General features: G+C 47.9%; 45 protein-coding genes, 6 tRNA genes and 1 other RNA gene. 13 read left to right on the forward strand and 39 right to left on the reverse strand.

The genetic code is table 11. The features are described from left to right. The first annotated feature begins 122 nt into the window (after positions 1-122). Positions 123-1,310, forward strand: a complete 1,188-nt coding sequence (locus DWZ38_RS13635) for a hypothetical protein (RefSeq protein ID WP_117853466.1) — start codon at positions 123-125, stop codon at positions 1,308-1,310. Positions 1,311-1,362: 52 nt separating this feature from the next. Here DWZ38_RS13635 and DWZ38_RS13640 read toward each other — a convergent pair whose 3' ends face one another. The 6 genes from DWZ38_RS13640 to DWZ38_RS13665 all read right to left on the reverse strand — a co-directional run bounded on the left by DWZ38_RS13640 (position 1,363) and on the right by DWZ38_RS13665 (position 8,265). Further along, on the reverse strand, positions 1,363-1,950 hold the full coding sequence (locus DWZ38_RS13640; protein WP_021925360.1) for a DUF6553 family protein: 588 nt from the start codon (positions 1,948-1,950) through the stop codon (positions 1,363-1,365). Between the two features lie 11 nt (positions 1,951-1,961). After that, positions 1,962-3,077, reverse strand: coding sequence for a UDP-galactopyranose mutase (gene glf / locus DWZ38_RS13645; RefSeq protein WP_021925359.1), 1,116 nt, complete (start codon positions 3,075-3,077; stop codon positions 1,962-1,964). Positions 3,078-3,194: 117 nt separating this feature from the next. Beyond that, positions 3,195-4,730, reverse strand: a complete 1,536-nt coding sequence (gene putP / locus DWZ38_RS13650; RefSeq protein ID WP_117853468.1) for a sodium/proline symporter PutP — start codon at positions 4,728-4,730, stop codon at positions 3,195-3,197. Between the two features lie 94 nt (positions 4,731-4,824). Continuing rightward, positions 4,825-5,370 carry a DUF5662 family protein gene (locus DWZ38_RS13655; RefSeq protein WP_021925357.1) on the reverse strand — a complete coding sequence of 182 codons (546 nt, stop codon included), beginning with the start codon at positions 5,368-5,370 and terminating at the stop codon, positions 4,825-4,827. 2 nt (positions 5,371-5,372) lie between these two features. Continuing rightward, entirely contained in the window at positions 5,373-7,427 is a 2,055-nt protein-coding gene (locus DWZ38_RS13660; RefSeq protein ID WP_178105339.1) for a Type II secretory pathway, pullulanase PulA and related glycosidase, read from the reverse strand. Between the two features lie 82 nt (positions 7,428-7,509). Beyond that, the gene (locus DWZ38_RS13665) at positions 7,510-8,265 is read right to left on the reverse strand and encodes an exodeoxyribonuclease III (protein WP_021925355.1); all 756 of its coding nucleotides are present in this window, start codon (positions 8,263-8,265) and stop codon (positions 7,510-7,512) included. Positions 8,266-8,547: 282 nt separating this feature from the next. On the opposite strand from DWZ38_RS13665, the gene DWZ38_RS13670 reads away from it, so the two are divergent. Further along, the gene (locus DWZ38_RS13670) at positions 8,548-8,943 is read left to right on the forward strand and encodes a DUF1292 domain-containing protein (protein WP_021925354.1); all 396 of its coding nucleotides are present in this window, start codon (positions 8,548-8,550) and stop codon (positions 8,941-8,943) included. A gap of 153 nt (positions 8,944-9,096) precedes the next feature. On the opposite strand, the gene DWZ38_RS13675 is transcribed toward DWZ38_RS13670, so the two are convergent. From DWZ38_RS13675 to DWZ38_RS13745, 15 genes are all read right to left on the reverse strand, one after another. After that, entirely contained in the window at positions 9,097-9,609 is a 513-nt protein-coding gene (locus DWZ38_RS13675; RefSeq protein WP_021925353.1) for a hypothetical protein, read from the reverse strand. A gap of 202 nt (positions 9,610-9,811) precedes the next feature. Further along, the gene (locus DWZ38_RS13680; RefSeq protein WP_117853471.1) at positions 9,812-11,908 is read right to left on the reverse strand and encodes a polyribonucleotide nucleotidyltransferase; all 2,097 of its coding nucleotides are present in this window, start codon (positions 11,906-11,908) and stop codon (positions 9,812-9,814) included. Between the two features lie 162 nt (positions 11,909-12,070). After that, positions 12,071-12,337 (reverse strand): 30S ribosomal protein S15, encoded by a 267-nt coding sequence (gene rpsO, locus DWZ38_RS13685; RefSeq protein WP_117853474.1) that lies wholly within the window; start codon positions 12,335-12,337, stop codon positions 12,071-12,073. Between the two features lie 204 nt (positions 12,338-12,541). Then, complete coding sequence (locus tag DWZ38_RS13690; RefSeq protein WP_021925748.1) at positions 12,542-14,209, reverse strand: Na/Pi cotransporter family protein; 1,668 nt, start codon at positions 14,207-14,209, stop codon at positions 12,542-12,544. Then, positions 14,209-15,111, reverse strand: a complete 903-nt coding sequence (locus DWZ38_RS13695) for a bifunctional riboflavin kinase/FAD synthetase (protein ID WP_117853476.1) — start codon at positions 15,109-15,111, stop codon at positions 14,209-14,211. The genes DWZ38_RS13690 and DWZ38_RS13695 overlap by 1 nt, the downstream gene beginning before the upstream one ends. A gap of 11 nt (positions 15,112-15,122) precedes the next feature. After that, positions 15,123-16,013: a tRNA pseudouridine(55) synthase TruB gene (gene truB / locus DWZ38_RS13700; protein WP_021925746.1), complete on the reverse strand. Its 891-nt coding sequence runs from the start codon at positions 16,011-16,013 to the stop codon at positions 15,123-15,125. Continuing rightward, positions 16,013-16,975, reverse strand: coding sequence for a bifunctional oligoribonuclease/PAP phosphatase NrnA (locus tag DWZ38_RS13705; RefSeq protein ID WP_021925745.1), 963 nt, complete (start codon positions 16,973-16,975; stop codon positions 16,013-16,015). Before DWZ38_RS13705 ends, truB begins: the two co-directional genes overlap by 1 nt. A 108-nt stretch (positions 16,976-17,083) precedes the next feature. Beyond that, positions 17,084-17,485: a 30S ribosome-binding factor RbfA gene (gene rbfA / locus DWZ38_RS13710; protein ID WP_021925744.1), complete on the reverse strand. Its 402-nt coding sequence runs from the start codon at positions 17,483-17,485 to the stop codon at positions 17,084-17,086. Between the two features lie 91 nt (positions 17,486-17,576). Further along, positions 17,577-20,558, reverse strand: a complete 2,982-nt coding sequence (gene infB, locus DWZ38_RS13715; protein ID WP_347519785.1) for a translation initiation factor IF-2 — start codon at positions 20,556-20,558, stop codon at positions 17,577-17,579. 55 nt (positions 20,559-20,613) lie between these two features. Further along, positions 20,614-20,934, reverse strand: coding sequence for a ribosomal L7Ae/L30e/S12e/Gadd45 family protein (locus DWZ38_RS13720; protein ID WP_021926473.1), 321 nt, complete (start codon positions 20,932-20,934; stop codon positions 20,614-20,616). Next, positions 20,921-21,199 (reverse strand): YlxR family protein, encoded by a 279-nt coding sequence (locus tag DWZ38_RS13725; RefSeq protein WP_021926472.1) that lies wholly within the window; start codon positions 21,197-21,199, stop codon positions 20,921-20,923. The genes DWZ38_RS13720 and DWZ38_RS13725 overlap by 14 nt, the downstream gene beginning before the upstream one ends. Continuing rightward, positions 21,183-22,382: a transcription termination factor NusA gene (gene nusA, locus DWZ38_RS13730; RefSeq protein ID WP_021926471.1), complete on the reverse strand. Its 1,200-nt coding sequence runs from the start codon at positions 22,380-22,382 to the stop codon at positions 21,183-21,185. The genes DWZ38_RS13725 and nusA overlap by 17 nt, the downstream gene beginning before the upstream one ends. A 71-nt stretch (positions 22,383-22,453) precedes the next feature. Further along, entirely contained in the window at positions 22,454-22,918 is a 465-nt protein-coding gene (gene rimP / locus DWZ38_RS13735; protein WP_117853558.1) for a ribosome maturation factor RimP, read from the reverse strand. A 195-nt stretch (positions 22,919-23,113) separates the two neighbouring features. After that, the gene (locus tag DWZ38_RS13740; protein ID WP_021926469.1) at positions 23,114-25,360 is read right to left on the reverse strand and encodes a DNA topoisomerase (ATP-hydrolyzing); all 2,247 of its coding nucleotides are present in this window, start codon (positions 25,358-25,360) and stop codon (positions 23,114-23,116) included. Between the two features lie 61 nt (positions 25,361-25,421). Then, positions 25,422-27,347 carry a DNA gyrase subunit B gene (locus DWZ38_RS13745; protein ID WP_021926468.1) on the reverse strand — a complete coding sequence of 642 codons (1,926 nt, stop codon included), beginning with the start codon at positions 27,345-27,347 and terminating at the stop codon, positions 25,422-25,424. Positions 27,348-27,722: 375 nt separating this feature from the next. On the opposite strand from DWZ38_RS13745, the gene DWZ38_RS13755 reads away from it, so the two are divergent. The 3 genes from DWZ38_RS13755 to DWZ38_RS13765 all read left to right on the forward strand — a co-directional run bounded on the left by DWZ38_RS13755 (position 27,723) and on the right by DWZ38_RS13765 (position 28,034). Next, positions 27,723-27,794 (forward strand) — tRNA-Glu (locus tag DWZ38_RS13755). Between the two features lie 48 nt (positions 27,795-27,842). Continuing rightward, positions 27,843-27,914 (forward strand) — tRNA-Glu (locus DWZ38_RS13760). A 48-nt stretch (positions 27,915-27,962) separates the two neighbouring features. After that, positions 27,963-28,034 (forward strand) — tRNA-Glu (locus DWZ38_RS13765). Positions 28,035-28,265: 231 nt separating this feature from the next. Here DWZ38_RS13765 and DWZ38_RS13770 read toward each other — a convergent pair. The 5 genes from DWZ38_RS13770 to DWZ38_RS13790 form a co-directional block, all read right to left on the reverse strand. Further along, the gene (locus tag DWZ38_RS13770) at positions 28,266-30,425 is read right to left on the reverse strand and encodes an RNA degradosome polyphosphate kinase (protein WP_021926467.1); all 2,160 of its coding nucleotides are present in this window, start codon (positions 30,423-30,425) and stop codon (positions 28,266-28,268) included. 11 nt (positions 30,426-30,436) lie between these two features. After that, entirely contained in the window at positions 30,437-31,972 is a 1,536-nt protein-coding gene (locus tag DWZ38_RS13775) for an HD domain-containing protein (protein ID WP_021926466.1), read from the reverse strand. A 77-nt stretch (positions 31,973-32,049) separates the two neighbouring features. Further along, the gene (locus tag DWZ38_RS13780) at positions 32,050-33,360 is read right to left on the reverse strand and encodes an ATP-binding protein (RefSeq protein ID WP_117853482.1); all 1,311 of its coding nucleotides are present in this window, start codon (positions 33,358-33,360) and stop codon (positions 32,050-32,052) included. A 143-nt stretch (positions 33,361-33,503) separates the two neighbouring features. Then, positions 33,504-34,634 (reverse strand): prephenate dehydratase, encoded by a 1,131-nt coding sequence (pheA, locus tag DWZ38_RS13785; protein ID WP_117853484.1) that lies wholly within the window; start codon positions 34,632-34,634, stop codon positions 33,504-33,506. Between the two features lie 52 nt (positions 34,635-34,686). After that, the gene (locus tag DWZ38_RS13790; RefSeq protein WP_021926462.1) at positions 34,687-35,979 is read right to left on the reverse strand and encodes a folylpolyglutamate synthase/dihydrofolate synthase family protein; all 1,293 of its coding nucleotides are present in this window, start codon (positions 35,977-35,979) and stop codon (positions 34,687-34,689) included. 193 nt (positions 35,980-36,172) lie between these two features. Between DWZ38_RS13790 and DWZ38_RS13795 the strand changes: the two genes are divergently transcribed. From DWZ38_RS13795 to DWZ38_RS13805, 3 genes are all read left to right on the forward strand, one after another. Beyond that, on the forward strand, positions 36,173-36,562 hold the full coding sequence (locus DWZ38_RS13795; protein ID WP_021926461.1) for a hypothetical protein: 390 nt from the start codon (positions 36,173-36,175) through the stop codon (positions 36,560-36,562). Positions 36,563-36,639: 77 nt separating this feature from the next. Beyond that, entirely contained in the window at positions 36,640-37,563 is a 924-nt protein-coding gene (gene pyrB, locus DWZ38_RS13800) for an aspartate carbamoyltransferase (protein WP_117853487.1), read from the forward strand. Beyond that, the gene (locus DWZ38_RS13805; RefSeq protein WP_021926459.1) at positions 37,557-37,994 is read left to right on the forward strand and encodes an aspartate carbamoyltransferase regulatory subunit; all 438 of its coding nucleotides are present in this window, start codon (positions 37,557-37,559) and stop codon (positions 37,992-37,994) included. Before pyrB ends, DWZ38_RS13805 begins: the two co-directional genes overlap by 7 nt. Before the next feature lie 160 nt (positions 37,995-38,154). Here DWZ38_RS13805 and rnpB read toward each other — a convergent pair. The 7 genes from rnpB to DWZ38_RS13840 all read right to left on the reverse strand — a co-directional run bounded on the left by rnpB (position 38,155) and on the right by DWZ38_RS13840 (position 46,178). Continuing rightward, positions 38,155-38,505, reverse strand: an RNA gene (gene rnpB / locus DWZ38_RS13810) — RNase P RNA component class A. 71 nt (positions 38,506-38,576) lie between these two features. Then, positions 38,577-40,241: a nucleoside kinase gene (locus tag DWZ38_RS13815; RefSeq protein WP_021924991.1), complete on the reverse strand. Its 1,665-nt coding sequence runs from the start codon at positions 40,239-40,241 to the stop codon at positions 38,577-38,579. A gap of 79 nt (positions 40,242-40,320) precedes the next feature. Then, the gene (locus DWZ38_RS13820; RefSeq protein ID WP_021924992.1) at positions 40,321-41,103 is read right to left on the reverse strand and encodes a Nif3-like dinuclear metal center hexameric protein; all 783 of its coding nucleotides are present in this window, start codon (positions 41,101-41,103) and stop codon (positions 40,321-40,323) included. Further along, a complete protein-coding gene (locus tag DWZ38_RS13825; protein ID WP_021924993.1) occupies positions 41,090-41,824 on the reverse strand; it encodes a class I SAM-dependent methyltransferase in 735 nt (244 codons plus the stop codon). The genes DWZ38_RS13820 and DWZ38_RS13825 overlap by 14 nt, the downstream gene beginning before the upstream one ends. Positions 41,825-41,834: 10 nt before the next feature. Further along, the gene (gene rpoD, locus DWZ38_RS13830) at positions 41,835-42,962 is read right to left on the reverse strand and encodes an RNA polymerase sigma factor RpoD (RefSeq protein ID WP_117853489.1); all 1,128 of its coding nucleotides are present in this window, start codon (positions 42,960-42,962) and stop codon (positions 41,835-41,837) included. 38 nt (positions 42,963-43,000) lie between these two features. Continuing rightward, entirely contained in the window at positions 43,001-44,794 is a 1,794-nt protein-coding gene (dnaG, locus tag DWZ38_RS13835) for a DNA primase (protein WP_021924995.1), read from the reverse strand. A gap of 373 nt (positions 44,795-45,167) precedes the next feature. Then, positions 45,168-46,178 (reverse strand): deoxyguanosinetriphosphate triphosphohydrolase, encoded by a 1,011-nt coding sequence (locus DWZ38_RS13840; RefSeq protein WP_021926570.1) that lies wholly within the window; start codon positions 46,176-46,178, stop codon positions 45,168-45,170. A gap of 213 nt (positions 46,179-46,391) precedes the next feature. Here DWZ38_RS13840 and DWZ38_RS13845 point away from each other — a divergent pair. From DWZ38_RS13845 to DWZ38_RS13855, 3 genes are all read left to right on the forward strand, one after another. Beyond that, positions 46,392-46,476 (forward strand) — tRNA-Leu (locus DWZ38_RS13845). A 67-nt stretch (positions 46,477-46,543) separates the two neighbouring features. Further along, a tRNA-Leu gene (locus DWZ38_RS13850) sits at positions 46,544-46,628 on the forward strand. 56 nt (positions 46,629-46,684) lie between these two features. Continuing rightward, positions 46,685-46,769: transfer RNA gene (locus DWZ38_RS13855), tRNA-Leu, on the forward strand. A 334-nt stretch (positions 46,770-47,103) separates the two neighbouring features. On the opposite strand, the gene DWZ38_RS13860 is transcribed toward DWZ38_RS13855, so the two are convergent. Then, entirely contained in the window at positions 47,104-49,035 is a 1,932-nt protein-coding gene (locus DWZ38_RS13860; RefSeq protein WP_021926571.1) for a hypothetical protein, read from the reverse strand. A 388-nt stretch (positions 49,036-49,423) separates the two neighbouring features. On the opposite strand from DWZ38_RS13860, the gene DWZ38_RS13870 reads away from it, so the two are divergent. Beyond that, positions 49,424-49,981: a DUF16 domain-containing protein gene (locus tag DWZ38_RS13870; RefSeq protein WP_117853496.1), complete on the forward strand. Its 558-nt coding sequence runs from the start codon at positions 49,424-49,426 to the stop codon at positions 49,979-49,981. A gap of 110 nt (positions 49,982-50,091) precedes the next feature. Here the strand turns inward: DWZ38_RS13870 and DWZ38_RS13875 are convergent, their stop codons facing one another. Continuing rightward, on the reverse strand, positions 50,092-51,231 hold the full coding sequence (locus DWZ38_RS13875; protein ID WP_021926573.1) for a ComEC/Rec2 family competence protein: 1,140 nt from the start codon (positions 51,229-51,231) through the stop codon (positions 50,092-50,094). 137 nt (positions 51,232-51,368) lie between these two features. On the opposite strand from DWZ38_RS13875, the gene DWZ38_RS13880 reads away from it, so the two are divergent. Beyond that, complete coding sequence (locus tag DWZ38_RS13880; protein WP_021926574.1) at positions 51,369-52,643, forward strand: peptidoglycan-binding domain-containing protein; 1,275 nt, start codon at positions 51,369-51,371, stop codon at positions 52,641-52,643. A 78-nt stretch (positions 52,644-52,721) separates the two neighbouring features. Here the strand turns inward: DWZ38_RS13880 and DWZ38_RS13885 are convergent, their stop codons facing one another. From DWZ38_RS13885 to dxr, 4 genes are all read right to left on the reverse strand, one after another. Beyond that, positions 52,722-53,822, reverse strand: coding sequence for a glycoside hydrolase family 172 protein (locus tag DWZ38_RS13885; RefSeq protein ID WP_021926575.1), 1,101 nt, complete (start codon positions 53,820-53,822; stop codon positions 52,722-52,724). Positions 53,823-53,946: 124 nt separating this feature from the next. After that, positions 53,947-55,029, reverse strand: coding sequence for a nitronate monooxygenase family protein (locus DWZ38_RS13890; protein WP_262579777.1), 1,083 nt, complete (start codon positions 55,027-55,029; stop codon positions 53,947-53,949). 169 nt (positions 55,030-55,198) lie between these two features. Next, positions 55,199-56,485 carry an RIP metalloprotease RseP gene (gene rseP, locus DWZ38_RS13895; protein ID WP_021926577.1) on the reverse strand — a complete coding sequence of 429 codons (1,287 nt, stop codon included), beginning with the start codon at positions 56,483-56,485 and terminating at the stop codon, positions 55,199-55,201. Between the two features lies 1 nt (position 56,486). Then, positions 56,487-57,629, reverse strand: a complete 1,143-nt coding sequence (gene dxr, locus DWZ38_RS13900) for a 1-deoxy-D-xylulose-5-phosphate reductoisomerase (RefSeq protein ID WP_021926578.1) — start codon at positions 57,627-57,629, stop codon at positions 56,487-56,489. Positions 57,630-57,671 lie beyond the last annotated feature (42 nt).

Genomic DNA, 57,671 nt, shown 5'->3' on the forward strand with positions numbered 1-57,671 from the left:
CCTTAAATTTACCTTGCCTGCCTGGAAATGCCTTTTTCTAAAAAATTATTGCATTTTCTATGATGTATCTTGTTGTATTTTCGAATTCATGGTAAAATAAAAGAAAAAAGGAGGCCGCACATATGTTTCTAAAGAAAACCCCAAAGCCAAAAGGCACTTATCTGGCCATCACAGAGTCCTATTATGATAAAGAGAAAAAAGCCACCAGACAAAAAACCATTATGGGCCTTGGTTATCTGGAGGAGCTTCGGAAGGAATTTCCAGATCCCATTGCCCACTTTGAAAAGGTTGTGGCAGACATGAACCAGGAACGGGAAGAGAAGAAGAATTCTGTGGTTTACGTAGACCTTACTGCTGCCCTCTCCCCAGGCGAGCGCACTTTGAAAAATGCAGGCTACGGCGTTTTGAAGCACATTTACAAGGAACTGCAGCTTGATATTTTCTGGCGCACCAAAACATGGAATCTCTCCCTTTCCTACAATATAGAAGAAATCTTCCGCCTGCTGATCATTTCCCAGATCCTCTATCCGCAGCTTCCATGGAAGGACGCCATAAATCAGGTGCCTTATTTCGAGAATCTGACGCCATTTCAGGAGGAAGACCTCTTAAAGGCACTCCAGCTCATCCAGAAATACCAAAGAGACATTCAGAAATGGCTGTATGACCATTCTGCCAATGTAATTTCCCGTAATTTCAGCAGAATACACCATGAAGAAGCAGATTATGCATTTTCACGCCAAACCGGCAGTGCTTCTGCGAGAAAATCAGTTTCCCGGCAAAGTGCCTCTGCCATCCACATGGAGTTTCTCACAGATCAGCAGGGAATTCCTCTTGCATATGACCTTTCTATCCGTGGTACTATGTTGAACCAGTCGATTTCCAACGCGGCAAGGCGCATCAGCCGGGATCATCTAAGTGGGCAGAGCCCTGAGGAATTTGTCTTCCGGCCATCCGTGGAAGATACCGCCTCAGAATTTTATACATACATGGAATCTGCCCTTGCCATTTCCAAAAGCACTATGCCGGCAGCTTCTTCTGAAGAGGTTGGACAGGCAGTCAGCGCCCAGGTTATCATCAGCTTTACTGCCTTTACCATTCTGCGCCTCCTTGAGGCAAAGTTGGATTTCACCTTTTCCAGGGATCAGATCATATCGTCCCTTCTGAACTACAACTGCATGCAGATCGCCGGCAACATTTATCAGTTCACCTACTATGATTCTCTTCTTGCAGCCTGCGAAGCCAGCCTTGGCCTGGAACTGCATAATAAATACCGCAGCCAGCTCCAGATCCGGAGACTGCTGCGGTATTAATCAGATACTTATTCATATTCAGATTCCTGCGGCATACAGATGCAGGAATCTTTCAGGCTCTCAGGCTTCCCTCTCCCGGGAAATGAAGCTCATACATCTCACGGGCAGCCCGTGTAATCATACCCAATTCTTCCTCCAGCTTCAGTGTCTGGGGAAGCTCCACTGCGGTGTGGTAAATGTCAGCTTTCAGCTTGTCCTTCGCCTGCTCGCTGCTCATCTTGAGAATACCGAACAACGTGCTGTTGTATGCCTTGTCAGACTCACTTAACTCCATATAAGTCTTCACCATATGGCAGCACTCCCGGTAAAGCATATCCTCGTAATCCTTGCCTTTGGCGCGGATCTCCTGAAATTTCATCTTATCCAGCTGCTTTAAGATCTCCTTGCGGCCGCCGCGCACGCCCATAAAACGCTTGGCGCTGTCCCGGTTAAACTCCATAAGCATCCACAGCGCGATCAGGCCGTCTGCACGGGTATCCCCTCCAAGCTCGGATTTGTCCTGATAACGGATGTCCCAAAGCTCCCTGCGGATCTTATTCAGCTCTGGCTCCTCTCCTGCCTCAATGGACATATTTAAAAGCGCCAGACGCTTCGCCGGGTCTGCTTCTCTGTAATATTGTGTGATAGTTGGGGTATCCATAATTCTCTCCTTTATGCCTCTTCGTAGGTCAGCTCTGTCTCAGCCATATTCAGAGCCTCCTCAATGACCTTATCCATGTCCATATAGCGGTACATGCCAAGGCGTCCGCCAAACAGCACATTCTTCTCTTCCAGTGCCAGGCGCTCATATTTATCAAACAGCTCGTCATTCTTGGGGTCGTTGATCGGATAATAAGGCTCCTTGCCCTTCTCCCATGCTGCCGGATATTCTCTGGTGATCACGGTCTTCGGCTGTGTGCCGAACTCAAAGTGCTTGTGCTCAATAATTCTGGTGTACGGCACCTCATAATCGGTATAATTCACAACCGCATTGCCCTGATAATTGCCCATATCCAGAACCTCGGTCTCAAAGCGCAGGGAACGGTATTCCAGCTCGCCATAGCAGTAGTTGTAGAACTCATCGATCATTCCGGTAAACAGGATCTTGTCTGCCTGTGCGCTAAGCTCTTCCCTGTTGTCAAAGAAATCGGTCTTTAAGCATACCTGTACGCCCTCAAGAAGCTTCTTGATAATGCGTGTGTATCCGCCCTTGGGGATACCCTGGTAAGGATCTTTGAAATAGTTGTTGTCATAGGTGTAGCGAAGCGGCAGTCTCTTAATGATAAATGCAGGAAGATCCTTGCACTCTCTTCCCCACTGCTTTCTTGTGTAGCCCTCTACCAGCTTCTCATACACATCCTGTCCTACCAGCGCCAGAGCCTGCTCCTCCAGGTTCTTCGGATGCGTGATGTGCATGCGGCTGATCTGCTCCTGGATCTTCGCCTTGGCCTGTGCAGGTGTCTTCACACCCCACAGCTGATGGAAGGTGTTCATGTTAAACGGAAGGTTATACAGCTCGTCCTTATACACTGCGATAGGTGAATTCACGAAATGGTTAAACTCTGTAAACTGGTTCACATAGTCCCAGATTTCCTTCTTGGAGGTGTGGAAAATATGTGCGCCGTATCTGTGCACCTGGATTCCCTCCACATCCTCTGTGTAAATGTTGCCTCCGATATGATCACGCTTGTCGATTACCAGACAGGTCTTTCCCTTTTTGGTGGCCTCATGGGCAAATACAGCTCCAAACAGTCCGGCTCCTACGATCAAATAGTCATATTTTTTCATCTTGTGTTGCCCCTTTCCGACTAAAGATAATATCATTATAACAAATTTTCAGAAAAAAAGGTAGCCCTTTACTGTCAGGACTACCTTTTTTTATAAAAGTTTTAGATTTGAACTTTATTATTTCGCAGCAACCTTATCAAACTCATCTGTAATTTCTTTGGAAGGCGCTTTTGTAAGAAGACTGACTATCACGATCACCACAAGGCTAAGAAGGAAACCTACTGCCAGAGAATAAAGCCCTGTATAGGTTCCAAGTGTCTGTCCACCCACCAGCGGGATATAGTCCCAGATGATAACGGTAAGACCGCCTGTCACCATTCCTGCAATGGCACCCTGAAGGTTGGTTCTTCTCCAGAACAGAGACATTACCACAATCGGTCCAAATGCGGCTCCAAGACCTGCCCATGCATTGGACACCAGTCCCATAATGCTGCTGTTAGGATCCCATGCGATTGCAAAAGCAATTATTGCGATCACAATAACCGTAATACGGCTTACCCTTAAAATCTCCTTAGAATCTGCATCCTTCTTGATAAAGTTATGATACAGATCCTCAGACACTGCAGACGCCGTTACCAGAAGCTGGGAATCTGCGGTAGACATAATTGCTGCCAGAATTCCGCAAAGGAACAGTCCGCCGATAAATGGCAGTGCCAGCTGAGAAGTAAATACCTTGCGAATCATTTCAATAAATACGCTTTCAGAAGAAGCAGCTCCATTTTCACCAAGAATGGTTGGAAGCAGGTAAGCTCTGCCGATGACCGCAATGGCAAATGCAGCTGTCAGAGAAAGTAAATCCCATATAATGGCGATCACCCAAGACTTCTTCAGCTCTTTCTCACTTCTGACTGCCATAAATCTTACCAGAACATGAGGCATTCCGCAGTATCCGAAGCCCCATGCCAGCTGGGAAAAGATTTCCACAAAGGTATATGGTCTGTCTCCATTTATAAAAGGATTCAGGTAAGCATTTGCGCCCCCAGTGACACCACTTTGTGTGATCAGATCTGTCAGATTGCCAGGAAGCAGGAAATATGCTACCAATGGTACGACCAGAAGGCCAATAAGCATCAGAGTACCCTGTACAAAGTCTGTGACGCACACTGCCATAAATCCTCCCATAAAGGTGTAGCAGAGGATAACTGCTGCTCCAATGGCAAGTGCCACATGGTAATCCAGTCCGAATACGGTGTTAAACAGTTTTCCGCCTGCTGCCAGGGCAGATGCTGTATATACCAGAAAAAAGACTACGATAACAATAGATGAGATCAGAAGCAGAATCTTTTTCTTATCACGGTACCGATTCTCAAAAAATGCCGGGATAGTCATGGAATTATTAGCCACGATGGTGTATTTACGAAGTCTTCCTGAAATGCATACCCAGTTCAGAACGGTGCCGATAAACAGTCCCACCGCAATCCAGATCTGCCCGGATCCCAGAGAATAAATTGCTCCCGGAAGCCCCATCAGAAGCCACCCGCTCATATCAGAGGCCTGTGCGGAAAGTGCTGCCACCCATCCGTTCAGTCCTCTTCCTCCAAGGAAATAATCCTCTGAGCTGGAGGTCTTTTTCATGTAAACCGCGCCAATGACGATCATCATTGCCAGGTAAAACACAAAAGCTGTCAAAATTATTGCTGTTGTAGTAACCACTTTTTCTCCTCCTCTGTTGCTGCTGTCTGCAGACAGCCAAATTACATATTTACTACTTTACCACAGAAGAGTATAAAAGCGCAAGCTATATTATTTATTTTTTTCCTTTTTTGAGATACACATTTTTGATGTACCACAGAGCCTTGTCTTCGCCCTTGTCAGAAAGGATGCGAAGAAGCCCTTCTAATTCCTTCTTTGTCTGGGGATGGACGAACCACAGCTTAGGCTTGCTTTTGAGGAAATATTCAAGCGGCTGGTGATTGTCATAGGCATCTCCAAGATAAGTTCTGGAGGCGCTGATCCGGTCCATCACCATCTCTGCCACATATCTGCGGGGCATCCTGGCCCCCATGATCACGTGCTCCGGATCGTTTATGGCATAGTCCACCCAATGCTCATAGTGGTGCTTGTTACGGCCCTTATGATGCAGCCACGCAGTGGACACGCCGATGTCCTCCCGCTCCGCGTTATTTGGGCTTCTTGTCCCCTGATAATATTTGCAGCCCACCAGGAACTCTGCCGGGGAATACTTGGAAAGGTCGTGAAGCAGTCCCTGCTTGTAAAGCCCGATGCGGAAGCAGTATCTCATGACCATAAGCTTATGCTTGGTAATTGTTTTAAAGTGAAGCCACGGATGCATCCTCATCCAGCCTCCTTTCCATTTACATTTTCAGCTGAATCTGCAGGCTTTTCTGGTTTCGCCTCATCTGCTGCCGGGATTTCCACACTTTCTTCTTTCACGAAATTCCCAGGCAGCGCTCCTTTTCCAGCATCTGATAATACCGGATTTTCGCTTTTCTTTCCTTTTCCCTTATGTTTCTTCTCCGGTTCCGGTTTCTTCACGCCCTGAAGCACCACCACAGTACGGGGGCCAATTTCCACGCTTCTTTCATAAACCTGGCCATTTTCCCCGTAAAAGCCATCGCAGGTCAGATCTCCGGTATCCATTACTTTCTTCCACTCCATTCCCTCCGGAAGATTGGGAAGGGCCATGCTTCTTGTCTCCCAGTGGAAATTAAAGCCTACATAGAGGAAGTCATCTCCAGTTCCATCTGCCTGCCGTGCATACTCCCCGCACAGCATCATGCCGATCATGCGGCTGGTGTTTTCCATATTGCAGAACCATGCCCGCTCACCGTGGAAGGACAGGTCCGGGAAACCTTTGCCCAGATAATCTGCCTCTTTCATGCTCTCGTTCATATGGAGAACCGGATGGGCTTTTCGAAGAGCCACTGTCTTTTTCACAAAGGCAAGCATGCTGGCATTTTTCCGAAGGCCCCGCCAGTCGATCCAGCCAATGGGATTGTCCTGGCAGTAGGCATTGTTATTGCCCTCCTGGGAATTGCCGATCTCGTCGCCGCCGTAAATCATGGGAACCCCCTGGGAAAACAGCAGCATTGCAAAGGCAGCCCGCATCTGGCGCTCCCGCATCTGACGGATCCACTGCTTCCGGCTTGGCCCTTCTATGCCGCAGTTCCAGGAATAATTATAGCTGCAGCCGTCGTTATTGCCCTCTCCGTTTGCCTCATTGTGCTTGTAATTATAGGAAACAAGGTCATTCAAAGTAAAACCGTCCTGGCAGGTAATGTAATTGATCACCCCGTGGTCATCCGGATTGTGACGGATCCGGTACTGCACCGCCGGGACCATATCCTCATCGCTTTTTAGGAATCTTCTCATATCCTGCAAAAAGCCCAGATTGTACTCTGCAAAGCAGCGTTTCTTCTGTTTCTGGTTCTTATAAAGAGTAGCTGTGTCCATTCCGTCTGCCAGAATTTTGGTTCCTGCAAGCAGGCCATCCTTCATGATCAGAGCAAGCGGTGCCCCCGCGCCTAACACATGGAAGCCGTCCACATGGTAATTCTGTTTCCAGAACTGCAGCGCCCGAAGAGCCATCAGAGGATTGGCCTCCGCCGGGAAATACATTTCCATCATACAGCTGATTCCCGCCTTATGGAAAGCCTTGATCATATCGCAGAATTCCCTGTGGGGATCTTTCATTGCGCAGTAAGAGCGCTTTGGCGCAAAATAGAGTCCATTTCCATAGCCCCAGTAGTTTACTTCATCCTTCTTGCCCTTTGTGGAAACCAGCCCCTCCGGCTCCTTTTGCCGGCTGATTTCCATAAATTCATAGGCAGGCATCAGCTCTACGGTGTTAATTCCAAGTTCCTGCCAGTATGGGATCATCTGGATCAGGCCTTCAAAGGTTCCCCGAAGCTTCGCAGGAAGCTTGGACTGCTTGGTATAACCCCGGACGTGGACCTTGTAAAGGATCATGTCCCCGAAATCCGTTTCCGGTGATTTCTCATCCTCCCAGTCGTACCCTTCCCCGGACCAGAATCCGCAGCGTACCTTGTGGGGATCGGTATCCCAGGGAGCCCCGAAGTGCTCTCTTCCGCTGATTCTGCTGGCACAGGGATCCAGGCAGATTTCCCCGTTGATCCTAAAATTGTATTCCAGGCTGTTTACATTTAATTTTTTCATAAAGACAGAAAAAATACGTCCTGTCCGGTATTTCTCATCCAGAAGAAGCTCGTAAAATGGCTCCTTTCCATTCTTTCTGTAAAGAAGCAAAAAGACCTTGGCGTCCTCATCTGCTTCCACTGCAAAATTATATCCATCGATCATCTGGCTTGCCCCAAGTAAAAGGGGAGAACCGGATGTTACAACCACGCTCTTATTTCCCGGTATTGCCACTTTTAATGCCCTCCTGTCTTTGTCTGATGTCCCGTCCCGGCTAAATGTTTCAGGCTTTTTTCCTGCCAGAGCTTGTTTGAATCTAAAATTTCAGATCCAGTTCCACCGGGCAATGATCAGATCCCATAATGTCGCTGTGGATCTTCGCATCTTCCAGCTTTTCTTTCAGCGATGGAGACGTAATAAAATAGTCGATTCTCCATCCGGCGTTCTTCTCCCTAGCCTTGAAACGATAAGACCACCAGGAATACGCGCCCTCCAGATCCGGGTAAAAATAGCGGAAGGTATCGATAAATCCAGCTTCCAGCACTTTGGTAAAGCAGGCACGCTCCTCGTCTGTGAAGCCGGCATTCATCCGATTGGTCTTGGGGTTCTTCAGGTCGATTTCCTGGTGTGCCACATTCATGTCCCCGCAGCAGATCACAGGCTTCTTCTCCTGCAGCTTCAGAAGATAGGCAAGGAAATCCCGCTCCCATTCCATGCGGTATTCCAGCCTGCGAAGCTCGGACTGGGAATTGGGCGTGTACACGGTCACCAGATAAAAATCCTCCATCTCGGCGGTGATCACACGGCCTTCCTTGTCATGCTCTTCTATTCCAAGTCCGTAGGTCACGGACAGCGGCTCCTTCTTCGTGAATACGGCGGTTCCGGAATAGCCTTTGCGGTTGGCATAGTTCCAGTACTGATGATAGCCCGGAAGTTCCAGCTTCACCTGATTCTCCTGGCATTTGGTCTCCTGCAGACAGAAAATATCTGCGTCCAGCTTTGCAAAGCTCTCCTCAAAGCCCTTGGTGATACATGCGCGGATTCCATTTACGTTCCATGATACAAGCTTCATGTTATTCTCCAATCTGTAAAAATTATGGTTATTGCTCACATATTTCACAATCACACTCTTTGTCCGTTATTGTCTGTGAACAATAATTATATTCTAACACTTTCTTCATTATAACACAGTTTTCCCTATTCACAAAACCTTATTTTTCTGGTACAATCTTAATATTCACGAATTGCCCTGCCCTAGAGCGTGTTTGAAAAAGGCTTTCTGCAGGAATGATTTTTCAAACAGGCTCTAAGGCGCCTTGGGCAGTTTGATCAAAAATAAAGCGAGGTATTTCAAATGAGTGATTTAGATGTGAATAATTCCTGCGGAAGCTGTGGAAGCAGCGCATCCTGCGGCGGTTCTGACTGCTCCACCTGCGGCGGCTGCAGCACAGATCCGAACCAGCACAGCACCATTACCCTGACCATGGAGGACGACACCGAGGTAGAATGCGCCATCCTGACCATTTTCCCGGTAGATGCCAAGGAGTATATTGCCCTTCTTCCACTTGATGAGAACGGACAGAACCACGACGGCGAGGTTTATCTGTATTCCTTCGCCCGCACCGAGACAGGCGCTCCTATGCTTTCCAATATCGAGAGCGACGAGGAGTACAATAAGGCTGCCATCGCATTTGACACAGTACTGCAGAATGCGAAAGAGGCAGAGGCTGCCGGAATACCGTTAGAGTAATTTCCCGGATTTTCTTTTTCAAAAATTTTTAAGCAATCAAAAAGCAGGCTCTGTGATTGATAACTCTTTCACATTGCCTGCTTTTATGGTTTATAATATTCGAAATCCGCTGATTTACTCACATTTCCCGCGGACTTTGCTCACTGATTTTTCTTACTTCGTAGTACTTCCGAATCCGCCGTTTCTCACATCTGTCACATCATCATCCACTGTGATTCCATACTCCACAAAGATTCCCTGCATGAATCCGGTGTCCGCCTTTAACTCCACCACCTTATTCTCATTGGTGTCATTGGTCAGCTTGGCGAAAATATGGCCTTCGTTGTCAGAATAGAAATAATCGCTGTCAATAATTCCAACGGTATTGTTCAGCTGCAGGCGGTATTTGAATCCAAGACCGCTTCTTGGATAGCATTTCAGCACCCACTCCTGATCCATCTCCACACGGATTCCTGTTGGGAACTTGACTGTCTCACCCGGCTTGATAGTAAAATCCACCGGGGAAAAGAAATCATAACCCGCACTTCCTGCTGTGGCACGTCTTGGCAGACGGATTCCCTCGTAAATCTTCTCTGCTTCCTCCACAGTGGCACCCTCAAAAGCATCCATCCAGTCTGCCACGAAGCGCTCTTTACTTACTTTATGAAATTTCCCGATTCTCTTCATAATTCCTCCTGTAAATCACATAATTCATGCTGTGCAGGCCCTATGCTGCACCTACCTTATTTCATTCAGTGCATGCCCTAAACGCGTTTTTATCTCTCGTATCAGGATGATGCCTACAAGATATAAAGAATGCCGGGCATTTTGTCCGGCATTCTAAAATTATCGCTGCTTAAAATTCTCTCAGCAATGTGAAATCTTATTCTTATTTGGCATCTGCCGGAACATCCTTGATGCTGAAGCTCATTCTTCCCATCTTGTCTTTTCCAAGGCAGATTACAGTCACTTTATCACCAAGTGTGAGAACATCCTCTACACGGTTGATTCTCTCCTTGCAGATCTTGGAAATGTGAACCATTCCCTCTTTGCCAGGTGCAAACTCAACAAATGCACCGAACTCTTTGATGCTTACAACCTGTCCGGTAAGGATCTGTCCCTGCTCGAAGTCAGAAGCGATGATCTCAACCATGCGCTTTGCTTCCTGCATATTCTTATCGTCTACACCGCAGATAGATACAGCACCCTCGTCTGTGATGTCGATCTTCACGCCTGTGCGCTCGATAATGGTGTTGATTGTCTTTCCTCTCTGACCAACCACATCACCGATCTTCTGAGGATCGATCTGGATCTGGATGATCTTCGGAGCAAATTTGCCAACAGAAGTACGAGGTGCAGGAATGCATTTCTCAATAACCTCATTGAGGATATACTCTCTTGCTTCCTTGGTACGTCTGATTGCTTCCTCTACGATCTGTCTTGTAAGACCGTGGATCTTAATATCCATCTGGATTGCAGTGATACCGTCATGAGTTCCGGCTACCTTGAAGTCCATGTCGCCGAAGAAGTCCTCAAGACCCTGGATATCGGTAAGAACGATATAGTCATCATCTGTATCACCTGTAACCAGACCGCAGGAAATACCTGCAACCGGTTTCTTGATCGGTACGCCGGCTGCCTCAAGGGACATAGTGGACGCACAGATACTTGCCTGGGAAGTAGATCCGTTGGACTCAAAAGTCTCGGATACTGTACGAATCGCATATGGGAATTCCTCTACGCTTGGAAGTACCGGAACAAGTGCTCTCTCAGCCAGTGCTCCATGTCCGATCTCACGGCGTCCCGGTCCTCTGGACGGCTTGGTCTCACCTACAGAGTAGGACGGGAAGTTGTAATGATGCATATATCTCTTGGTTGTCTCGAACTCGTCAAGTCCGTCAAGTCTCTGAGCCTCTGCAAGAGGTGCCAGAGTCGTGATGGTGCAGATTTGAGTCTGTCCACGGGTAAACATAGCAGAGCCATGTACTCTCGGAATGATGTCAACCTCTGCAGCCAGAGGACGGATCTGTGTGATGGCACGGCCGTCCGGACGCTTGTGATCCTTGAGGATCATCTTGCGAACGGTCTTTTTCTGATACTGGTAAACCGCCTCGCCAAGAACTGCAAGCCACTCTTCTTTTTCTGCGAAAGCCTCTTTCAGCTTGTCTGTGATCTGTGCGATGTTGTTCTCTCTTGTCTGCTTGTCATCGGAGAATACCGCAACCTCCATCTCTTCCGGAGGAACAATCTCTTTGATGGCGTCAAACAGCTCCTGCGGAACTGCGCAGGACTCATAGCTGTGCTTCTCTTTGCCGCACTCAGCAATGATCTGGTCGAAGAATTTGATGATTTCCTGGTTTACTTCGTGTGCCTTATAGATGGCTTCGATCATCTGATCCTCCGGAACCTCATTGGCACCAGCCTCGATCATGATAACCTTGTCTCTTGTGGAAGCAACGGTCAGCTGAAGGTCAGAAACATCCTTCTGTGCCAGTGTAGGGTTCACAATGAACTCTCCATTAATAAGACCGATCTGTGTAGTTGCGCATGGACCATCAAACGGAATATCGGAAATGCAGGTTGCAAGGGAAGAACCAAGCATAGCCGGGATCTCCGGATTGCACTCCGGATCAACGGACATAACCATGTCTACCAGTGTGACGTCATTTCTGTAATCCTTCGGGAACAGAGGACGCATCGGTCTGTCGATAACACGAGAGGTAAGGATCGCATGCTCGCTTGCCTTTCCCTCTCTCTTATTGAAACCGCCCGGGATCTTTCCTACGGCGTACATTTTCTCTTCATATTCAACGCTTAACGGGAAAAAGTCGATTCCCTCTCTTGGCTCCTTGGAAGCAGTTGCTGTAGCAAGTACGGTGGTATCACCATAATGCATCAGTGCTGCGCCATTGGCCTGTTTCGCAACACGTCCGATATCTACGGTAAGTGTTCTTCCAGCTAATTCCATGGAATAACTTTTGTACATGTCTTCTCTCCTTTTCAATATAAAATCTTCATCTGCCAGAACACAAGTCCGAAACGACTGAAAAACACACTTCAGACCAAATGTCCTTTTCAGAAGTCTCGGAAATTCTGGCTTTACATCTTAAAATGGGGCGGATGGAAATCCGCCCCTTCCGCATACTAATTATTTTCTTAAGCCTAATTTCTCAATCAGTGCACGGTATCTTTCGATGTCTGTTTTCTTTAAGTAAGCTAACAGTCCACGTCTCTGACCTACCATTTTCAGCAGACCACGTCTGGAATGATGATCCTTGTGGTTGTTCTGTAAATGCTCAGTAAGCTCCTGGATTCTTGCAGTAAGAACAGCTACCTGTACCTCTGGTGAACCAGTATCTCCCTCACATCTTGCATACTCTTTCATGATTGCTGCTTTCTTTTCTTTTGAAATCATTTTGATTTCCTCCTTATATTTTAGTGGTCTCCCATGCAGGTATTCCTGCGGGGACGTAATCGCCGCATATTAAGAGACGGTCGGAGTCTCCAACCCCTGAATATGGGCTGTTCTCTTGTATGGTGAACAAAAAAATTCCTGTTCACACCTTGCCTAGTATAGCATACCAAAAAACTTCTGTAAACCACTTTTTCACAAAATTACTCAGAAATCTTTCCAGCGGTCTTCCCGCTTCTCCTTCTGCCGTTCCACATGATCCTCATCCAAAAGGTAAAAGGCAATATTTGTGGCATGGTCTGAGACTCTTTCCAGGCCGGAAATAATATCCGAAAAGATCATTCCCGCCTCTGCCGTGCATTCTCCCCTTGTCAGACGCAGAACATGGGACTCCTGCAGATCCTTTTCCATCTGGTCCACCTGATCCTCCAGATCCAGAATATCCTGCATATGGGTCAGATTGTTATGTGCAAACATATCCAGTGAATAAGTCGTGACCTTAATAACCAGATCCAGCATGGCGGAAAGCTCTGCCCTTGCCTGGGGACTGAACTCAATTTTCTGATTCAGCCTCACTTTTGCCGCATCTGCAACGTTTTCCGCATGGTCTCCGATGCGCTCAATATCATTTACAATATGAAACAGGCCGCCAATGCTTTTGGCATCCTCTGCCGGAAGGGTGGTCTGGTTCACCTTGACCAGATAGCTGGTAATCTCATGGTTGAGAAAATCAATCTGCTTTTCCACCACATAAACTTCCCCGATATCCGCCTCGTCCAGGGTGATCAGGGCATTCATAGCGCGTTCCAGATTGGTAACGGCCAGCTGTCCCATGCGGCTCATCTCCTGAATAGCATCAAACACTGCCGTTGTGGGAGAATAAACGGATTTTTCCCCAATATACTGCAGGCAGAAGCCATCCTGGTTCTTTGTCTCTTCCTTTTTTACAAAGAAGCCGGTAAGCTTTACGATCTGTCTGGTAAAGGGTGCCAGCATCAGCACCTCCACGATCTTGATCAAGGTATGGGCATTTGCCACCTCACGTCCCGGATTGTGTCCGGAAATGGTTTCTATGAAATGAGTGATGGGCTCCAGCCCAATGGAAATCACCACATACATGATGGCAGTGCCGATGATATTAAAAAACAGATGGATCAGAGCTGCCCTCTTGGCATCCCGTTTCCCGCTAAGTCCCGCGATCAAGGCAGACACGCAGGCTCCAATGTTGCAGCCCAGGATAATAAAGAAGCAGATCCGCATATCCAGAAGTCCCTGGTTAGCAAGCAGCAGGATAATTCCCACAGTTGCAGAAGAGCTCTGCAGTACTGCAGTTACTGCCATGCCTGTAACAAGTGCCAGGGAATGGCTGTTCAGGGAACCCATGGCATTTACCACCTGCGGGGATTCCTTCAGAACACTCATGGCAGAGGACATGGAGGTAAGCCCCATGAACAAAATGCCAAAGCCCACCAGCACCTCGCCGGCTCTCTGAACCCTGGTCTTCCTGGAAAACATCAGCATGAAGATTCCTGCCATAATGATCACAGGCGCCAGCTCCGATAAGTTAAAGGCGATCAGCTGGGAGGTAATGGTCGTACCGATGTTGGCTCCCATAATCACGCCCGCAGCCTGATACAGGTTCATAAGCCCCGAGTTGACGAAGCTCACTGCCATAACCGTGGCTGCACTTGAGGACTGGATAATTGCGGTAAAAAAGGTTCCTACCAGGATCCCACGAAGGGGAGTCTTGGTAAAAAATTCCAGAATACTTCGCATTTTGGCTCCTGCGGCCTTTTCCAGGCTGTCGCTCATCAGGCGCATTCCATACAGGAAAAGTCCCAGTCCGCCCATTAATCCAAGTATGATTTCTGCCATTAATTATGATCTCCCTCATTAAAATAAGCCCTGCCATCTTCGGCATCTGCCAGAAGTCTGGCTTTTAACGCCTCGAGAGAGGAAAATTTCCTCTCAGGACGCAGGAACTTTTTAAAATCAACACGGCAGTTTTCTCCGTAGAGGTCTTCCTCGCAGTCAAAAAGATAAGTCTCCACACCAACAAAGCTCTCACCTACCGTAGGCTTATAGCCAATGTTGGTGATTCCGTGGTAAACCTTTTCCCCGAAATAGGAGCTTGTCACGTACACGCCGTTTGGCGGCAGGATCTTACTCTTTGGGGGAACAAGATTGGTGGTGGGAAGAAGGACTTTATGCCCCATCCCACGCCCGTGGACTACCTGGCCCTCCACAAAATAATCCGCTCCCATCAGAGAGCTTACTTTTTCCATATTTCCCTTTTTCAGTTCTTCCCTGATAAAGGTACTGCTGATTTTCCGGCGGCCGTCCATCTCCTTGGAGAGGATTTCCACCTGGAAGCCATATTTGCTTCCAAATTCTTCCAGAAGCTTTGGGGTGCCTTTGCGCTCAAAGCCGAAACGGTTGTCTTCCCCGACTACCACATAGGAAGCCCCCAGATCTCCCATCAAAATCTCTTTTATAAAATTCTCAGCCTTCATATGCCGGATCCTGTCATCCAGCTGACATTCCACCAGCACATCCACGCCAAGCTTTTCAAGAAGGGAAGCCCGCTCCGCACTGGTCAGGATCATGTTGCTGGAAGCATCGATGGCAAACAGGACTGCCTGCTCCCCAAGTGCCTTTCGCTCCTTGATCTTCTCTACCAGCTTGCGGTGCCCGCGGTGGATCCCGTCAAATTTTCCCATTGTTACTGCACAGTTGGCAAGTTTCGGAAACTCACCCTCTATCTTCAGGTATTCCATATATCCTCCTGTCAAAACATCTTTACCGGATAATATTTCTTTTTCCCCTTATCCCACTGAAAAATACCTGTAAATGTTTTGTCACTGGCATACATGCGCACCCAGCCCTCTTTGTGCTGGGGACTTACCAGATTCTCAGACAGCGGATTGCCGTTTAACAAAAGCCTGTCCCCGTAGGAATCCGCATAAACTGCGGGATAATCCGCCAGAACCTGTTCCACCGGATAGATCTGATCCTGGATGGTTCCTTCTTCCATAGCTGCCTGTACCTCTGAAAGGGTGTGGCTCTCTTCCAGGGAAAATCTGCCCACCTTTGTGCGGAGCAGCTCTTCCATGCAGCCGCCGCAGCCAAGCTTCTCCCCCACATCATGGCACAGGGTGCGGATGTAGGTTCCTTTGCTGCAGGTTACCCGGATTTTCACCAGGGGAAGATGGATTTCCAGCGGCTCTATCTCATAAAAGCACACCGGACGTGCCTTTCTCTCTACGGTTTTGCCTTCTCTTGCCAGCTCATAAAGCTTCTTTCCATCCACCTTCAGGGCGGAATACATAGGCGGAACCTGCATCTGCTCCCCTACAAAGCTTCTCAGCACTTCTTTTACTTCTTCCTCTGTGACAGACACCTCCCTTTCCTTCAGGACTGCCCCCGACATGTCCTGGGTGTCTGTGGTGATGCCAAGATGAAGCACAGCCTCATAGGTTTTCTCCTTGTCTGTAAGAAGATCCACCAGCTTGGTTCCTTTTCCAAGAGCCACCGGAAGCACTCCTGTTGCATCCGGGTCCAGAGTGCCTGTATGGCCGATCTTCTTCATATGGAGGATTCCCCGAAGCTTGGCAACCACGTCGTGAGAGGTGAAGCCTTTTTCTTTATGAATTACAATAATTCCCTGAAATTCTGCCATTACTCATCCTGTCCTAAAAGCTGTTTTTCGATCTGTTCTGAAATATTGTTGATTACATCATACATGGAGCCAGCCAGGTCGCAGCCTGCAGCCCTGATATGGCCGCCGCCGCCAAAGTAGGATGCGATCTTGCTTACATCCACTTTTCCATTGGAACGAAGTGACACCTTGAACAGCTGGCTTGCATGCTCATAGATAAACATTGCCACTTCCACGCCCTTTGTCAGGCGAAGCTGGCTTACGATTCCGTCCAGGTCAGCAGGCTGTACGCCGTAGAACTCCATATCACGCATTTTCATGTAGCCCACAATGCATTTGCCGTCCAGAAGCATAATGCTCTCTGCCAGCACACGTCCCATAACCTGGTTCTGGATATAGCTCTTCTGGTAAAAGGACTGGTCGATAATGTTGGAGAAATCCACACCTTTTGCCATCAGGTCACCTGCAATGCGCATGGTGTCCGGGGATGTGGAAGAATACTGGAACACGCCTGTGTCGTGGATCATTCCCGTATAGATGGCAGTTGCAATGTCCAGGTCGATCTTCTCTTTGTCCAGAAGGCTGTACAGTACCTCACTTGCGGAGCTGATCTCGCCCTTTACATGATTGGTATCTGCAAAGCCCGGATTGCTGATATGATGGTCAATGCAGACTGTCTTTTTCGCATGGGCAAAATGCTCCCTTGCCACAGCCAGACGGTCCAGTGCACTTACGTCGCAGGTTACAAAAAGATCATATTCCTTCTCTTCCCCTGCCTCATATTTCACTTCATCCATGCAGGCAATATGTCCGAATACCGGCTTTGGCTTCTCCAGATAAATGTCTGCGTGAATCTTCGGATACCACTTTTTGATATACAGATAAAGTGCCATGCAGGAACCTACGCAGTCGCCGTCCGGGCGCACATGTCCGCCGATTCCCATAGTCTTCACACCATCCAGGATTTCTTCGATTCTTTCCATTCCTTCACCTCATTATTCTCATCGCGGCGGCCAGCCACTTGACCGCTGGCCGCCGTTTCACGATGCACAAAAATCATGCACACTGTAGTTTCACACTCTTCTGCTGAACTATTCCTCGTTTGCGTCTGCTGCTTCTTCCTCGCCGCTTCTTAAGTGATCATGCTCAATCACATCATCGATCAGCTTGGACATATTTACGCCGTACTCAATGGACTCGTCCAGGATAAAACGGATCTCCGGAGTGTTGCGAAGATTCAGGTTCTTTGCAAGCTGACGGCGGATGTAGCCTTCTGCGCTTTTCAGGCCGCTGATGGTGGATTTCTTGGATTCCTCACTGCCAAGCACGCTGATAAAAGCCTTGCAGGTCTTAAGGTCCGGTGCAACCTCCACAGCCATCACAGATGTCATGGGATGGATGCGCGGGTCCTTGATCTCACCGCGGATGATATTGCTCAGTTCTTTTTGAACCTCTGCATTGATCCTGGTATTTTTGATACTGTTTTTTCTCATGATTGGTCTCTCCTATACAGGTGCGCCCGTAGCATATGAAAAATTGGGAGCAAATACCCATTGCCCCCAATTTTTATTTTTCAAACAGGCTCTAGCGCGGCACCTCAACCATAATATATGCTTCTACTTTGTCTTCTTCTTTTACGTCGTTGAAATCCTGGAATACAAGACCGCACTCATATCCCGCACGAACTTCCTTGACATCATCTTTAAATCTCTTAAGGGAAGCCAGCTCGCCTTCGTAAATCTGGTCCTCTCCTCTGCTGATGCGGACCTTGCAGCCTCTCTGGAAGGTACCGTCAAGCACATAGCTTCCTGCGATGGTTCCGACACCGGAAGCCTTGAACAGCTGACGAACCTCTGCATGGCCGATTACCTTCTCCTCGAATACCGGATCCAGCATACCCTTCATGGCAGCTTCCACATCCTCGATTGCCTGGTAGATAACCTTGTACAGACGAAGGTCTACGCCCTCCTGCTCAGCAAGCTGCTTCGCTGTGGTATCCGGACGTACGTTAAATCCGATGATGATGGCATTTGAGGTAGCAGCAAGGCTGACATCGGACTCATTGATGGCACCAACACCGCCATGGATCACTCTTACTACAACTTCCTCATTGGAAAGCTTCACAAGACTCTGCTTAACAGCCTCTACAGAACCCTGAACATCGGCTTTGACAATGATCGGAAGCTCTTTCAGATCGCTTGCCTGGATCTGGTCAAACAGATTATCCAGGGAAAGCTTGCCTTTGGTTTCCTCAAGAAGACGGTTCTTGTTCTCGGAAACAAATGCTGCTGCAAAGTTCTTTGCTTCTTTATCGTTCTCAAAGGACATGAGAACCTCACCTGCGTTTGGCACATCGCCAAGGCCAAGGATCTCTACCGGAGTAGACGGGCCAGCCTGTTTTACACGGCGTCCCTTATCATCCATCATGGCACGTACTTTACCGCTGCATGCGCCTGCTGCAATAAAATCTCCTACATGAAGGGTACCCTTCTGTACAAGGATGGTGGCAACCGGTCCTTTACCCTTATCCAGCTGAGCCTCAATGACAAGACCTCTTGCTGCACGGTTCGGGTTGGCTTTCAGCTCGGAAACCTCTGCAGTTAACAGGATCATCTCAAGAAGGTCATCGATTCCCTCACCAGTCTTTGCAGATACCGGTACGAACGGGGTAGTTCCGCCCCAGTCTTCCGGAATCAGCTCATACTCGGAAAGCTCCTGTTTTACACGCTCGATGTTTGCGCTTGGCTTATCGATCTTGTTGATGGCAACGATGATCTCTACGCCAGCTGCCTTTGCATGGCTGATCGCCTCTACAGTCTGAGGCATGACACCATCGTCTGCTGCTACTACAAGGACTGCGATATCTGTGGAGTTTGCTCCACGCATACGCATGGCAGTAAATGCCTCATGTCCAGGTGTATCAAGGAAGGTGATCTTCTGGCCGTTGATGTCAACTACATAAGCACCGATGTGCTGTGTGATTCCGCCGGCCTCGCCTCTTGTTACATTTGTCTTACGGATTGCATCCAGAAGGGAGGTTTTACCATGGTCAACATGACCCATAACGCAGACTACAGGCGGTCTGGAAACCATTGTGGACTCATCTTCCTCTTCCTCTTTCAGAAGCTCCTCGATAACGTCTACCTTCTCCTCTTTCTCTGCAATAATATCAAATCCAAGAGCGATCTCCTCTGCCTGCTCGAAATCGATCTCATGGTTTACAGTTACCATCTGGCCTTCCATAAACAACTTCTTCACGATTGCAGATGGCTGCATCTTCATAGCCTCAGCAAGCTCGCGGATGGTAAGCTTCTCCGGAATTGTGATCTCCTTGATCTCCGGCTTCTTCTCTTCCTGCTTTGGCTGCGGAGCTGGCTTCTGAAGGGCTTTCGGAATTCTGGACATCTGATTTCTTCCGCCCTGGTTCGGTCTGTGTCCGCCGCCTGAGGTCTTATCAAAATCTTTCTTCTTGTTCTTATTCTCTCTGTCGCGCTCACGCTTGCTGTCCTTGGATGTCTTGGTCAGCTCCGGTGTGAAGATGGCATCGGATCCTCCGCTTCTTCTTGCGCCGCCGGAACGCTGGCCGCCCTGGTGGTTCTGTCCGCCGAAGCGTCCCTCACTGCGTCCTTCGTCCTTGCCTCCGAAACGTCCCTGGCCGCCCTGTGGCCTTCCCTGGCCAAATCTGCCGCCATTTCCATTACGGTTGTCACGATTATCTCCCTGACGGAAATTACGTCCGTTTCCATCACCCTGACGCGGGCCTCTGTTCTGGGAATCGCCCTGTCTTGCAGGTCTTCCCTGGCCGTCACCGTTTCTGTTTCCGCGGAACTGTCCCTGGCCGCCCTGGGATCTTCCCTGACCGAATCTGCCGCCGTTTCCGCCTCGGTTGTCACGGTTGTTGTCGCGGTTCTCTCCCTGACGGAAACCTCGTCCGCCCTGCTGGCCGTTTCTGTTATCAGAATTCTGGCCGCCCTGGCGTGATCCATTCTCATTTCTGTTCTGCTGGCCTGCCGGTTTTGCAGATGCTTCATTCTGCGCTTTGGCCGGCTGTGCATTCTGAGTCTTTGCAGGCTGCTCTGCCTTTGGTGCGCTTGCCTGTGCTACAGCTTTTGGAGCCTCAGTCTTAGCTGGTGCACTCTGGGCCTTTACAGGCTGCTCTGCCTTTGGTGCGCTTGTCTGTGCCACTGGCTTTGCAGGTGCTTCAGCTTTGGCTGGTGTGCCTGCCTGTGCTGCAGGACGGGCGCCCTGTGGACGGGCCTTCTTCTCTCCTGCCGGTTTCTTTCTGTTCTTTCCGCCGTCACTTGCATTCTGTGCATGGTATACGCGGATAATATTCTTTTTCTTCTTCGGTGCCTCTGCACCGTCGCCTTCTTTCTTTACTGATACTTTCTGCTCTTCTGTCTTAGGAGTCTCCAATGTTATTCCTTTCTCCTTTCCCGTATCTATCTCTTTTTTAGGTCTGTTTTTCTTATCTACTCGTTTTAATGGTCTTTCGTCCTGTGCAGACATGCTCCTTTTGATGGTCATCTGCCATGCCTCCCTTTCACCAGAATCCAAACTATTCACCAGGAACTCTTAAAAGCATTCCCGGGAATACTTTTTCCTCTTTGGTGTCAGGTTTTCAGCACTCTCTGCCTTCTTTTCCCAGAACTTTCATGATAGCCTGTGCAAAATTGGCATCCTGCACGGCAAGGCTGGCACGAAATTCTTTGCCCATGGCATGGCCAAGGGCCTCTTTGTCAGAAAGGATGTATAAAGGCACTTCGTAGTAGGTACACATATTCCGGAACTTCTTCTTTGTATTCTCGGAAGAATCCCCTGCTACAATGGCCAGGTATCCTTTGCCTGTCTTCACGGATTTCTCGGTGGAAAATTCTCCGCTGACGGTTTTTCCCGCCTTCGTTGCCAGTCCGATCAGGGATAATGCTTTATTGTTCTCCAATACTATCAAACTCCTTCTCAAGGCTTTCATAAACCTCTTCCGGAATAGACGCCTTCAAAGAACGCTCCAGTCCGTGGTTCTTTCTTGCTTTTTCCAGGCATTCCCGGGAAAAGCAGATGTAGGCTCCCCGACCGTTTTTCTTGCCTGTAACATCCAGAACGATCTCATCCTCAGCGGTTTTTAATACCCTGATCATTTCTTTTTTATTTTTCATTTCTCTGCAGCCAGTACACTGGCGCATGGGAATCTTATTCTTCGTCTTCATTCTCTGCTGCGTCCTCAGTTACCTCAGACTCATCCTGGGCAGGAGCTTCTGCCTCCTCATCTGCAGCTGCTTCTTCGGAGGCTTCCTCGTACTCATCCTCATCGTAGTACTCGTCATCTTCCTCATCATAATCATAGAAGTCGCCGGATTCTCTTGCCTGAGTCTCACTCTTGATATCAATCTTAAAGCCTGTCAGGCGGGCTGCAAGGCGGGCATTCTGTCCTTCCTTGCCGATTGCAAGGGAAAGCTGGTAATCCGGTACTACAACCAGTGCAGTCTTCTCATCCGGATCCGCCATAACAGCGATTACCTTCGCCGGGCTTAATGCGTTCTCAATGAGAATGGCCGGGTTCTCATCCCAGTTGATGATGTCGATCTTCTCGCCGCGAAGCTCGTTTACGATGGCGCTGACACGGGCTCCGTTTACACCAACGCATGCTCCAACCGGATCTACGTCAGGATCGTTGCTCCATACAGCAAGCTTGGTACGGGATCCAGCCTCACGTGCAATGCTCTTGATCTCAACAGTTCCGTCCTTTACCTCTGCTACTTCGGATTCAAAAAGACGTTTTACAAGGCCCGGATGTGTTCTGGATACCAGGATGCGCGGTCCTTTCGGGGTATCCTTCACTTCCAGAATGTACACTTTGATTCTCTCAGTAGGCTTGAAGGTCTCACCCTTTACCTGCTCGTTCTCACCAAGGATAGCGTCTGCTTTTCCAAGGTTTACGCTCACATTGTGTCCAACCACACGCTGCACGATACCGGTTACAACCTCTTTCTCATTGCCGTGGTACTGGTCAAAGAGAACCTTGCGCTCTTCCTCGCGGATCTTCTGAAGGATAACGTTCTTCGCATTCTGTGTGGCGATACGGCCGAATTTGTCAGAATGGATCGGAACCTTAATAATGTCGCCGATCTCAGCATTGGTGTTCTGCTTCTGTGCTTCCACCAGGGAAATCTCTTCTGCAGGATCGTCTACAAACTCCACAACGGTACGGTCTGCAAATACGCTGAAATCACCGGTCTCTCTGTTGATGGTTACGTGTACATTGTCAGCTTTTCCAAAATGATTCTTGTATGCCTGGATCAGGGACTGCTCAATGGCATCCAGCAGAGTTTCCTTGCTGATGTTTTTGTCGCGTTCCAGTTCATCCAGAGCACCCATTAACTCCTTGTTCATTTTTCTTATTTCCTCCTTTTTGCTTTCCAGTTTAATCGCTCATCAGACTGCCGCAAAAGCGACAGGTCCTTTTAGAAATCAATTGCCAGACGTACCAGTGCAATGTCCTTCTTGTCAAAGGTGCGGGGAGTTCCTTCCTCGTCGATGGTCACACTGTTATTATCATATGCTGCTAGTTCACCGCAAAATTCTTTTTGCTTTTCGATTGGCCGGTAGGTTCTGATTTCTACCAGTTTGCCAATGCTTCTGGCAAAATCCTTTTCTTTCTTCAGCGGTCTGTCAAGTCCCGGAGAGCTGATCTCCATAATGTAGCTGTCTTCGATGAAATCATCCTCGTCCAGCTTGTCGCTGAAAGCTCTGCTTACTGTCTCGCAGTCATTCACTGTGATTCCGCCGGGTTTGTCAATGTAGCCTCGCAGGTACCAGGTTCCTGCTTTCTTCACATATTCTACATCGACCAACTCGAATCCGTTGCTCTCAACGATGGGTGCCAGCATTGCTTCTGCTTTCTGTTCGTACTCTTCTTTTCTGCTCATTTTTCCCACCTGCCTTTCCATGTCAGTGGCTGTAGCCCGCAGCAAACATTACTGTTCACTCCTGACCAGTAACGCTTTTCGTGCCGCACAGCGATCCTTATCAGCAAAAGGAGTGGGCTCACGCCCACTCCTCTGTCAACAAGTTCTGATTTTCTTCATTCTAACACCTTTATATCCAAATTGCAAGGGCTATTTTCAAATTCTGGGTTTTGTGCCCTTGGTGTCACGCTTGGCAAGCTTTACCTTATTCAGAGAGTAAGGCTTGTCGTGATAGGTGATGGTGTATTCCTGGCGGGGCTCGATGAGGTAAGCGTGCTCCAGCACATCCCCTTCTGCAAGCTTCATGCCTCTTACACCCACGGAGGTTTTCTTCATTGCAGATACATCGTTTTTCAGAATGCGAAGGAAATAGCCGCCCTGGCTCTGGAAAACGATCTGCTCCATCTCATCTGCAGGTCCTACAAAGATCAGCGCATCCTCTTCCCCAAGCTTTGTGGAAGCAATGGTTCTCTTGGAAACATCAAACTCGCTTCCAGCCACAAGCTTGCACATGGAAGTCTTTGTGACAAACAGAAGGCTGGAAAGCTTCACCTGTCCCACAGGGACCACATAAAGGATCTGCTCCTGGGTGCTGTCATAGTTGCTCAGATTATCAACCGGAGTTCCCTTATCCCGGAAGCGTACCAGCGGAATATCCACAACCTTAATGGAATGCATCCGACCCATATCTGTGAAAATACAGATCTTATCTGTATTCATGCAGGTAAATACGAATTTGTTCTCTGCATGGGCTGCCTCTTTGTTGCGCTCATAGGCATTCCTGTCAATAACACGCATATAGCCGAAGCGGTCCATAAGGAAGCAGACTTCTGTCTCTTCCATTTTCTTCTCTTCGTATACAGCTTCCTCTGCGTTCTCAATAACGGTGCGTCTCTTTGTGCCATACTCTTTTTTGATTCCATCCAGTTCCTCGATGATCACATTGCACATGGAATCATAGTTGTTCAGAATATCTTCATAAGAAGCAATGTTCTTCATGGTCTGATCATACTCCGCCTGAAGCGCTTCAATCTCCAGTCCGATAAGACGGTACAGACGCATCTCCAGAATGGCAGTTGCCTGGTTCTCTGTAAATTTCAGATTCTTCGCAGCCTTCTCGCTTGCCTTGGACTTGAATTTGATTCCCTCTGTGATGCCCTCCACCAGGCATTTCTTTACCTGCTCCCGGTTCTTGCTTCCACGAAGGATTTCGATGATCAGGTCGATCACATCGCAGGCCTTGATTAGACCTTCCTGAATCTCTTTTTTCTCCAGTTCTTTCCCAAGAAGGGTTTTGTATTTGCGGGTGGTTACCTCAAACACAAAATCCACATGATGCTCGATGATCTGCTTCAGGCTTAATGTCTCCGGCCGGCCGTTTGCAACAGCCAGCATGTTTACCCCGAAGGTATCCTCAAGTCTGGTTTTCTTGTAGAGCATGTTGGTAAGGTTCTCTACATCTGCGTCCCTTTTCAGTTCCAGCACAATGCGGATTCCCTCTTTGGAGGACTGGTTGGAAATATCCACAATATCTGTAGTTTTCTTAGTCTCCACAAGGGATGCCACATCATTTAAGAATTTTCCAATGTTGGCTCCGATCATGGTATAAGGGATCTCGGTGATCACCAGCTGCTGGCGGCCGCCCTTTAATTTCTCCACTTCTACTTTTCCGCGAAGACGGAGCTTGCCGGAACCGGTCTCGTAAATATTCAGAAGGTCGTCCTTATTGACCACAAGGCCTCCTGTTGGGAAATCCGGTCCCTTCAGATAACGCATCAGGCCTTTGACGCTGATGTCATTATTCTTGATGTAAGCTTTCACCGCATCCACAACCTCTCCCAGATTGTGAGGGGGAATGCTGGTTGCCATACCAACTGCAATGCCGTCTGCTCCGTTTACCAGAAGATTGGGAACCTTTACCGGAAGCACCACAGGCTCCTTCTCTGTCTCATCGAAGTTTGGCATAAAGTCTACCACGTTTTTGTCCAGATCAGCCAAAAAAACCTCCTGGGTCAGCTTCTCCAGCCTTGCTTCTGTATATCGCATGGCAGCGGCACCGTCGCCTTCAATAGAGCCGAAGTTTCCGTGGCCGTCTACCAGGATCTTGCCTTTCTTAAAATCCTGGGCCATCACCACCAGTGCCTCGTAAATAGAGCTGTCGCCGTGTGGATGATATTTACCCATGGTATCTCCCACAATACGGGCGCATTTACGGTAGGGTCGGTCATAACGGATTCCAAGCTCATACATATCATACAGGGTTCTTCTCTGTACCGGCTTCAGGCCGTCCCGCACATCCGGAAGTGCCCTGGAAATGATAACGCTCATGGCATAATCAATATAGGATTTCTGCATCACGTCCGCATAGTCCGTGGCAATTACATTTTCCTGTTTTGTTTCCATCGCTTATATTCCTCTCTGATGCAGCCTGCAGGCATTTTGGGCCTCCCAGGCGTGCGCTTCTTTATATATCCAGTTCTGCGTCTGTGGCATGCTCATAAATAAATGCTTTTCGCGGCGGTACATCGCTTCCCATAAGAATCTCTGTAACGCTGGATGCCATACGGGCATCCTCAATTTCCACACGCTTCATTCTTCTGGTCTCTGGGTTCAGTGTGGTCTCCCAGAGCTGCTGGGCATCCATCTCTCCAAGACCTTTGTATCTCTGAAGGGTAAAGCTTCCCGGCTTGTGGCTGCGGCGGTATTTTTCCAGCGCCTTGTCATCGTACAGGTACTCCTCCGCGCCCTTCTTTGGCATAACCTTGTAAAGAGGCGGCATAGCAATATAGACATGTCCCTCATAGATCAGCTCCGGCATAAACCGGTAGAACAAAGTCAGAAGAAGGGTGGAAATATGGGCACCGTCCACGTCCGCATCTGCCATGATCACGATCTTGTCATAGCGAAGCTTGGTGATATCAAAGTCATTTCCGTATCCTTCGGAAAATCCGCATCCAAAGGCATTGATCATGGTCTTGATCTCCGCATTGGCCAGCACCTTGTCAATGGTTGCCTTCTCAACATTCAGGATTTTTCCCCTAATGGGAAGGATGGCCTGGTAGTTACGGTCTCTGGCTGTTTTGGCGGAGCCGCCTGCGGAATCTCCCTCTACAATGAAAATCTCGCAAAGGGAAGGATCCTTTTTCTCACAGTTGGCCAGCTTGCCGTTGGAGTCGAAAGAATATTTCTGCTTGGTGAGAAGATTGGTCTTGGCACGCTCCTCTGTTTTGCGGATCTTGGCAGCCTTCTCTGCGCAGGACAAAATGGTCTTAAGGGTTTCCAGATTACGGTCGAAATAAAGCACCAGCTGCTCTGACATCACTTTTCCTGTTGCACGGGCAGCGTCCTGGTTGTCAAGCTTGGTCTTGGTCTGTCCCTCAAAGCGGGGTTCCGGGTGCTTGATGGAAACTACGGCAGTCATCCCGTTACGGATATCCGCACCTGTAAAGTTGGCATCTTTTTCCTTCAGGACGCCGATCTCACGGGCGTAACTGTTCATAACGGTGGTAAAGGTTGTCTTAAATCCAGTAAGATGGGTGCCGCCCTCTGCATTGTAAATATTGTTGCAAAAGCCCAGTACATTCTCACGGAATTCATTGGTGTACTGAAATGCAGCTTCCACCTGGATTCCGTCCGCTTCCCCTTTCAGGTACACTGGCTCGTGAAGAGCTTCTGAATTATGGTTCAGATCTTTAATATAGCCTACGATTCCATCCGGCTCATGATAAGTAATGTCCTCCGGCGTGTCCCCGCGAAGATCCATAAAATGGATGGTCAGCTCCGGGTTCAGGTAAGCAGTCTCATGAAGACGGCTTTTTACCTCTGTGGAGGAAAATCTTGTTTTCTCAAAAATCTCCGGGTCCGGAAGGAAATTGACGCAGGTTCCGGTCTGTCTGGTTCTGGAAAGCTTGGGGAGAAGTCCCTCCTCCAGCTCGATGGTCGGAACGCCTCTCTCATAGTGGTCGTGATGCACATAGCCGTCACGGCTGATCTTAATGTCAAGATAGGTAGACAGGGCGTTTACAACAGAAGATCCAACGCCGTGAAGACCGCCGCTTGTCTTGTATGCAGAATTGTCGAATTTGCCTCCAGCGTGAAGCGTGGTAAATACAAGACGCTCTGCGGATACGCCTTTTGCATGCATATCAACAGGGATTCCTCGTCCGTTATCCTTTACGGTACAGGAGCCGTCCTTCTCCAGGGTTACTTCTATATTGGAGCAGTAACCAGCCAGATGCTCATCTACCGCATTGTCCACAATCTCATAAATCAGATGGTTCAGACCCTTCCGGGATACACTTCCGATGTACATTCCCGGACGTTTCCGGACAGCCTCCAGTCCTTCCAGGACGGAAATACTCCCCGCGTCGTAAGTGTCTTTCTTTGCCATGGTGTTATTTCCTTTCTTTGCTTTGACAGCATAGATTTCAAATTAGGGACAAAAGACCTTTGGCCCCTGATATCATCATCATTTCAATGGTTATGAAAAGCGGACACAACTGTCCGCTTCTTCTGGTCTTATCTTATGTTCAAACATTCGTTCTATATAATACCCCACTTTATGGTAATTTTGCAAGCAGAAAATTTTCCAGGCCGCCCACAGTGCTTTTTTGTCTTTTGAAAGAAATTTTTGAAAAATTTTTGTGCCCGGAAACCCGCATGTTTCCCGGGTTTTTTCGTAGTTTTTGAAAAAATTTAAAAAAATTTGAAAAAAGTACTTGCATTCTTCCGGAAAGTAGGCTATACTATGCAAGTCGGTTGACAAGGCCAGTTGGTCAAGGGGTTAAGACGTCGCCCTCTCACGGCGAAAACACGAGTTCGATTCTCGTACTGGCTGCTTTATTTTCCGACAAATTGATACAGATGTTAAGCAAACCGCTTACATGGCCAGTTGGTCAAGGGGTTAAGACGTCGCCCTCTCACGGCGAAAACACGAGTTCGATTCTCGTACTGGCTGCTTTATTTTCCGACAAATTGATACAGATGTTAAGTAAACCGCTTACATGGCCAGATGGTCAAGGGGTTAAGACGTCGCCCTCTCACGGCGAAAACACGAGTTCGATTCTCGTACTGGCTGCTAGGAACTTCCGAAGTGATTCGGAAGTTTTTTTGTTGTATAAAAAGATATGCGGACGCCGTACTTACGCTCCATCGGACAGTTTCTTGCTCTGCGAATATTTTCCTAGAAACAAAACAAGGGAACAACCGTCATTAGAGCGTGTTTGAAAAATCATCCCCGCACTTCACCGTTGCTCCCTGTTTCACATTCTTAGCTGCCGCTCATTTTTTCGCGGCAGCCACCTATTTTTTACTCCTCAATATCCTCTGCAGGCTCTGCCGGAATAAACACTCTGGAGTTCTCATGCTTCTCCTTTTTCTTCAGGGCACGTGCTTTTTCTGTGGCCTCCCTGCAAAATTCCATCTGGGAATTGATCTGCACCTTTCCGCGTCTGTCTGTCTTCTCATAAGTTCCATCTGGCTGCAGAATATGAGCCTTCACATTATCCCTGAACTCCAGATCCAGAACATGCTTGATCTCGTCCTTGATCCGCTCGTCCTCAACCGGGAAAACAATCTCCACACGACGGTCCAGGTTACGGGGCATCCAGTCTGCACTTCCCATGTAAATCTCATCACTCTCGCCGTTTTTGAAGTAGAAAATACGGCTGTGTTCCAGGAAATTTCCTACAATGGAGCGCACGTGAATGTTCTCGCTGACTCCTGGAATTCCCACTCGCAGACAGCAGATTCCACGGATCAGAAGATAGATCTGCACGCCGCAGGAAGAAGCGTGATACAGTGCCGCAATGATCTTGGGATCACAAAGGGAGTTCATCTTCGCCACGATCATTCCCGGCATTCCCTTCTTGGCATGCTCCGCTTCTCTTTCGATCATTTTCAGGAAACGGTCCTTCATCCAGATCGGCGCCACGATCAGACGGTTCCAGCTCTTCGGCTCAGAATATCCGGAAAGCATGTTGAATACAGCAGTTGCGTCTTCCCCGAACCGCTCATCGCAGGTGAAAATACCGCAGTCTGTATACAGCTTGGCTGTAGAATCATTGTAGTTACCGGTTGCAAGATGCACATAACGGCGGATTCCCGTATCCTCACGGCGCACTACCAGGGTAATCTTGCTGTGGGTCTTCAGGCCAACCAGACCGTAAATAACATGGCAGCCTGCTTTTTCCAGCATTTTTGCCCACACAATGTTGTGCTCCTCATCAAAACGGGCCTTCAGTTCCACCAGAACAGAAACCTGCTTGCCGTTCTCTGCTGCCTGTGCAAGAGCCGCAATAATAGGGGAATTGCCGCTGACACGGTACAAAGTCTGCTTGATGGCCAGAACATCCGGATCCTTGGCAGCCTGGCGCACGAAATTTACAACCGGATCAAAGCTCATGTATGGATGGTGAAGGAACACATCTCCCTCCCGGATCACCTGGAAAATGTCCTTGCCGGCATCCGCAAATGCAGGAACTACAGCAGGGGTATATTTCGGCTCTTTATACTGGTCGAAGCCATCCTGGCCGTACACCTTCATCAGCATAGTCAGATCCAGAGGCCCGTTGATGTAGAAAATATCCTCTTCCTTAATGTCAAATTCCTTTTTCAGAATGCCAAGAAGTCTGGAATCGATCTTATCCTCCACTTCCAGGCGGATCACCTCGCCCCACTGGCGCTTTTTCAACTGCTTCTGGATCTCCACCAGAAGATCCTCAGCTCCGTCCTCGTCAATGGAAAGGTCCGCATTTCGCATAATACGGTAAGGATGCGCGCAGACTACATCATAACCCAGGAAAAGCTTGTCAATATTCCGCTCAATGATTTCCTCCAGAAGGATCACGGTAGTATCCTCTTTCTTTGCAGAAGGAATCACGATCACACGGGGCAGCACAGAAGGTACCTGAACGGTGGCAAACACCAGAACCTCCTTGCCTTTTTTCTTATCCTTTTTGGAAATCAGAGCTCCGATGTTCAAAGTCTTATTTCGGATCAGCGGAAACGGTCTGGAAGAATCCATTGCCATAGGGGTAAGCACCGGATACACATTATCCTCAAAATAACGGTCCACATACGCCTGCTGCTCCTCATTCAGTTTCTCATGCTCCATCACAAGGTGAAGCCCTACCTTCTCAAGAGCAGGCAGAAGGGAACGGTTCAGGGTGCTGTACTGGGAACGCACCAGCTCATGGGTCTGTGCGCTGATCTCCTTTAACTGCTCCTTCGGGCTCATGCCTGCAATGTCTGTTTTGGCGTAGCCTGCATGCACCTGATCCTTCAAAGACGCTACACGGACCATATAAAACTCATCCAGATTGGAAGACACAATACTGGTGAATTTCAGCCTTTCAAACAAAGGCAGGCTTTTATCTCTTGCTTCTGAGAGAACACGGTCGTCAAACTTCAGCCAGCTTAACTCCCTGTTCACAAAATATTCCGGTTTTTCAAAATTTTTCAGATCCATGGTGCCCCTCCTCACACTTTTCTCTTCCGCCTGAATACCAGGCGGATACCAAATACTTCTTCAAAAAATTCAACTTTATCCATCAGAAGTCCAAGCTCAAGGGAAATATCCTGCTCAGAATCAACCGTAAGAAGCAGTGTTCTGTCCTTCAGCACAGCTTTCATATTCTTGACCTTCTGGTAATGGCTGCGGTCCATGGCATTGGCAATGCGAAGGATGGCAGTCAGCTTGGCGATCAGCAGGTAAACAGAGCGGTCCATTCCGATCTCCCCTGCAATCTCCTGGTAGTAAACAAATTCCGTTGTGTTGTAGCGCACTGCATTTGCAATGATCTGCCGCTCCTCTGTGGATAGTCCGATGATTTCTGTTGCCATAATGATCCGATAGGAGCACTCCGCCACATCTCCCATGCTGATGTATTTTCCGCAGTCATGAAGCTGTACGGCAATCTGCAGAAGCAGCCGCTCCCGGTCGCCCATTCCATGTACCTTCTTCATGCTGTCAAAAATAGCCAGCGCCAGTTCTGTAGTTCCTTTGATATGATCTTTTCCGGTGGAATAGCGCTTTGCAATGTTATGCGCTGCCACCAGAATATCATTTTCAAAATTGTGCACACTCTTGATGAAATTCTTCTTTTCCCCAAAATCATAGGCGATTCCGTCCAGAAGGGAAACACCGGGCATCCAAAGGGCTTCTGCATTGAACAGGTCAATAAAGTCCTTGCAGATGACCATGGTAGGCACGATCAGAGCCGCATATTCCGGATCAATGTCCATCTCCTCCGCCAGTGCCTCCTCAGTTTTGTAAACCGTCTTTTCATAGCGGTTTAAAAACTCCGCCTTTGTGATAATGTTGTCCTGCCGTTCCTCTTTGAAAAGAGTCTCGGTAAGGAAATCTCCCATCAGAATCACGTTCTTAATGTCCCGGTCCTTCAGGTAAAGCCGCTTGAATCCGGTCAGGTCGTTGCGGATAAATTCTTCCACCAGCTGTGCGTAGTTGGTGTTGGTTTTCTCCAGCTCCTTCAGTCTCTGGCGGATACGCACGCTTCCCATTTTCAGGCTCTGGGTAGTCACAAGGGCATCCTTGTCAAACAGGGAAATCTGCAGGTTTCCTCCGCCTACATCCAGGATGGCAGTTCCTTTCTGGATCATTTTCTTGAAGCCGTTTTCGATGGCTGCAATAGATTTGTAGCCAAGGAAATGCTGTTCCGCATTGCTTAAAACCTCTACGTGGATTCCGGTTCTTCTGTAGATCTGCTCGATGATGATGATGGGATTTTTCATTTCCCGGAAAACGCTGGTGGTGCAGGCGCGGTATTCTTTTACCCCGTACTCCGCCATGATCCGCTTAAAATCTCCTAACACTTCGCAGATGGTATCTACCTTGTCTACTTCCATGGTTCCGCCAGAATATACTCCCACGCCAAGATTCAGGCGGTACCGGATATCGTCAACGGTCCGGAACCCGCCCTTCCTGGAAAACTCAAAAATCTTCATACTGATCTCGTATGAACTGATATCAATTGCCGCAAATGTGGTTACTGCCATACCTTATTTCCTCCTGCAAGGGTTATTTCTTGGCTGCCGGTCACGACTCCCCCGCCAGCCTTTGTCTGACATATGGATTACTGTTCTTCGCTGGTACCAAGTATATGATCGATAAACTGCTGTGCGGTTCTTCCCGTCAGGCCGCCATGGGAAAGTTCCCAGGCATTGGCTTTCATAAGAAGCTCCTCTGTCGGCATCGTGACTCCGTAACGCTCTGCCAAAGTCGTAACAATGTTCTGGAATTCCTTCTTGTTTGGCGCCCCGAAATAGATGCGCACGCCAAAGCGGTAAACCAGGGAAAGCTTCTCCTGTACGGTATCGGAGGAATGCAGATCTTCATCATCTGCTACCTCAAGCTTGTCTCCGGATTTCTCGCGCACAAGATGACGCCGGTTGCTGGTTGCATAGATCAGAATGTTGTCCGGCTTTTTCTCCAGGCCACCCTCGATCACAGCCTTCAGATATTTATATTCGATTTCAAATTCCTCAAAGGAAAGATCATCCATGTAAAGAATAAATTTGTAGTTGCGGTTCTTGATCTGGGCGATCACATCATTCAGATCCTGGAACTGATGCTTATACACCTCGATAATACGAAGTCCCTCGTCATAGTAGCGGTTCAGAATTCCCTTAATACTGGATGATTTACCGGTTCCCGCATCGCCGAAAAGCAGACAGTTGTTGGCTTTTCTTCCTCTTACAAAGGCTTCTGTATTCTCGATCAGCTTCTGCTTGGGAATCTCGTAGCCAACCAGATCGTCCAGGTTCACATGCGCGATTCTGGTAATAGGCGCGATCACCGACTTCCCGTCTTTGCCATGCTCAATGCGGAATGCCTTGTTAAGGCCCAGCTTTCCAACCCCGAAATCCTTATAAAACTGCACCATATCTGCCATAAATTCTTCCACAGTGGAAGCCTCTGCCAGACGTTTACTCGTGTCACAGATGCGGTCGCAGATTCTCTGGTTATACACCTTACTGTTGCATCCTGTATTCACATAATTGCAGAGAAAATCGGTGCAGTCTGTTCCAAAAGCTTTGTCAAAAACAGCAAGATCATAATCGTAAAGTTCCTTGAAAATCTCAAAGTCATGCATAGCCAGATGGTTGATGCTGCCCTTCACCGCGCCTCTGATCTCAGAAGCGGTGCTGAATGCGTTTTCGTGGTTTACCAGAAGCTGTGTCAGGTAATTGTGCCACAGATTCCCGGAAAATCCGTACATTCCAGCCATCTCCACCAGGCTTCCTGCCATATGGAAAAATTCTTCCTTCCGGTTTTCAAAGCCTTCTTCTTTTGCCTCATAGCTGTTCATCAGTGATGTCATTGTGTCCAGTATCTCACCGTTTTCAAAATCACGGTAAAGGATACATTCCTGTGTTCTTGCCATTTTTGTTTCCTCTCAATTTCATGGTGCAGATACGGCTCGATCTGTCACTTCAAAAAGAGCCTTCCTCTGCAGCCGTTTTTCTATTTTACTTTTGTTATATTAAAAACAGATAAAATCTTCTTAAATTCTCTGTATCTTTTTCCCTAATAATTTCCAAGAATCTTCAAATAACTTGTCTCTGCTTCCATTCCCCGCAGTGCGTTTTTCACAGCACTGTCCCGAAGATTTCCCTCGAAATCCACGAAGAACCGGTATTCCCAGGTTTTGCCGGGGATGGGGCGGGACTCGATCTTGGTCATGTTCAGCCCGTTGTAGATCATGTGGGAAAGCACATTATAAAGGGTTCCGCTTTCATGGCGTGCCTCAAAGCAGACGCTGATCTTGGAGCTGTTGTTCTCGTACACAGGCTTTTTCGCCAGGATAATAAATCTGGTTACGTTGCTGTCATTTTTGCAGATGTTCTCTGCCAGTACCTTCAGATTATAAAATTCTCCCGCATCCCTGCTTGCAATGGCTGCGTGGGTTCTGTCTTTTTCTTCGCTGACCTTCTTCGCCGCAGCAGCGGTGTTGCTCACAGCCGTCTGTTTCCAGCTTCTGTGCTCCTCCAGATATTCCTTGCACTGTGCCAGTCCCTGAGGATGAGAGTAAACGCAGGAAATATCAGAAAGCTCAGCTTCCGGCAGTCCAAGAAGTACATGTTCTACCTTCAGTACCTGCTCCCCAACGATAAACAGGTTATATTCGGTTAAAAGATCATAAATATCTGCCACAATTCCAGCAGTGGAGTTCTCAATGGGAAGAACCGCGTAATCTGCCCTTCCGGCTGCCACCTCTTCCATTGCATCCCGGAACAGCTTCACGTGATAGCTCTTAATATCTTCCTCAAAATAAGCCCGCATAGCACCATAACTGTAAGCCCCCTCTACCCCCTGGAAAACCACGGTCACATTGTTTCTGGGAAGCTCCTCTACCATTTGAAAATCTTCCTCTTCCTTAGGACCATGCTCAGTAAGAAGCTGGTACTGACGCTTCCGGCTGATGGCCATGATCTGCTGAAAAAGCTCCTGAGCGCCAAGCTCATTGAACTCTCCGTGGGCTTTTTTCCGAATTTCTTCTAATTTGGCATGCTCTCTTTCCGGATCCAGCACTTTCTTTCCTGTGTGGATTTTGTACTCTGCCACTTCCTCGCAGACCTTCATCCGCTTCTCAAAAAGCTCTACCATCTGGTTGTCGATCTCATCTATTTTCCGTCTGCATTCCTGCAAATCTGTCATGTTGTGTCCTCTCAATTTCTGTTGTAATACGCCGCACGCACACGGCAGTTTCTTATGAAATTCTCTCTTCTACCGCTCTTGTCAGATCCCCGATAAAGGACAGGGAACCAAAAGCCAGAATCACGCTGTTCTCATCATCCCCCGCATAAGCAAATGCCTTCTCCACTGCGTCTGCAATGCTCTTCGTGCTCTCTGCGCCGGGATTGAATTCCCTTGCTGCTTTTGCCAGTTCTTTCGCCGGCAGTGCACGGGGATTGTCCGGTGTCTCTATGGTGTAGATTTTTTCTGCAAAATGAGCGGTTTTCTCAAGAACGGTGCGGTACTCCTTGTCTGCAAAAACGCCCATAATGTAGATCAGCTTTTTCCCATTGAAGTAATGGCGGATGGATTCTTCCATCTTATCCGCTGCCCCGGCATTGTGGGCACCATCCACAATAAACAAAGGCTTCCGGCAGATCACTGTAAATCTTCCCTTCCAGCTTGTATGGGAAAGTCCATCCTTTCGCTGTTCCATGGTAGTATGCCATCCCAGCTCATCCAGAATTTCAAGTGCCTTAAGAGCCAGCACCGCGTTCTCCTTCTGGTAAACTCCCGCAAGGGAAATGTCAAATTTTTGTCCCTCATAAGTAAAGCTCTGCCCGAACACGCTCTCCTGCTCCAGAACTGCCTCGTCCGGGTCTGCTATTGTACAGGAAACGCCCAGCTGCTCACAGGTTTTCGTAATGACCTTTATAGCTTCCGACTCCTGTCTGGTGGTTACCGTCCTGCAGCCTGGCTTGATAATGCCGGCTTTTTTCTGTGCAATTTCTTCCAGGGTATTTCCAAGAAATGACATGTGGTCCATACTGATGGAAACCAGTACGGCAAGCTTGGTGTTTTTTATAATATTGGTGGCATCCAGATTGCCGCCCATGCCTGTCTCAAGAAGGACAAGATCACAATTTTCTTCTTTAAAATATAAAAATGCTGCCGCTGTCTCGATTTCAAATGGGGTGGGATGGTTCAGGCCTGCGTCTGTCATCTGGGTGATGACCTGGGAGATCCTGGCAACATGCCCGGCGAATTTCTCTCTGGAGATCCGCTCCCCTGCCACCTCCAGACGTTCCCTGTAGGAATATAAGGTGGGGGATATGTATCTGCCCACGCGGTAGCCTGCCCTTGTAAGGGTGGTATATAAATATGCGATTACCGAGCCTTTGCCATTTGTTCCGGCTACATGCACAAAGGGAACATCATCCTGAGGATTTCCCAGTCTGCCTAACATTTCCCGCATGTTGTCAAGTCCCAGTACGGAACCGTATTTCGCCGAATCGTCAATATATGCCCGGCACTCCTGATAGTTCATAAAAAAGTCCTCCTGTCGGAAATATGCGATGCTGCGCCTCGCTTTTCGGGAACCGCGAACTCCGCTTCGCTCCGTTTGCGTAGCGGAAATATCCGATGCTACGCCTCGCATATTTCCTTCATTATACCCTTACCGTATAAAATTGGCAAGAATGGGAATGTTAATTTTAACTTTTTACGAGGGAGGCTTACCAATGAACAAACATCCATTTCTCTTCTGCGGATTCACCGGATGGTGTCTGGAAATACTTTGGACGGGACTTCATTCCCTGCTTCGGGGAGATGCTGCCATGAAAGGCACCACATCCCTTCTTATGTTCCCCATTTACGGCTGTGCGGCGCTGATCATCCCTGCTTACCGCAGGATCAAAAATCTTCCCATTTTTCTTCGCGGATGCCTGTATACTGCCGGTTTTTACTTCGGGGAATTTACCAGCGGCTCTATTTTGCAGGCTTTTCACATGTGCCCCTGGGACTATTCCGGTGCTCCTCACCAGTACCGGGGAATCATCCGTCTGGACTATCTTCCCGTGTGGTTTCTCACCGGATTATTTTTTGAAAAAATACTTACAAAATCTTCTTGAAAAATCATCCCAAGTAGTATATGATAGGTCGAAGAGATTTTGAACTATAAAATAATGATTACAAATGGAGGTAGATCATGAGACACTTAATGAGTCCGCTGGACTTAAGTGTTCCGGAACTTGAGAAGCTTCTGGACCTTGCCAGCGATATTGAGAAAAACCCCAAAAAATACGCCCATACCTGCGACGACAAACGTCTTGCCACTCTTTTCTATGAGCCAAGTACCCGTACCCGTCTCAGTTTTGAAGCTGCTATGATGAACCTTGGCGGCAAGGTTCTTGGTTTCTCATCCGCAGATTCCAGTTCCGCAGCCAAAGGCGAAACTGTTTCCGATACCATTCGTGTCGTTTCCTGTTACGCAGATATCTGTGCTATGCGTCATCCGAAGGAGGGTGCTCCGTTAGTAGCTTCTATGGTTTCCAATATTCCTGTTATCAACGCCGGAGACGGCGGTCATCAGCATCCCACTCAGACTCTTACAGACTTACTTACTATCCGTTCTTTAAAAGGCCGTCTTGACAACCTTACCATCGGTCTGTGCGGAGATCTGAAATTCGGCCGTACCGTTCACTCCCTGATCGAGGCGCTGGTACGCTACCCGAATGTAAAATTCGTGCTGATCTCACCGGAAGAGCTTCGCATCCCAAGCTACATCCGTGAGGACGTGCTGAAGAAAAACAACATCGAGTTCGTAGAGGAAGAGCGTCTTGAGGATGCCATCCCGGATCTTGATATCCTTTACATGACCCGTGTTCAGAAGGAGCGTTTCTTCAACGAAGAGGATTACGTTCGCATGAAAGACTTCTACATACTGGACAAACAGAAGCTTTCCCTTGCAAAAGACGATATGTACATTCTTCATCCGCTTCCACGTGTCAACGAGATTGCCGTTGAAGTGGACAATGATCCGAGAGCTGCATATTTCAAACAGGCTCAGTACGGCGTATATGTACGTATGGCCCTGATTCTTACATTATTGGAGGTGGAACTGCCATGTTAAATGTTGGAGCACTTCGTGAAGGTTACGTATTAGACCATATCAAAGCTGGAAAGGCCATGACTATTTATCATGATCTGAAGCTGGACAAGCTTGACTGTACCGTTGCGATCATCAAGAACGCCCGCAGCAATAAGATGGGCAAAAAGGACATTATCAAAGTAGAATGCCCGATCGAAGACCTGGATCTTGACATCCTTGGCTTCATCGATCACAACATCACCGTAAACATCATCAAGGACGAGCAGATTGTTGAGAAGAAAGACCTTCGTCTTCCGAAGCAGGTTGTCAACGTGATCAAATGCAAGAACCCGCGCTGCATCACTTCCATCGAGCAGGGCCTTGACCAGGTATTTGTTCTTGCCGATGAGGAGAACGAAGTTTACAGATGCAAATATTGCGAAGAGAAATACAGAGGTCACAGAAATAAGTAATTTTTGATTATATTTGCGCAATTTAATAACAATACTAACAAAGTTCCCGTAGAAGTATGAAAGTGCTTCTGCGAGAACTTTTTTATTTTCTGACAGCAAACGGAATAAAAAAATGAGAAGACTCTGCATACACAAAATCTTCTCAGAATTTCTTTTTTGCTGCACAAGCAAACCGATAAGCCGGGTTATGTCGTTGAGTGATCATCTGTCTAGGCCTTCCGTTGCCAGAAGGCTCAAGCGACCCACCTGAAAGCACGACGGGCAGCCGTATCGCTTTCTTCTCGGTCTTGCTTCGAATGGAGTTTACATGTGCCCGGCCTGTTACCAGGACGGCGGTAGTCTCTTACACTGCCTTTCCACCCTTACCATGGAAGCCATGGCGGTTTATTTCTGTTGCACTGGTCTGGGAGTCACCTCCACCGGACGTTATCCGGCATCCTGCCCTGTGAAGCCCGGACTTTCCTCGTCTGAACCCTTTCGTCTGTCCAGCCGCGATCACCTGGCTTGCTTGCGCAACTGCTATTCTAACATTATTCCTTTGCTCTGTAAAGCCTAAATTTTAAAATATTGAACCGTGACCGATCAGGTATTGAAGCAGCTTCCTCCAATAAATTCCCGAAGCAGGGAATTATTCGGCACTTCCTCGCTTGGCACCGGAACAAAGTAATCGAAGAATTTCAGAAGCCTGTTGGCCTCCAGATACTCCGGATCCTCCTTGGCAATTCCAAAGAGCAGCGGCTCCGCATACACTTTCAGGCACGCCAGCTCATAAATCAGGGCAGAATTAAACATTACATCCGCCTCTTCCTGATACGGGAAAATGTTTTTCTCTTCTCCTCGTCTCACAGAAGGCCACCTTGCAATGGTCTCCTTGGCAGAAGTACCTCTTGTTCTTGCATCCCGCACAATCCTGCGGATCAGCCTGCCGTCTGTAGTCGGAATCCGGTTGTGCTCGTCAATATTCAACTGGGTCAGGGCGCTGATATAAATCTTAAACTTGCTCTCCTTCGGAAGCGCATAGCTTAACCTGTCATTCAGCCCATGGATTCCCTCAATTACCAGGATATCTTCTTTTCCAAGCTGAAGGAAATCCCCTTTATATTCCCTCTGTCCTGTCTTGAAATTAAACACCGGAAGCTCCACGCGCTCCCCTTTAAGGAGTGCCAGCATGTCTTTGTTAAACTGCTCTACATCAATGGCTTCCAGGCATTCATAATCCTTTTCCCCGAATTCATCAAGAGGGGTATGCTCCCGGTTCACGAAATAATTGTCCACTGCAATAGGATGAGGCTTCAGTCCGTGAGCCGCCAGCTGTATAGACAGCCTGTGTGAAAAGGTAGTCTTGCCAGAAGAAGATGGGCCTGCAATCATTACAAACTTCTTATTTCCAGCCTGGGCGATCTGCTCCGCGATTCTGGAAATCTGAGACTCCTGAATTGCCTCCTGCATAAGAAGGATTTTCTGGATTCCCTGGCTGGTAATCTGGTCATTCAGCTCCCCAACTGTGGAAATATCCAGCTTCTTCCCCCACTCCTCCGATTCCTTCTGAACCTGAAAGATTTTATCCTGGGGCAAAAATTCCGGGATCTCATCAGGTGCTTTCGCATCGGGAAGCATAAGCACAAATCCCTCATCATAAAGCCGCAGGTCAAAATATGGCACATAGCCTGTATCATAGGCCATTGCCCCATAGAAATAATCCTCGAAGTTCTCTATGCTGTAAATATTTACCCTGGAAACCCTGCGGTAGCGAAACAGCTTCTCTTTGTCATACATGCCGTGATGGTGGAAAAGAGCGATGGCTTCATCGGTATTTACGCTTCGCTTTTTCACCGGAATCTGTGCCTTTACCAGCTCTGTCATTCTTGTCTTCACCTGGTCAAGAAATGCCTGATCCAGCTCCTGTTTTCCTTCCATGGTAAAATAAAAGCCGCTTCCAACAGAATAGTGAAGCACCACTTTCTCTATCTTTTCCTTGCCTGCAAGATCATAGATGGCTTTTAGAAGCACCAGGCAGGCGGTACGCTTGTAGGTTTTGTTTCCAATGCTGTCCCTGGTTGTGATCAGCTTCACTTCACAGTCCCGGTTCGCCTTTTTGTGAAGCTCCCGGATCTTGCCTCCTGCGATTACCAGAATAACAGGGGCATCTGTAGTTTTCTCATAATCTTTTATTACTTCTTTATAGGAAATTCCAACAGGAAACTCCTTTATTTCTCCGTTTATCGTAAGCCTTACTGTCTGATCCATAAGCCCTCCTTATCCGGTATGACATGCCACTCATTGATACCCCGGATTGCTCCGCCGCTATGCGGCTCCCGCAATCTCGTTACAATATTGTATAAGGACTCTTCACCTTCGCGCAGGTGAATTTCAGTTCCGGAAAGGCCTTCTCAAGCCGTTCCTTCATGTCTTCCATGAAAATGTATTCTGTGCCGTAATGCCCCGCATCAATGATGCAAAGCCCCTGGGCAACGGTATCAATTCCGGTATGGTGGTCAATATCCCCGGTCACATACACATCAGCCCCGGCAGCCAGCACATCGGAAATCATGCTTTTCCCGGATCCGGTACAAACTGCTGCAGTCTCCACCATCTGATCCAGATTGCCGTATACCTTCACATCTGCCAGTTTCAGATTCTTTTTCACCAGAAGCGCATATTCCTTCAGCGTCATCTTCGCAGGAATTTTGCCAACGCGGCCAAATCCAATGGTCTCCCCATCCATCTCACCGGTGGCAGAGAGCACCTTTGTCTCTGATAATTCCAGATATCCGGCACTTAAATCAGCCATTCCAAGAATGTCATAGTTGGTATGCATGGCATAATAGGAGATTCCCTCACGCACCAGCTTTAGGATCCTGCGTCCTGTAAAGCTGTGGTTGTTGATTTTCTTAATGCCTGAAAAAATCATAGGATGGTGGGTGACGATCATGTCTGCCCCTGCCTCTATGGCTTCCTCAAGCGTTTCATCTGTCAGGTCGAGGGCCAGAAAAACATGGTGCACTTCCCTTTCATCATCCCCTGTAAGAAGTCCCACATTGTCCCAGTCCTCTGCCGCAGCTGCCGGAAAATGTTCATCCAGCCAGCCTGTCAGTTCATTTACTTTCATATTCTGCCAGCGCTGCCTTAATCAGCTGCGCTTCCTCCTTTACTTCCCGGATGCGTGCCGTCACTGCCTCCGCCTGAGGCGCAGCCTGAAGCTGCTTTAAAATATCTGCACGGATTCGTTCCTCTCTTAAAAGATAGCGGTAAAGAACTGGATTATGCTCCTTCAAAAGAAATTTCCCAAAAGCTTCCTCCAAGGTGTAGGGCGCCGCTTCCGAAACCAGATTCTCATTCCCATCACCTTCCGGACATGTCCTCACCACACGCATCATAGGATAAAATTTACCCTCTTCCTCCACCATTTTTTCTTCCACGATCTGAAACCCCTGTGACTGGATAAATCTGCGAAAATGGGGAATATCCGACTGGGGCTGCAAAATCATCTCAGAAAAAGAATCTCTCACAGACTGGCCGTCCGTGAGAATTCTTTCCATAAGAGGACCTCCCATTCCTGCGATTACAAGAGTGTCCCCCTCCCCGGCCTTCAGATTCTCAAGCCCATCTGACAGCCGGGTCTGTATGTACTCCTCCAGACCATACTGCCGGATATGCTCCTTCGCCCTGGAAAGAGGGCCTTTTCGTACATCCATTGCAATGGCCGATGGAATTTTTTTCTGCTGTATCAGGTACACTGGCAGATATCCGTGGTCGCATCCCACATCTACCAGCCTGTTCCCTGTTGTTACCATATCTGCGATTGCAGACAACCGTAAGGATAACTGCATGTCCCTCTCCTTAATCCAGATAATCCTTCAGCTTGCGGCTGCGGCTTGGGTGACGGAGCTTACGAAGGGCCTTTGCCTCGATCTGGCGGATACGCTCTCTGGTAACGTTGAATTCCTTACCAACTTCCTCAAGGGTTCTGGCACGTCCGTCGTCCAGTCCGAAACGAAGACGAAGCACCTTCTGCTCTCTCTCGGTAAGAGTTCCAAGAACTTCCACAAGCTGTTCCTTCAGAAGTGTGAAGGCAGCTGCGTCAGCCGGAACTGGAACATTGTCATCCTGGATGAAATCGCCAAGATGGCTGTCCTCTTCCTCACCGATAGGGGTCTCAAGGGAAACCGGCTCCTGGGAAATCTTCAGGATCTCACGCACACGGTCAACCGGCATGTCCATCTCCTCTGCAATTTCCTCCGGGGTAGGTTCACGTCCAAGCTCCTGGAGCAGCTGTCTGGAAACGCGGATCAGCTTGTTGATGGTCTCAACCATATGCACCGGAATACGGATGGTACGTGCCTGGTCTGCGATGGCTCTTGTGATGGCCTGACGGATCCACCATGTTGCATAGGTACTGAACTTGTATCCCTTGCGGTAATCAAATTTCTCAACTGCCTTGATCAGGCCAAGGTTACCTTCCTGGATCAGATCCAGGAACAGCATTCCGCGTCCTACATAACGCTTTGCAATGCTGACAACAAGACGAAGGTTGGCCTCTGCCAGACGTTTCTTGGCATTCTCATCTCCCTGCTCCATTCTCTTGGCAAGCTCAATCTCCTCCTCAGCGGAAAGAAGGGGAACCTTACCGATCTCTTTCAGATACATACGAACCGGGTCTTCAATGCTTACGCCTTCCGGAACGGAAAGGTCGATCTTGTCCAGTTCTACCTCTTCCTCATCGTCCAGGCCATCAATATCCATATCATCATCCAGCATCAGATCGTCTGCGCCATTGTCTGTGATTCGAAGCACATCCACGCCGCTTGCTTCCAGAAAGTCAAAAATCTTGTCCATCTGTTCCGCATCCAGGGGCTGGTCCTTGAAGAAGTCACTGATCTCCTGATATTCCAGTACATTTTTCTTCTTTTTTGCAAGTTCCAGAAGCTCCACCAGTTTCTCACTGAATTTGCCCATATTCATTTCCATAGGTACTCTAACCTCCATATAGTGTTAATATTTTATCCTTATTCAAAAGAAATATGCAATTGCTGCCTTTTTCTTCCAAGATCCTCCAGATTTTTCTTGGCCTGCACAAGCTCCTGCAGGGCTGCCATGTCTGTCGGATCCCAGTTTTCATTTTTCTTAGCCAGGCTCTCCTGCTTGATTCGAAGAAGAGCGTCTGAGAAAGCTCTCTCCTGCTCTTCCCTGGTCTCAAGATGGATAGTGGCATTAAACAGGGACGCCACTTCTTTTTGTTCGTCGCTGTCTGTAAATGCATTCAAAAGTCTGGCTGGATTCACATCCCCTTCCTTTCGCTGATTCCAGAGCATCTCTGCCACTTCTTTATAAAGAGGAACCACGAAATCCGAAGGCGTCAGATATTTCTCTACTGTCTCAAAAATTCCCGGATAGGTGACAAGCCAAGTAAGCATCAGCTTCTGGGATTTTTCCCCTGCACTTTCCTTCTTCCGGACTGCCGGGTCTCCTGATTTGGGCTGGATCCGCTTCTCTGCGGGAGTTCCCTTCATGGCAAGGGAATTCACACGCTTGCGCAGGTTCTCCACACTGATTCCGTATCTGCGGTATTCCTTCACGATTGCTTCAATGTAAAGGTTCCGCTCCAGCTCATCGGAAAGCTCCAGAAGATACTGGGCGCACCGGTCAAAGAACCGGTTCTGTCCCTGAGGCTCCTCCATGGGAAACTCTCCTGCCGCAATGCTTACCCGGAACATAAAGCTGTCCATGGCTGCCTCCAGCCTTTTTTCAAAGGCTTCTGCCCCTTCGGTCTTAATAAATTCATCGGGGTCCTTATGGGGCCGCAGGTTCACCACTCTGGAATTCACCCCGGCTTCCCGAAGAATGGGAATGGCTCGCAGCGCAGCCTTTACTCCAGCTTCATCACTGTCGTATAACAGCAGCACTTCCTGGGTGTAACGCTTCACCAGGCTTGCATGGCCGGACGTAAGAGCTGTTCCAAGGGAGGCTACCGCATTGGTAAAACCTGCCTGGTGCATAGAGATTACGTCCATATAGCCCTCGCACAGGATCAGGTAATTCTTTCTGGTGGTCCTTGCAATATTCAGTCCGTAAAGATTACGGCTCTTATCAAAGATCTGGGTCTCCGGGGAGTTCAGATACTTGGGCTTGCCGTCACCCATCACACGTCCTCCAAATCCGATCACACGGTTATTTACATCCATAATGGGGAAAATAACACGGTTCCAAAACTTGTCGTACATCCCCTGCCGCTCATCCACATTAAACAGTCCGGATTCCCGCAGCAGATCGTCAGTGTAATTCTGGGCTTTCAGATATTTGTACAGGTCATCACTGTATTTGTCCGAATAGCCAAGACCAAATTTCTTAATCATTTCCTCGCTCAGGCCTCTGCCTGTCAGATAGTCGTGAGCGGTTTTGCCGTTTTCACGGCGCAGCTGGTAGTAAAAATACTGGGCTGCCTTCTTGTTGATCTCAAGCAGGGTGGCCCGCTTCTCGGCCTTCGCCCTGGCAGCCTGGGAATATTCGATCTTGGGAAGCTCCACGCCGGCACGCTCTGCCAGATGGGAAAGGGCTTCTCCAAAGGAATAATTCTCGTACTGCATTACAAAATTATATACATTTCCTCCTGCTCCGCAGCCGAAGCAGTAATACATCTGCTTGGACGGGGTTACGGAGAAGGACGGCGTCTTCTCATTATGAAAAGGACACAGACCAAAATAGGAGCTTCCCTTTCTGGTCAGTCTCACATACTGGGATATCACATCTACAATATCATTTTTCATACGTACTTCTTCAATGATATCGTCAGAATAACGCATGCTTATCCTCCATTTCTGTTTCTAATAGTTACTGTTCACTTCGTGCCCAATAACACGCTTCGCGATGCACAGAAATCATGCTTTGCATGATTTCGCGCCGCACTTCTCGGGTTTTCTGTGAACTTTGTTCACCAAACGGACATGTCGCCTGCCGGCGACATCACCATATATGAAAGTCAGCTGTTCCGCGCCTATGGGCGCTCCCACAGCTGCCGACCGCATTCGTAATCCGGGCTATCGCCCTACTTACTCATACGGTCTAGCCCATCCGATATCCAAGAATTCGCTCATGCAAGCATGGCTCATTCTTGGCTGCCGTCTGGGACTTTCATAGTAAAACACCTCGCGGAACATTACCAGTGAACAGTAACTTCTAATATACCTCCCAGGCTCTCGGGATAAAGATCTCCTTGAATTTCTTCATAGAGTACTGATCCGTCATGCCTGACAGCCAGTCACATACCGCCCTGCTTTTGGGCACGCCCCTTTTCTCGATCAGGGCAAGGTACTCCCTGGACATGGCCTCCGGATGGTCTATGTAATACTGGTAAAGTTCCGTCAGCATTTTGATAGCCTTGGACTCTTCCTTTTTCGCTATGGGATTCAGATATACCTTCTGGAACATCTCCTGGCGCAAATCCATCAGTGCCTGCTCCACAGCTGGAGACATCTGTATGGACGGCTTATCCATGCTGTTCTCGATCACATCATGGACAAAGGTGTTCAGCCTCTCTCTTGTGGTCTGTCCCAGAAACTCCCTGAGGCCTGATGAAATATCCGTCTCCGTGATAATTCCGGCTCTCTGGGCATCGTCCATGTCATGGTGGACATATGCGATCTTATCGGAAAAGCGTACCACCTGTCCTTCCAGTGTAGACGGACTGCCGCTGGTACGATGGTTCAGGATTCCGTCCTTAGTCTCCCAGGTAAGGTTCAGCCCCTCTCCGTTCTTCTCCAGTACCTCCACCACACGGATGCTCTGCTGATAGTGGGCAAAGCCGCCGGGATGTACCTGGTTCAGTGCAGTCTCTCCTGAGTGTCCGAATGGAGTATGTCCAAGATCGTGGCCTAAGGCTATGGCTTCCACCAAGTCTTCATTCAGACGCAGCGCCTTGGCTATGGTACGAGCGATCTGGGAAACCTCTAATGTGTGGGTAAGCCGGTTCCTGTAATGATCTCCCTCCGGTGCCAGAAACACCTGTGTCTTATCCTTCATTCTGCGAAAAGCCTTGCTGTGCAGAATCCTGTCACGGTCCCGCTGATACACAGTGCGCACATCGCACTCTTCCTCCTCGCGGTCTCTTCCCCTGGACTTGCCGCTGTACGCCGCATAAGGGCAGAGCAGCTCCAGTTCTCTTTCTTCCATGCTCTCTCTGATATTCATAGATTCACTATCCTCCAAAGACTGACAGGTGTATTGATAATCTTCCTCCTATTAATTATATTCTACACAAAATTTCAAATTCCTCTTTTTTTCAAAAAGAAAATAAAATTTTTAAATTTTTTTCAAAAAATGTGTTGACAATCCCATACCCCTTTGTTATACTAATATCCGTCGCAGCGAGAAAGAAACAATTCTCCATGAGAAACGCGATATGCGGAAGTGTCGGAACTGGCAGACGAGCAAGACTAAGGATCTTGTGAGCATTGCGCTCGTGTGGGTTCAAGTCCCATCTTCCGCATGTACTACTTAAGGTAGTATGATAAATATTTAATCGCACAGAGATTGATCTCTATGAAGTGCGATATGCGGAAGTGTCGGAACTGGCAGACGAGCAAGACTAAGGATCTTGTAAGCATTGCGCTTGTGTGGGTTCAAGTCCCATCTTCCGCATGTACAATTAAATATTTGATCGCGCAGAGATTTCTGATCTCTACGAAATGCGATATGCGGAAGTGTCGGAACTGGCAGACGAGCAAGACTAAGGATCTTGTGAGCATTGCGCTCGTGTGGGTTCAAGTCCCATCTTCCGCATTTTTTATTTTATTCAAGAAATGTTAATGGCCTGCAACATGCCTGTTTTGCAGGTCTTTTTTAATTTCATACAAAACGGACATGTTGCCTGCCGTAGACGACATCATAATTTATAAAGCATAACTATTGCACGCCTATGGATGCCCTCGCAGCTGTCGACCGCATTCGTAATCCGGGTTGCCATGCTTACTCACAGGCTTTCGATCATGCAGGCATGGCTTATTCTTGGACACCTTCTGGAACTTTCATAATAAAATACCACCCATAATTTGTTTCCTGTTTTAACCAGGTGCAAATTACGGATGGTATTCTTTTTATCTTAGAAAAATTTTCCTTACTTCGGCAGTTCCGTCACCGTCTCCAGCTTAAAGCCTTCCCACATATCCGCGGAAATATTCCACTCTCTTAAATCCGTAACGATCTTATGATAAAAAGCCTGTCCGCCGCGGACAATGTCATAAGTACGCGCATCCCCTCTTGCTTCCAAGTGACGGCCAAAGCTGCAGTTGGTCACATCCTCAGGACCATAGTCATCCACATCCCCGCCTGGCCAGAAAATATACAGCCGCGGAATGTCATCAATCTGGCGAAGATCAATGCCTGCCAGCCTTAAGAACTTCTTGCCCACAGATTCATGCGCCGTAAACACATGGGAATAGCGCCATACCGTTCTTGTAAAATCAGACACGCGGAACTGTCCAAGCCAGTCCTCGTCCATCATTCCGTCCTGGGTCTCTCTGGATACGATCACCACTATAGGGAATAACCGTTCCGGATCTTTCAGTGCCGTAAGAAGGTTTCCAAACATTTCCTCTCTTATAATGCGGCGTCTGTTGGAGCACTCGGTTCCATTGACAATTCCGATATTGTCAACAATTGTCTTGTAATATCCTGGATAGCTGAAAAATGTAACCCCCGGATCCTGAATGGTATGCTCCCGCTCCGGCTGCGCATATCCGTTGCAAACCTTCAAGATGACTTCTTCCTGCCTGGAAACCTCAAGTCCTGCCTCTGAATACCAGATGCGGCCGCCCACCTCCATATCCATATGCCTTACGTGCATATTCAGACGGCGATTGGCAGGATCATAATTCACAGCTACATGATAGGCCAGAATATCCGCATGATAGGTGCTGGTCTTCTGGGGCATTCCTTTAAACAAAACGCCATATTTGCCCACGATCCAGCTGTAAATGCCGTCTGCTGCCTGCTGGAAAATCTCGGAAGCAGAAGCAGAAGTTCCCTCCTTCAGACGGCTTCCGTCTACCTTTGTGCACATCTGGAATACATTGTGCCGAATCAGCGGCTTCATTTCGTAATGCCAGGACTCTCCAAGGCTTTCCTCACGGCCATCATTGTATACGTCACGTTCCTTAAAAATAGCACTTAAGCGGCTGTCATGAAACTGGCTGTCGTTTAACAGCGCAATAATGGTATTTACATTGATCGGCACCTTGCGGCTGCGGTGAAGCAGCTGATCCACCAGAGTCTGCTTGCTGGTCTTGTAAATACGCTTGGCCAGATTCTCCACCTGCAGATTACAGTCCTCATCCAGAAGCTGTGCCACCTCAGGATAGAGCTGTCCCTCTCCAAGCTTCAAACGAAAATGGCTCTTGATCATATCGCTCCATCTTCCGGATTTGTAAAGGGAATGTCCAAGATCCTCAAACAGGGTTACCATGGATTTATCACAAAGCTCCAACGTCGCCAGAATGCTGTTAAAATACCGGGAAAATCCCTTGTAGTTCTTCCACAGCTCTTCTCCCTTGTACCGCATGTCATGCTCAATCTCATGCCAGCCTTCGAAAAACATGGTCTTGATCTGGATTTCAAAGGTATCATCAATATACATATCCCATGTCTCCGGGGAAATCTCAGATCTTAAATATTCAGGAAGCCTGCACACACCGTTTAGCTTGGTGGGCTTAAACTCCTCCTCACTGCGCTCGGAAGTGGACCATCCGATCACATCAAAGGTATTCTCCACAATATTCTGGCAAATCTCCACATCATCATCAAAGTACAGATTGATCCGGACACCCACCAGATCCTGAAGCTTCTTATTCTCTGCGCCATAATCCTTCAGGGCAAATTTATGAGCCATGGAGGATGCGGTCTTAATCCTGGAAAAAACCCTGTAATATAAGCCGCACTGCTCCAGACGGTCACTGATAATGCGCTTCAGATCCTGTTCCACAATAGCCGGAACCTTCACCTTAGCAGCCAATTCCTCCTTTGTGAAAATTACTCGTTTCTGTTCACTCACTAATTCTACACCACCAATTTATTCTACATTTCTTACGTTCTTTTAAACAATACATGTCAGAAACCATTTTTCTTTTCGTTTCTGTCACTAAACATACACTTCAGTATACCAGAATTTCAACAAATAAAAAAGGGATAATCCGAAATATCATGGAAAAAATTAAGGATAAGATTTTTACAAAAAGCAGTTGCTTTTTCGCCAGCTATGGAATATACTTGTCTGAACATCTGAAAAATCTTTATTCCAATCTGAAAATGAATTCTGTTTTCGTTTTATGTTCCAGACTTTTATGAAAATTGAATAGACTTTATACTTTGGCTGTGATATAGTATATCTAAACAATATTTCGTATCTGAAATGTATTTTTCTAAAAGGAGGTGTATTTCCCATGATCGATCCCGAATTAAAAGATGTTCTTCTTAACATTAACCAGAATGTTATCACCTTGCAGGTAGGAATGAATGAACTGCGTTTTGATGTGAATGAGCTGAAGTCCGACGTAACTATACTGAAGTCCCAAATGGTTGAGCTGCGCTCTGATGTAGCTAAGCTGGAATCCAGAATGGATAGACTGGAATCCAGGATGGATAAACTGGAATCCAAAGTAGATAAGCTGGAATCCAGGATGGATAAACTGGAATCCAAAGTAGATAAGCTGGAATCCAGGATGGATAAACTGGAATCCAAAGTAGATAAGCTGGAATCCAAAGTAGATAAACTGGAATCCAAAGTAGATAAGCTGGAATCCAGGATGGATACCCTTGACGACTCTGTACACAAGATCCACTTAACGCTGGAAAACGAAACCAACCGCAAGATCAGCGTCCTCTTCGATTCCCGCGTTGATGAAATACGTCACCGTCAGGAAAACGCTGAAACACGCGAAAAGGTTGCCAACCTGGAAATGCGGGTTGACAACCTTGAAAAAACTGTAATAGCATCCTGACCAGTTCTGCATACATATCCCTGGCCTTAGAGCCGATTAAAAAAAGGCTCCAGAGCGTGTTTGAAACAGGCTCTGGTATAAGGTCTGTTCAATTTTCATAAAAAGCTTTTTCAGAAACACTTCTTACAGGCTTCATACCCTTGGGCCTCTGCCTGGGAAAGAGGCTCCTGATAGGCCTTATCCGGGTTCATATTACCACAGTCCGGAATGCTGTGGTATTTGCTTCCTGTAGCAGAGATCCATACCATCTCTTCCTGGCTGTTCTGAGCTGAATCAGCTTCTATGGAATCCGTATCATTCGATTCTCCCTGATCATCATACTGTTCCCCGGCAAATCCCTGCGTCTCGCTTTCTCCCGCAGGACTTTTTCCATCCCCGGAAGTATAATCATTACAGGGATCCATATTCCAGGAAAGAGAATTCCCGTCAGAAGAAACTACAATCGTCCCCTGTTCATCTGTACGGTACACCTGGATACCCATGTCGGACAGTTTTTCCATCGTCTCTTCATGAGGGTGTCCGTACATATTTCCTGCGCCGCAGCTGATCACTGCATACTCCGGAACTGTCGCCTGCAAAAAATCCCAGCTGGTGGATGTTGCAGATCCGTGATGTCCCACACTTAACACATCACAGCTAAGGTCAATTCCGGAAGATACCATGTCAGCCTCGCTGTTGTAATCCGCATCCCCGGTAAAAATAAAACTGTTTTCCCCATTTGTCAGCCTGATTGCCACAGAATTGGCATTGCTCTCTTTGCTGATATTTTGCGGAGACAAAATCGTAAATTTCCCGGAACCGAATTCATATTCTGTTCCCACAGCCGGATGCTGTACCGTAAGCCCCTGCGCTGCGACTCCATCCATAAAGGAATCATACAGCGAGGAATCGTGGACATAGTCTGCTCCAATCACATTTGCCACATCAAAGGCATTCAAACATCCAATCAATCCGCTGACGTGGTCCTCATCATAATGGGAAGAAATCAGATAATCAATCTCCGAAATCTGCCGTTCCTGCAAATAGGATACCACAAAGCTGGATGCGCTTCTGGGACCGCCATCATACAGCAAAGTCTGCCCTTCCGATTCCACCAGAACAGACAACCCCTGCCCTACATCCAGAAAATGTACCGTCATGCTGCCATCTGCTGCCCAAACCGCTTTCGTATTTTGCGGAAGCAGAATTCCTGCAAAGAGCATTGCAAACATCAGCAGAAATCTTCCCACACGTTTTCTTAAATTTTTCATTTTTTCCCTTCTTTCGTATATTTTCTGTTTCTATTATAACCGAACTTCGTACCAACAAACAGCCCTGAATTTTCTCAGCTCATCTTTCCCACACATCCGGCATATAATACCCAGAAGAGCATTTTATGAGGTCGTCCATGTATTTCAGAAAAACCTTACATGCACAGCAGGAAAATGTAGATCAGGGAACCTTGCAGATAACCGTGCGCTCTGAAGCCGACAACCGTCCTGTAGAAAATGCACTGGTTCGCATTTCCTACACTGGCGATCCCAATAGTGTGATTGAAGAGGTCCGCACCGATTCTTCCGGCAATACCCCTGTCCTCCAGCTGAAAACGCCGCCTTTGGAATACAGCTTAAATGCTACTGAGGAAGCCCAGCCCTACGCAGAATATTCCATGCAGATTGAAGCTGAGGATTTCCATTCGGAGGAAATTGCAGGCACAGAAGTCCTTCCGGCTATCCTCGCCAAACAGCCTGTACTTTTAAACCCGCGGCAAAGCTCTGTCGCCGACAGCCGTGTCGTCATTCCTCCACACACACTTTTTTACGAGTATCCGCCCAAAATACAGGAATCTGAAATCAAGCCAGTAAATGAAACCGGAGAAATCGTGCTGAGCAAAGTAGTTATCCCTGAATATATTGTTGTTCACGACGGACCCGTAGGCGATAATTCCGCCTCCAACTATTATGTGCGCTACCGGGATTACATCAAAAATGTTGCCAGCAGTGAAATCTACGCCACCTGGCCCGACGATACGATCCGAGCCAATGTTCTGGCAATTATGTCCTTTACCCTAAACCGGGTATACACAGAGTGGTACCGCAACAAGGGAAAAGACTATACCATCACCTCCTCCACTGCTTATGACCACAAATGGATCCGTGGAAGAAATATTTTTAATACCATTGACCGCATAGTAGATGAACTGTTTGAAAACTATCTTTCCAGGCCAAATGTACGTCAGCCCATTCTTACACAATACTGTGACGGAGAACGAGTGCAATGCCGTGACCGGGGATGGATGACCCAGTGGGGAAGTAAGCGCCTTGGAGATCAGGGATATTCCCCTATTGAGATTCTGCGCTATTTTTATGGAAGTGACATGTATATCAATGTTGCGGAGGAGATTTCCGGCATCCCTTCTTCCTGGCCGGGTTACGACTTGGATATAGGTGCATCAGGAAGTAAGGTTGTACAGCTCCAGGAGCAGTTAAATGCCATCAGTCAGGCATACCCCGCACTTCCAAAGGTAAATCCGGATGGCATATATGGCTCTCAGACTCAGGCTTGCGTGCGAAAATTCCAGAACATTTTCGGACTGCCGGAAACCGGAATCGTAGACTATCCCACCTGGTACAAAGTTCAGGAAGTCTACGTAGGTGTCACCCGAATCGCCGAGCTTCAGTAAAAAGCCTTCGCACAACGCAGCACTGCCGCTTACGCCAAGATTTCTCTTTTGCGAAGCGGCAGCCTGTAATACAGTTTTTTATCTTGGCCATCTCTCTTCCCTGGGCAGAAGCGGGGAGTAGTCATTTTGTCCACCTTTTTCCTGATACCAGTATGCCACACTGGAAACATCATCCTGTCTCTCAAACAGGCCGTTATGGCACATACCAATCTGCTGGATGGTCACGCGGATATCTTCCTCAAAATAAACCGGATCCGGAATATGGAAGCGATACATGCCTCGCATAGGAGGACAGTCATCGTTGTAATAGGGGTGGTAAGTCAGTTCATCCTGTTTTGAATAATAAGGATAACCTAAAAATGGTGTAGAATAAGTCTGCTCCACTGTTCTGCCGTCCTCCTGCTTGGCAAAGCTCCAGGAACCACCTACATAATCCTCTGTTCCGGTTCCGCAGATTGTTGGAAATTCCACATCTCCGTCCAGATAAAATTTCACTTCGCCTTCGCCCCACCAATATCTCTCCAAGGTCTGCAGAGCAAGGTAAGTTCCCACATAAATTCCTCTTCCATGGACACCATCCAGAATGGTATAATCTTTCTTTTTTTCAGTTACAGACTCCCGGTTCCATTTTGCATGGAAATACAGAACAGGATCCGGAAGACTGTCGTACAGACAGTAATCAATCTGATAGAAAAATGCCGGGATAGGATTTTTGTGTTCATTTATCAGTTCAATTTTCGCCCTTTTGGTAAATGGCATGGAAAAATAGCTGTTCATTCCTCTTGCAGGGACTACAGCAATGGAGTATGAATTTACAGTGCACTCTTTTCCAAAACCACAACAGAAGAAGTCTCCCAGAGGCACTTCCACAGACGGGTGCTCCTCATCATCCCAGGTCATCCGCAAAACCAGATCACGGAGCACAAAGCAGTCTCCTTCTGAGGTTTTGGCATCTACTGTAATCCAGATATGGTTGATCACTCCGCAGCCCTTAATATCACCAAGAACTGTAGTACTCCCCGGCAGCAGATTCAAAAGGCAGGGACTTCCCTTCCTTCCTGTGCCAAGGTTACTGGCTGCTGTTCCTCCCTTGCCTTTTTCCCCTGTAGGGTTCTCCGCATTAATGGCCCTTGAACGTCCGAATTTGCCATAAGGCAAAATATCATGCATAAAATTCATAATTAACAGCACCTCCTGAATTTTTCTATATTTTGCCACAGGTATTCTGTCAATTCAAGAGATTCCTGTTATTTTTTTCCAAACAAGGTTTCCTTAGTATGGCATCCATCTAGTTCTGAATACTTCAGCCTTCTGCCAGCTCCCGCATCAGCGCAGATACTGTAGTGATTTCCCGAATCCGGCCTGTATTAGAGCCGCAGAAAATCAGACCATTCTCCACATCCCCATTCACAGCCTGAATCAGGGCATTTGTAATACAATAGGGAACCTGCCCGGGATTACACTTTTCCAGGCAGTGATAACATTTTTTCACAGGAATACGGCCGGCTTCCACAGTCTCCACAAAGTGATTTCTCACAGCTCTTCCCGGCATTCCTACAGGACTTTGTACAATCTGGATATCTTCTTCCCTTGCATCAATGTATGCCTGCTTGTACCGCTCATCTGCGTCGCACTCTTCGGTCGCCACAAACCGGCTTGCAATCTGCACGCCATCTGCTCCAAGCGACAGCACATGATCAATGTCACTTCGGTCAAAAATCCCACCTGCTACAACCACAGGAATTTCCCTGGAAAACTTTTCCTCATACTCTTTTTTACAGGAAATAATATCTCGGATTTCCTGATCAAAATCCAGATCTGCCCTATGGTCCAGCTGCTCCCTGGAAAAGCCCAGATGTCCCCCAGCCTCCGGTCCTTCAATGACGATCAGATCTGCCGTGCGGTTATAACGGTGTGCCCACATTTTCAGTATCAGCTGTGCTGCACGTTTAGATGAGACAATTGGTGCAATCTTTGTTCTGCAGGTTTCCGGCACCAGTTCCGGCAGGTTTACAGGAAGTCCTGCGCCGCTGATAATAAGATCTGCACCGGCTGCCACAGCCTCATGTATATGTTCTTTGTAATGCTTCAATGCTGCCATAACATTAACACCAATCAGTCCCCGTCCCTTTGCAATCTCACGGGCTTTTAAAATATGCCTGCGGATTGCGCGAAGATTACAGGCTGCCGGATCTTTTCCAAAGCCTTCCTCATCGTATCCAATCTGTGCTGTAGAAATAACCCCTACGCCTCCTTCGGCCGCTACAGCCCCAGCCAGAGAGCTTCTGCTGACTCCGACTCCCATTCCTCCCTGAATAATGGGAAGCTCTGCAATTTTATCTCCGATTCTAAGACATTTCAGACTGCTTTTATACTCTCTATCCACAATAAAACCCTCCATAGTATTTAGTTTGGCATTTAGTTTGATTATAAAACTATTTTATTATAAAGGGTTATTCATATTCTGTCAAGCTCCCATCAAAAAACAAAAAAACCAGGAGCTGTGCAAACGTAAAGGTTTGCATCAGCTCCTGGTGGTAAATGCATCTTTATTTTCAGAATATTTTCAGAATGTCATTGTACATGACCACAACCATCAAAACCATCAGTACCATCAGCCCGGCAAAATGGATGGTGCCTTCCACCTGGCGGTTGACAGGCTTTCTGCGCACTGCCTCAATGATGAGGAATACCAGACGGCCGCCGTCCAGTGCTGGCAGGGGAAGAAGGTTCATAACCCCAAGGTTTGCGGACAGCAGGGCTGCCATGTACAGCATATTCACCCAAATTGCCAGCATTCCCTCACTCTTGCTCTCCTCATAGGTGCTTCCGATGGCATCCACAACGCCAACCGGCCCGCTGAGATCCTTCACCCCAAGACCTCCTGTAAGAAGCTCCTTCAGGCTAAGCAAGGTGGAGCGGATCAGATATTTTACTTCCAGAGCACCGTATTTCAGCACGCCGAAGCCCTCTGCCTTGGTATAGGCAAGGTTGTAGGAAAATTTCAGAACCGCAGTGCGGTACTCTTTAGGCGTTACATCTGCAGTGTATTCCAGACCGTCTCTTTCATAGGTGATGGTCACAGTCTCGCCGGTAAGAGGATGATCTGCAAGATAATTGGTATAATCCTCTGCATTCTCCAGGCGGGTGCCATTGATGGAAGTAATCACATCCCCAGGCTCCACACCGGTTTCTGACAGACCCATTCCCGGGATCAGGGATTCTACCTCAAGGGAATCCGTATTCTTCCGGTTAAAGCCAAGAAGATACCGAACCTGCACATCCGGCTTGAAAGACAGCTCCACATCTTTCCCATCCCGTTCAACGGTCATGTGGATGGTCTCATCCTCCTGGACGCTGTTCAGGTACATATAAAGATACAGGTCCCTTGCCAGGTCTATGTGATACCCCTGATATTCCTTGATGATATCCCCCTCCTGAAGACCAGCCTCTGCCACTGTAGAACCGCTTTCCACCTGGGTAACCTCAGCTGGATCATATCCCACCAGAGAAACAATGATCACTGTTATCACAAATGCCAGGATAAAGTTGAACACAGGTCCTGCCGCAACTGTGGCGATTCTGCCCCATACAGGCGCTCCGTTAAAGGTTCCCGGCGCTTCGTCCTCCATATCCTCTCCCATCATGGCACAGGAACCGCCGATGGGAAACAGCTTCAGAGAGTACCTGGTTCCGTTCTTCACCGTACTGAGAAGTCTTGGTCCCATTCCAAGAGAAAACTCTGTTACTACGATTTTATTTTTCTTTGCCAGAAGGAAATGTCCCAGCTCATGAAAAAGAATGATCGCACTGAAAATCAAAATTGCCAGAATAATTTTCAATCTACCACCTGCTTTCGATCCATTTATAAGTCTCCGCCTCAACAGCCAGTATCTCGTCCAGGTCAGGATTTGCGATTACCTGATGTCTGTCCATAGACTGTCCGATAATCTCATAAATATCCAGAAAGCCGATCTTTTCCTGCAGAAATTTCTTAACTGCCAGCTCATTTGCCGCATTAAATACAGTCGGCATGCTGCCTCCTGCCCTGGCAGCGTCCATTGCCATAGGAAGTCCCAGGAAGGTTTCCATATCCGGATCCTCGAAGGTGATCTCTTTTAATTTGTGGAAATCAAGACGCTCTCCCTCTAAGTATCTGCGCTCCGGATAGTAAAGGGCATACTGGATGGGAAGACGCATATCCGGAGTTCCAAGCTGGGCCATCACCGCGCCGTCTTTAAACTCCACCATGGAGTGGATAATGCTCTTTGGCTGGACAACTACCTGAATGTGATCCAGGTCTACATCAAACAGCCACTTGGCTTCCATTACCTCAAGGCCTTTGTTCACCAGGGTAGCAGAATCTACGGTGATCTTCTGTCCCATCACCCAGTTGGGGTGCTTCAGGGTATCCGCAAGAGTTACATTCTTTAACTCATCTCTTTTTCTTCCGCGGAAAGGACCGCCGGATGCAGTGATCAGAAGCTTCTCCACCTGCTCTCTTTTTTCCCCGTGAAGGGCCTGGAAAATGGCACTGTGCTCACTGTCCACAGGAAGGATCTGAACGCCGTATTCTTTTGCCATTGGAATGATCAAATGACCAGCTGTTACAAGAGTCTCTTTATTGGCAAGGGCAATGTCCTTGCCTGCCTTAATTCCTTCCATAGTAGGACGGATTCCGATCATTCCCACAACAGCTGTTACCAAAATGTCCGTCTCAGGCATACGGGCAAGCTCCAGAAGCCCATCCATTCCGGATACGATCTTCACATCCATATCCTGAAGGCGGACGGCCAGGTCCTTTGCCGCATTTTCATCCCACACTGCGATCAGCTTAGGATGAAACTCCCTTGCCTGCTCTTCCAGCATTTTTACATTTCTTCCGGCGCTGATTCCCAGCACTTCAATATCACCATTGGCTCTTACCACATCCAGTGTCTGGGTACCAATGGACCCTGTAGAGCCTAAAATTGCAATTTTTTTCATGTAAATATCCTCTCAAATTCAATATGAACCACTTCCGGAAAA

It is taken from the genome of Ruminococcus sp. AF31-8BH (assembly GCF_003460605.1).
In the GTDB taxonomy this organism is placed as follows: Bacteria; Bacillota; Clostridia; order Lachnospirales; family Lachnospiraceae; genus Blautia_A; species Blautia_A acetigignens.

What these genes read in the sequence shown, in the direction of transcription:
- DWZ38_RS13770 (WP_021926467.1), bottom strand. Translation starts at nt 30,425, where the DNA reads ATGGATCTGAAAAATTTTGAAAAACCGGAATATTTTGTGAACAGGGAG.
- DWZ38_RS13885 (WP_021926575.1), bottom strand. Translation starts at nt 53,822, where the DNA reads ATGAATTTTATGCATGATATTTTGCCTTATGGCAAATTCGGACGTTCA.
- DWZ38_RS13740 (WP_021926469.1), bottom strand. Translation starts at nt 25,360, where the DNA reads ATGGAAACAAAACAGGAAAATGTAATTGCCACGGACTATGCGGACGTG.
- DWZ38_RS13680 (WP_117853471.1), bottom strand. Translation starts at nt 11,908, where the DNA reads ATGTACAAAAGTTATTCCATGGAATTAGCTGGAAGAACACTTACCGTA.
- DWZ38_RS13690 (WP_021925748.1), bottom strand. Translation starts at nt 14,209, where the DNA reads ATGGCAGAAATCATACTTGGATTAATGGGCGGACTGGGACTTTTCCTG.
- DWZ38_RS13875 (WP_021926573.1), bottom strand. Translation starts at nt 51,231, where the DNA reads ATGAAAAATTTAAGAAAACGTGTGGGAAGATTTCTGCTGATGTTTGCA.
- DWZ38_RS13670 (WP_021925354.1), top strand. Translation starts at nt 8,548, where the DNA reads ATGAGTGATTTAGATGTGAATAATTCCTGCGGAAGCTGTGGAAGCAGC.
- DWZ38_RS13840 (WP_021926570.1), bottom strand. Translation starts at nt 46,178, where the DNA reads ATGAATATCAGAGAGAGCATGGAAGAAAGAGAACTGGAGCTGCTCTGC.
- DWZ38_RS13725 (WP_021926472.1), bottom strand. Translation starts at nt 21,199, where the DNA reads ATGAAGACGAAGAATAAGATTCCCATGCGCCAGTGTACTGGCTGCAGA.
- rimP (WP_117853558.1), bottom strand. Translation starts at nt 22,918, where the DNA reads ATGAGCAGAAAAGAAGAGTACGAACAGAAAGCAGAAGCAATGCTGGCA.
- rpsO (WP_117853474.1), bottom strand. Translation starts at nt 12,337, where the DNA reads ATGATTTCAAAAGAAAAGAAAGCAGCAATCATGAAAGAGTATGCAAGA.
- rbfA (WP_021925744.1), bottom strand. Translation starts at nt 17,485, where the DNA reads ATGAGAAAAAACAGTATCAAAAATACCAGGATCAATGCAGAGGTTCAA.
- DWZ38_RS13880 (WP_021926574.1), top strand. Translation starts at nt 51,369, where the DNA reads ATGTATTTCAGAAAAACCTTACATGCACAGCAGGAAAATGTAGATCAG.
- DWZ38_RS13780 (WP_117853482.1), bottom strand. Translation starts at nt 33,360, where the DNA reads ATGGCAAGAACACAGGAATGTATCCTTTACCGTGATTTTGAAAACGGT.
- nusA (WP_021926471.1), bottom strand. Translation starts at nt 22,382, where the DNA reads ATGAACAAGGAGTTAATGGGTGCTCTGGATGAACTGGAACGCGACAAA.
- pheA (WP_117853484.1), bottom strand. Translation starts at nt 34,634, where the DNA reads ATGACAGATTTGCAGGAATGCAGACGGAAAATAGATGAGATCGACAAC.
- DWZ38_RS13805 (WP_021926459.1), top strand. Translation starts at nt 37,557, where the DNA reads ATGTTAAATGTTGGAGCACTTCGTGAAGGTTACGTATTAGACCATATC.
- DWZ38_RS13815 (WP_021924991.1), bottom strand. Translation starts at nt 40,241, where the DNA reads ATGGATCAGACAGTAAGGCTTACGATAAACGGAGAAATAAAGGAGTTT.
- dnaG (WP_021924995.1), bottom strand. Translation starts at nt 44,794, where the DNA reads ATGCGTTATTCTGACGATATCATTGAAGAAGTACGTATGAAAAATGAT.
- DWZ38_RS13675 (WP_021925353.1), bottom strand. Translation starts at nt 9,609, where the DNA reads ATGAAGAGAATCGGGAAATTTCATAAAGTAAGTAAAGAGCGCTTCGTG.
- truB (WP_021925746.1), bottom strand. Translation starts at nt 16,013, where the DNA reads ATGGCAGAATTTCAGGGAATTATTGTAATTCATAAAGAAAAAGGCTTC.
- DWZ38_RS13870 (WP_117853496.1), top strand. Translation starts at nt 49,424, where the DNA reads ATGATCGATCCCGAATTAAAAGATGTTCTTCTTAACATTAACCAGAAT.
- DWZ38_RS13795 (WP_021926461.1), top strand. Translation starts at nt 36,173, where the DNA reads ATGAACAAACATCCATTTCTCTTCTGCGGATTCACCGGATGGTGTCTG.
- DWZ38_RS13635 (WP_117853466.1), top strand. Translation starts at nt 123, where the DNA reads ATGTTTCTAAAGAAAACCCCAAAGCCAAAAGGCACTTATCTGGCCATC.
- DWZ38_RS13640 (WP_021925360.1), bottom strand. Translation starts at nt 1,950, where the DNA reads ATGGATACCCCAACTATCACACAATATTACAGAGAAGCAGACCCGGCG.
- DWZ38_RS13705 (WP_021925745.1), bottom strand. Translation starts at nt 16,975, where the DNA reads ATGGAAAGAATCGAAGAAATCCTGGATGGTGTGAAGACTATGGGAATC.
- dxr (WP_021926578.1), bottom strand. Translation starts at nt 57,629, where the DNA reads ATGAAAAAAATTGCAATTTTAGGCTCTACAGGGTCCATTGGTACCCAG.
- DWZ38_RS13745 (WP_021926468.1), bottom strand. Translation starts at nt 27,347, where the DNA reads ATGGCAAAGAAAGACACTTACGACGCGGGGAGTATTTCCGTCCTGGAA.
- DWZ38_RS13665 (WP_021925355.1), bottom strand. Translation starts at nt 8,265, where the DNA reads ATGAAGCTTGTATCATGGAACGTAAATGGAATCCGCGCATGTATCACC.
- DWZ38_RS13790 (WP_021926462.1), bottom strand. Translation starts at nt 35,979, where the DNA reads ATGAACTATCAGGAGTGCCGGGCATATATTGACGATTCGGCGAAATAC.
- DWZ38_RS13825 (WP_021924993.1), bottom strand. Translation starts at nt 41,824, where the DNA reads ATGCAGTTATCCTTACGGTTGTCTGCAATCGCAGATATGGTAACAACA.
- glf (WP_021925359.1), bottom strand. Translation starts at nt 3,077, where the DNA reads ATGAAAAAATATGACTATTTGATCGTAGGAGCCGGACTGTTTGGAGCT.
- DWZ38_RS13695 (WP_117853476.1), bottom strand. Translation starts at nt 15,111, where the DNA reads ATGGAATACCTGAAGATAGAGGGTGAGTTTCCGAAACTTGCCAACTGT.
- pyrB (WP_117853487.1), top strand. Translation starts at nt 36,640, where the DNA reads ATGAGACACTTAATGAGTCCGCTGGACTTAAGTGTTCCGGAACTTGAG.
- DWZ38_RS13775 (WP_021926466.1), bottom strand. Translation starts at nt 31,972, where the DNA reads ATGGCAGTAACCACATTTGCGGCAATTGATATCAGTTCATACGAGATC.
- DWZ38_RS13655 (WP_021925357.1), bottom strand. Translation starts at nt 5,370, where the DNA reads ATGCATCCGTGGCTTCACTTTAAAACAATTACCAAGCATAAGCTTATG.
- rpoD (WP_117853489.1), bottom strand. Translation starts at nt 42,962, where the DNA reads ATGGAAATGAATATGGGCAAATTCAGTGAGAAACTGGTGGAGCTTCTG.
- DWZ38_RS13820 (WP_021924992.1), bottom strand. Translation starts at nt 41,103, where the DNA reads ATGAAAGTAAATGAACTGACAGGCTGGCTGGATGAACATTTTCCGGCA.